Here is a 55508-nt window from a genome sequence, read left to right on the forward strand (position 1 = left end):
GGCCGTCAAAGTCGGCGGCGGTTTTGTTCATCGTCATCGACAGAACATCACCGATATGGGCGACCTTATCGTTTGAAAGCTGGAAGGCAGAGCGCATCCCCATCAATAACCCGGCGTTCTCTTCCATCGTTCGACGGTTTGCGAGCGCCATATCGAGTGTTACGGGGGTAGCGGCCTGAATAGCCGCAGCATCGCCGCCAGCCTTTGCAATAATAATCTGAGCACCGGCAGCATCATCAGCCGACGCGGCGGTGTTGTCGCCGAGCTGGCGCGCCTGTTTGCGGAGCGCCACCATATCAGCTGAGTCTTTACCGACACCGAGAACGGCCTGTAACTCAGCGTTTTTCTGAGCAAAATCATAACCGGGCTTCATCAGTGCAACACCGGCAAGCGCTCCGGTCGTTGCCATACCTATCCCGGCAGCACCCATCGACGCCGCATTTCCAGCCAGTGCCTTTCCTGCCTGATAGCGTTTTTGTACTGCGCTGAGTTTTGCCTGTTGCGCGCTGACCTGCGCCAGTGCTTCACGCTGGCGGTTAAGTTGTGCGGTGGTTTCATTGATAGAGTTTTTCAGGCGGCTTTCATCATTCGACAGATTGCGCGTATTAATCCCCGCTTTGCCGAGCTCGATCTGTTGCCGCTTCACCGATTGGGTGAGGCTGTTATATTTTGCCTGTAACCCTTCAGCCGAACGCTTTGCTGATTCCAGCACTCTGGCCTGTGCCGCCGTTGGCCGTTCCGTGTTTTTAAACTGCACCGCCAGCTCGGCGGCTTCCTGTTTTGCCTTTTCCAGCGCCTGTCCGGTTACCGCCAGTTGTGCGCTGGCTTTGCGAAAACCGTCGATTTTCGATGCCTGACCATTCAAATCACGCAGGGATTGCTGAGTCGTGCGGATATCGCCAGACAGCGATTTGCTCGCCGTCTGGATCGCTTTAAAGGGTCGGGTCGCCTGGTCGACAGCTTTCAGCAGCACTTCGAGTTTGAGGTTGTTACTCATTCGTGTTTCCGCTTCGCTGTAGCGCTTTTTCGCGCCAGTTGACGAGTTCGGTCAGGCTCATGGGATACAGGTCTGATGGCGACCAGTGGAAAATTACCGCTATGTCAGCCATCAGGTCATCGACCGAGAGTTTTTTCGGGAAGGTTACGCCGCCGAATTCGGTGACAAAAAACCAACCACCTTACCGGCAAACGACAACAGGTCGGGCAGCTCCAGCGCGGCGGCCTCCTGTTCGGTCAGTGACGGCATGGTCATGCGCGGCAGCACTTTAATCAGCGCATCGACGTCGGAGTTTGCGACAGATGCCAGGCTGACACCGCGCAGGGTTCCGGCGGACGGTTTTAACAGAGTGACATCGGTAATCACCTGCTCACCGCGCGTAATTGGTTTAATCAGAGTGACGATATTTTCGTTAATTTTTTCCATGATATTTTCTCGTTAAATTCAGGTTTCAGGATGCCCGGCCAGCCATGCTGACCGGGGCAGAATTACAGGCCGATGTTTTGTCGGTGCGCCTCGAGCATGTCGGTGCCGCTCACTTTTTCGATGAGGTTCACCGTGTCGATTTCCACCAGTTCCGAGCCATTCATCGTCAGTTTGAAGTAAGTACACATAAGCGAGATTTTCGACTCGGTGTCTTCGCCTTGTTTGGCTTCGCCGAGGTCGATTTCTTTCTGACGGCCACGGAGAACAACCTCGACCGGTACGGTCTCGCCGGTATCATCACGCTGGTAAGACCCGGCAAAACGCAGCGGGACAGAGGCTGTACCGGTGGCAGCGTATAGCGACCAGATAGCGTCATCAGGGAAACCACCGAGTGAGATTTCAGCCGACAGCGCATCATCATCGAGGCCGAGGTCGACCGGTGCCGAGCCATTCATCCCGCCGCCGCGATAATTCTCGAGCTTGCGGGTAAGTTTTGGCAGCGTGACGGACTGCACGACACCGAGATAACTCACCCCGTCGATAAACAGATTCATGAGTTTGAGCTTGCGCGGTAATGCCATTGGTCAGGCTCCTTATTTGCTGTTGACGGATGAGACCAGATTCGCCAGATATTTGTCGGTGATACGCTGGCGCAGAGTCAGGTTTTCGAGTGGTGGTACCGGCGTATAGTCGTAATCAATAAACAGTTTTCCGGCCTTGAGGGTTTCTTTGCTGTTGGCCTCTTCGTCAAACCAGCACGTCGCATCGATGATGTACCCCCCGGTTTTCAGCTCGCGGAATTTCGCGTTAATACCGTCGATAATGTCGCGAATTAACGTGGCGGTGACGGGCTTATCATTTGCCCACATATGCCCTTCGGCCATTGTGTCGGCGATGATTTGCGCGGTGCGGGTGTAGTTTTCAAACTGAAACAGCGGGTCATCGGAGCAATTACGGTTACCCCAGAAGCGGAAACCATCAGCACGAATCAGCGTGGTAACACCAGCCTCATTCAACAGGTCGGCATCGGTGCCTTTTTCCTGCAAATCCCAGAAGACCGATGCACTGATGCCAGTAACACCGTTGACGCCGACGTTCGACAGGGTTTTATGCCACCCGGTGTCATTGTCGATTTTTGCGCGCAGCCCCAGCGCGATGGCGGTCGCGTAGCTGGTTGTCGTCGCGTTGGTCGTGGTATCCCACCCGAGGAAATCAGGCCAGATAATCATGAGCTCACGGGCGCTGAAGTTTTCGCGATAGGCGATAACGTCAGAAATGGTTTTACAGCCCCACGCGCTGACGTAAGCGAAAGCACGTAATTTCTGAGCCACGGACGCAAGCGCGGTCGCGACCTCCTGAGTATCGAGACCCGGCACACCGAGAATACGGGGTTTCACGCCGGTAACCGCTTTCGCCGTTAACAATGCTTTCAGTCCGGTGTATTTGCCGTTCTCATCCGTGGTGCCGATGATGTTCGAAATGGTTTGCGCCTGTGCCTCGTCGTCGTCGCCGGTACCCTCCGCGACGCGCACGACCACGATGACCGGTTTTGACTGGTCAGCAATGGCCTGTAAGGATTTTGCCAGGGTACCTTTGGTACCGGCTTTCGCGATGGCGTTTTGTGGGCTGGTAATCAGTACCGGCTCATTGAGCGGGAACATATCGGCATCAGCATCACTGGCCGTACAGACCATGCCGACAACCGCCGTTGATACGGTCGAGATTGTGCGTGTTCCGTCGTTAATTTCGACGACTTCGACGCCGTGATGATAATCACTCATCCGTTTAACTCCGTTAGTTGGGGTGAGTGATATTGTCTGGTTTACGCCTGTGTGCGGCTATTTGTCAGGGTTCGGCGGTGTCTGACACAACGGGATTTGTTGCCGGGAATTTTTTATATAGTGTCGATATGCCCACATCAAAAATCATCGCGACGCGCTGACGGGTTTCTCCGGCCGCAATCAGTCGCCCGGCCTGAGCCCATTCGTCTGGCGCCAGCTTTGGCCGACGTCCTCCGATTCGGCCCTGAGCGCGAGCGGAATCGAGCCCGGCGCGAGTGCGTTCGACAATCAGCTCGCGTTCCATTTCAGCAAGCGCGCCCATGATGTGGAAGAAAAAACGCCCCATCGGCGTTGAGGTATCGATACTGTCGGTCAGGCTCCTGAAATTTACGCCGCGCTGGCGAAGCTCTTCAGTCATCGAGACAAGATGCCGCATGCTACGACCGAGCCGGTCGAGCTTCCAGACAACCAGTGTATCACCGGCCTGAAGTCGTTTTAATGCGCGATTGAGTCCCGGCCTGTTGGTCGATTTCCCGCTGATTTTATCTTCGAAAATTAGCTCACATCCCGACCGTTCCAGTGCGTCGCGCTGTAGCGCAGTGTTTTGTTCATTTGTTGATACGCGCACATAGCCAACCTGCATCGGTTTTCCCTTATGCAAAAGCCGGAATGATGCCAGCCCGGCGGGAAAACTGCATTTTCTTAAACGTTGGTTTGAAAGAGGCAGCGAAGAGAGGTGTTGGTACGGGAGTAAACCAGATTCCGGATATGTCCGCCTTCGCATCAGGATCTGGATATCAAAAACTACCAGGTGGATATATTTTGCAGTGGGGATCTGCGAATGCTGGCAACTCAGCCTCAACGGGAATATCTAATACGTTCCCGATTCCATTCCCGTCAGGGATTGTAATCATTACAACCGGGCAGATTGACCCATCTTATACCACAGCGCAACAGCCAGCAGCGGTAGGTATTTCGCTGCCCACCACCACAGGGTTTATTGCGAAGTCAGCCGCTGCTAACACTGATGCATTTAACTATTTAGCCCTCGGGTACTAACATGGCAAATTATATCTTTAGTCCATCAAAAAATGCGTTCTATCCGTTTGAATTAAAAACCTCCTACGAAATAACAGACTCATGGCCGGAGGACGGAATCGATGTAGAAGATTCTATTTTTATAGAGTTCACAGGAATTCCACCTGAGGGCATGATGCGCGGGGTAAGTGGTGATAATATGCCGCTATGGATTGAACAACCAGAGCCGACACAAGACGAATTGATCGCAGCTGCTGATGTTGAAAAACAGGACAGAATTGACCGAGCCAATGTGTATATGAATGGCAAGCAGTGGCCTGGTAAGGCCGCTATGGGGCGGTTAAAGGATTCAGAAAAAATACAGTACAGCCTGTGGTTAGATTACCTCGATGCGCTGGAGGCAGTAGACACGTCCAGCGCACCAGATATCAACTGGCCTGAGTCACCGGAGGTGTAGGCCAGTCCGGGTCTGTTGTATCAACTCGCATCAGCAGCACCCGGTATTTTTTCCATTCAGCCAGCGCGGCCGTTTCGTCATCCGTCGCAATACCTGCATCTACGGCATCCTGTCTCCAGGCTATCTCAGCATCAGCGCCTGCTTTCAAAGCTGATTTTTGTGCATCATTCACAGCTGTTATTTCTTCCCTTGTGGGAGGGGGGATTTCCACCCATGCAGGGAGGCCATCTTTTCCGGCGACTCTGTATTTTCCTTCTGGTGGTTCATTTGAAAACTCGAAAAATATTGAATTATCCACTTCAATACTATCGCCGGGCCAGCTACCTGCTTTTTCATAGATACTTCTTAACTCATCAGCATAAAACGCATTTTCTTTCGCAGAATAAAACATATTATTCACCATCCAATCGCAAAGATTCTAAAACCGCCATAGGCGGCACATGTAATTTGGGTTTTTGTAAAACTTGTATAATATGCTCGCCCTGCAGCCAGGTTGAATGCAGCAGTAGAACTCAAATCTACAGGATTAGTAGATATATCACTGAATAACGGAATCATGCACTCATTAGGAAATGCGATAGGGAAGCTCACAGTGGTAGTCGTTGTGTAATCGCTCGTTGCCCCTCCGGTCCACTGTAAAATAATTACCTTTTCTTCCCCTGCAACTATTGCAGGTATAGATAAATAGCCTCTGCTGCCAGTAGCGCATCTTGCTGCCGCCAGTTTTGCGCCTCCCCCCAAACCAAGGTATGTGAGAAGCCCCGCAACATCTTTTCCGCTAAGTGCCGTAAGCGTGGCATCTTTGGCTTGTTTGTTTGCCAGCGCGTTCGTCATCGTCGTGGCAAAGTTTGGGTCATTACCCAGCGCTGCTGCCAGTTCATTCAACGTATCAAGAGCTGCCGGTGATGATGCCACCAGTGCCGCAAGAGCTGATTTTACAAAAGCGGTAGTGGCGACCTGTGTATTGTTAACCGTCTGTGCCGCAGTAGGCGCTGTTGGCACCCCGGTCAGAGCTGGGCTCGCAAGCGGCGCTTTCAGCGCCAACGCGTTATTAATAGTGGTACTGAAACTAGGGTCATTGTTAATAGCCGCAGCGATTTCTTTAAGCGTGTCCAGCGTGGCAGGAGCACCGTTAATCAGGGCAACCAGTGCAGCCTGCACAAAGGCCGTGGTGGCTAGCTGCGTGGAATTATTGCCTGCCGCTGCCGTCGGCGCTTTTGGCGTGCCGGTGAATGTCGGATTGGCTTTCGTCGCATACTGCGTATGAGGATCGGTAGCTGCGATATGTTTTGCCATCTGGTCATCAACATATACCTTCAACTCCAGCACCTTATCATCCACATATTTGCGGGTTGCCAGCACGACTGATGGGTCAATTTTTAAGGTGATCGCTGAAGTGCTCGAGACAACCAGAATCATGCGAATGGTCTGCGTTCGACCGCTACCCTCAGCCAGTAACGGCTTATAGGTTTCCGGGCAGTTGGCGACAGCAATCAAAATGCCATCGTCATCATAAAGACCGATTTCGCGAATGAAGAAACCGCCCTCATTCTCCGGGATGATTTGCTCGGCAATAATCTGACTGGCGTCGTTTGTATCAACGGCCAGTGAATTCAGCGGCTTCCGGCGGCGCTCGCTAATGAGCTTTGTCTGAGCCGGGTCAGGTGTCGGCAATGTGCCGTTCCCGTCGCCGACGGCCATTTGGGTAATATTCAGTTGTGTACCAAGTGCGGTCGCGTTTGCCAGTCGCGCCGCGCCCTGATTGGTCAGGATGGCAAAATATTTTGTCGTCATGCGCTTACTCGCAGGTTATCAATCAGATGAATGGCCGAAGCCGGATAAAAATCACCACCGACGACAATTTCCTCGGCGGCATAGGGATAAACGGTTAACAGGTCGCCGTCGTAGCAACTGGCACCCACATAAGCGCGCCCGGTGGTGCTCAGGCTGATAGCGAGCCCGGTCAGGTGTCGGCTTGCCGGTTTAGCCCCTTCAATCAGGCGCTCGAGCTCGAGATACATCTCATCGGTGATGCCGGTCTCGAGTACGCCCACAACCAGCCGGAAAGTACCCGGCTCTTCGTTGAGCGCCCACCACTCCTTAACCTCAATCAGATAGCCCAGCGGCTCCACCACGCGCCGTAGTGCGGTGATGGTGCCTTTGTGGGCGTGAACGTAAAACGCCGAGGCGATAACGCTGCGTTTTGTCGCCTCCGTCCAGTTCTCATCCCAGCGGTCAACCGAAAACGCCCACGCCAGATAGGGCAGCAGCCGTACCGGGCAGGTGCGCCAGTTCCACAACGTGCGAAGCGGTATCGGCACACGCTCGATATCTGCGGCCGCGCGAGCGGCGGCAACCTCCAGCACCGACGAGCCAACGGGCAACAGCCGGTTATCACTCATCGGCACCCCCGTCAGCGATGCTGTATTTGGTGCAACAGGATGCCTGGTATTTACTGAGCACAATGTCGGCCAGTGGCGCGGCCAGTTCGACACGCTGCACACCTTCGACGTGCAGAGCGGCATAGATGGCTGACTGACGAATATCGCGGCCTAGTCGCTGTTGCGCGGTGATATACGCCCTGAGTTTTTCTTCAGCAGCCTGACGGATGGGCTCGGCTTCCGGCCCCGGATAAAAATAAAGGGTCGCGTCAATCTGATACGGCACGACTTCAGCGCTCTGCACGGTCACCCGGTCACCAACGGGGCGTACCTCTTCAGCGTTAAGCGCTTTTTCTACGATGGCCAGCAGGTCATCAGATGCTGTGCCGTCATCATCACGAGAAAGAACGGTAATGGTCACGCAGGCCGGTGATGGGCTCACAACTGAGATATCAGCGACCCGTCCGTCAGCACTTCGGCCGTGATATTCATATGCGCCGACCGGACCCGCCACACTGAGCCCTTCATACGCCTGTTGTGCGCGTAGCCGTAAATCAGCGTCAGACTCCATGACCGCCGGTGTCGGCGGGATAGTGTTGTCATCGGCAGGTGTCACGGTCTGACGCGAGGTGTTGTTGTTCCCGGCTATTACGTCGAGGTCGTTATTATTCGCATAGGCCAGTGTGCAGCCTTTCCCGGCATCGTTTACACGCTGACGCCAGATGACCTCACGGTAGGCGTTTTCCTCCAGATATTTCACCAGCGGCTCAGACTCAAGGGCGAGAGTGCGCGCAACAGCTTCCTGTTGTTCTTCAGGATAAAGCGAGACCAGCGTCGCTTTGCGTTCCGCGAGAATGGTCTCAAAATCCAGCGTTTCCACGAAGTCGGGCGCGGGGAGCTGGCTCAGGTCGATGGTTGCCATAAATTCAACTCACTGGGATGGTTAGAGAAATCGTTTTGCCGGTATCTTTGGTCTCGCCGGTCAGTTCAACAATCATCTGGCCGTTAAACTGGCGCTCGACCGTCAGCGCGCTGATGCTGATGCGCGGCTCCCACTTCAGCAGCGCCATATAACAGGCGCACATAGTTTGCAGCTTCAGCGCGTCGGTCTGTGGCTGGTCAACGAGGGAGAACAGCAGCGAGCCATAATCGCGGCGCATCACGCGCGAGCCGACCGGCGTTCGCAGAATGTCGCTACAGCTCTGTCTGATGTGCTCAGCATCAGTGATAGCGCGCCCGGTCTCGCGGTTCATACCGATGTAACGTGTTGTCATAGTGGTGTCCCTGTTTCACCGCCGCTGTCGCCGGGGTGTTTATGCAGATGAAGCACTTTTCCGTTTGAAGAAAGCGAGCCGCCGGTATGGGTGATATCACCTTTCATCGTCCCGCCTTTGGTGACCTCGAGTGACCCGGTTGTCAGTTTGTTGGTGCAGACCACCTCCGGGGTATCGAGGGTGATGCGGGTCTCGGCTTTCACCGTCACCACCGGCACCGTTACGGCGATGGATTCCGACGCTGTAACGACTGCGGTTTTGATGCCGCTCACCGTCAGCGCGCTGGTCTCCGGCTCGTACTCGATAACCGCCCCGTCAGGAAAGGTGATGTGAAATGCATCAGCCGACGCCGACGGCGCGGGGTGGTCATCAGAAAAAATACCGGGCAACACAAAGGCGGTATCGAGCTCACCGCCCACGGCCAGCAGTAAAACCTGTTCGCCCACTGACGGAGCCCACCAGACACATGAACGACCGGCGCGCGTGGTCAGCCATTGAAGCCAGTCAGTAGTAATGCCGCCAGTCTGGACACGACAGCGCCCGTCAGCGAGGTCAACTTCGACAATGACGCCGGTGCGGATCAGGTTGCGAAGGAGGCGTAAAGCGTCCTGAAGATTTGCGCGAGTATTCATACAGGGAAGGATGCCGCCCAGAACTCTGAGCGGCAATTGATGCGGGTTTTACTGTCAATGACACAACATCAGGGTTAACTATTGTAAACTTTTTTGATTACTTCCATGCACTCAGCATGTGCCGCCTTATGGTACTCAAACTCTTTGTTGTAGAAAAAAAAGAAAGCCTTCTTCACCTGAGGCATTTCAATAAAGATAAATTCATCCACTTTATGAAAAAAATGAAAACTAGGGTTTTTTGTGTTAAATATCAGCAATGAGTTTCGCTTACTGCACTTATTCATTTTAATAAGAGCTCTTCGGGTTCGTCTTATCGTACGAAAAACCTTGTGTGGAGTCGTATCGATATCACCCCAAAACATCGCAACAGGGATATCCGCAATAAAAGGTATATAATTACCGCCCTTATACCTTAGGAATCGGGAGCGCAGATCCATCAGTTGCAGTTTGAAACCAATGTATTGCAGCCACCATATGATGCAGTCAACTTCATATGAGTCCAGTTCTGCGCCATCTTTATCACGGAATAATCGCTTTAAATAGTCTTCAAAAGAGCCAAGCAAATCTGAGTTACACCCTCTACAAGCCGGAATGGTTGATTTTATATAACTGGCAGATTGGTTGTTTTTAGTATTAATAAGAAATTTTTTTTGGTCAGCTTCAAACGCCCATTGTGGAATGATGTGCTCTCTGGTGATTTCATTTTCACTCCCACAGAGAACACAAATCTCAGCGTTGTGATCTGATATAATCCTATCCATCACTATTTTTTGAGACTTTTTTATCCGTTGTCTCAGCATGCTAAATTTTAGATTCATAACATCAACGATCTCAGTCAGCCTTCGATAATCTCATTAATATAGCATTCTCAATGAGTTGAATAGAATCTAGATCAAACCCGATGAGCGGTCGGGCGTCGTACTGTACCGGCTTGCTGTTTCGCCCTGGCTTATCCTTCAGGCCGTACTGATGCACATTCACCATCCGTTGCACCTTGCCGGTAAATTCCACGACCGCCGCATCATTTCCCGCCGTGGCTTTCATAAAGCGACTGGTGCGGAGCTTCGCGAACATTTCCCGCTTAACCCGGCCTTTCTTCGCTTTCACCGGCTGGCGTTTTCGTGCGACGTATGGGGTGCCATCGGGAGCTTCCTGCGTTTTAATCCGGCGTTGTTGCCGGGCGCGCAAAGTCTTTGCGATATCTGCGGCCATCCTGCGTCGGGCGGTCGGGGAAAGTGCCGCAATCAGCCCCGCGAGCTTATCGTCGAACGGTTTAAAATCATTCATCCCATTGACTCACCAGCTCACCCTGCACATACAGCTCAGTCGGGCGGGTGACCGGCTCCGGCGGCTGCGGTTCCGGGGCTTGTTCGACGTGCAGCTCGTGCCCCTGTTCTTTGACAATCGTGCGCTCGGTCAGCATCAGGCTGATGCTGATATCAGTGCTGTCATTGCTGTTGATATCGGCAAAATAGGTGAAGCCCTTTTTGCGGCCCTCATCGGTCGTCATGATGTCGGCCTGATGAATGCGCAGCCACGCCTGAACCGGCACGAGCAGCAGTTCGATATCCCCGGTGAAGTCAGTCACCACCACATTGAGCGTGTACTGATTTTCAAAAGACAGCGACGCCGCCAGCGTGGAGGCGAGTTTCCCGTTATCGATAAAAATACGCATCATTTCGGGGTTACGCGCCAAATCAGGCACGGCGTCAGTTAAGGCTTTTCGCAGACTCTTCGGCTTGTACATCGATTTTGTCCTGGCAGTTTTTTACCGTTCTGACCTGAAGCGCGCAGCGCTCAAGGGCGCTTTCGAGCTGGCGTATATCCGCGCTCAGGTCGCCATTAGTGGTCGGGTCACTTCCCGGCATCGGGCAAAGGCTGACCCTCGGGCAAGCGTTGTAAACAATCACCGGCGTCGGCACAGGCGGCGCGCTGGTGCAACCGGCGCACAGCATCAGGCAAATCAGCGCTATACCAGCGGCGAAGCTGTTCGTTTTCATTGAGTAACCTCGTGATAGTCTGTTCCCGACGTTGCGCCCGGGCTCCGGCATCCATGAGTTCGCCGCGCAGTAAGACCTGAGCGGTCTCGTTTTCACCACTGATGCGGTGGGAAGTTTTAAGCTGGCTTTTCAGCATGCTGATAACCGTTTTCTGTTCACCGGCGACTTTATTCGCCCGTTCAAACGAGCGGGTCAGGCTGGTGTTTTCGTGGCGCATCCAGAGCAGCCCGGCCACGGCCAGCGCTAACAACACAATCAGCGTTTTCATTGTGCCCCCTTCAGGCAGTATGTGCGTTCGCGCAAGCGGCGATTTTCGAGCCCGGTATTACGGACACCGTTCACAAACACCCAGCGGGTGAGCTGGTCACAGGCTTGCCACCATTGCCGGTGCTTCAGGTGATAAACCAGCGTTGAGCGACAGGCCGCGCCGGTGCCGACGTTAAAGGCGAAGCTGACCAGCGCGTCATACACAGCGGGTGGCATGTCTACCGGCACACAGACCGCGAGTCGCTGCTCGACGTTCAGCACGTCGGCGACCAGATTCGCAGCGGCTTCTTTCCCGGTGATATCCCGTTTCGGGGCCACCCCGGCAGTGTGGCCGATGCCTGACGTCCACACCCCCGCGCTGCACTGGTAAGGGCGCAACCGACAACCCTCGAGGTCGGCAATCAGCGCGAGCCCCTCCGGCGAGGTGTGGAGCAAACGGAAATCAGGCACCAGTGCCGCCAGCGCCAGCACGACGGCCACACTGCAACGTTTAACGATTGAGGCCACGAATAACCCCCTTATCGATACCCATTGAAACGAGGTAGTTATACGTCCTGCGGCGATACCAGAAATTCACCAGCGCGGTGAAAATGGCACAGCCACCCCCGATAAAAAGCGCTGTCTTTTCTGGCGTCTGCGTACCGAAATACGCCAGCGCTACGGACAGCCAGTACGTCAGAAAGGTCGTGATTTTTTCCATCGTCAGTCCCATAGGTTAACGGTCTCCGATACCGGTGCGGCGTCGACTTCAGGCAAGCTGACCGCCGTGCCGTGAGGCAGGACGACGCCCAGCTCGGCGAGACCCGGATTAGCCAAAAGCACTGCCTCGACCACACCCTCAGTACGCCCGTAATGGCGCTGACATAACGTGTCGAGCGTGTCGCCCTGATGCGCGATGACGTTCATCAGATTTGTCCCACAATGCAGCGCGCTTTGTCCTGGATGCGAGCGACCGACCAGCGCATGTCACGCCACATTTCATCGATGGTGTCCTCGATGCTGTCGGCTTTTTTATCGCCTTTGGCGCTGGCATCAACGCCGCGATAACGCTCGTACAGCGTCGCGGTCGTCATTGAGCAAACGGCGTTGAAGTAGTGGAAGACCCGGACGCTTTCGCCGTCGAGTTCATCCGTCGGCACATCCTCAAGGCGCGGGTAACCGTCGGCGAGCTGAAGGTCGCGCCATTCGGCCAGCTCGGCGTTGGTCTCGGCCATCGCGGTTTTAATTGCACGACGCAGACGCACCGGCGTCACGGTCTGCTCGAGGCGCATTTCATCGCGCATACGCTTCGGATCAACGTCAGGGAAAAAGGCGGTGTTTTTAATCACCGGCTCCTCAACCGGCACAGGCGGAATGACCATCTGGTCGCGCGGTTGCGTCGGGTTGTTCATCACAATCGTGCTCATGACTACCTCAGTAATTAGGTGGGCGGTGGTCGCCGGTCGCAGCTACGGTGAATCACCGACATTGACCAGCGAGCCGCCCGGCGCGGGGCGCGTTCGGTTAACCGGTGACTTTCTTCGGGCGTCCTCGCCCTCGTTTCACTGGTGAATCTGTTTTTTTAGCGGGTGCCTTTTTAGCGACGGTTTTCTTTTCCGCTTTTTTGGCGGCGACCGGCTTCGGGAATACCTCGCGGGTGAGTGTCTCAATGTCCTTGCGAACACCGGCGCTAGCGTCGAGCTGTAAGGCGCGTTTCAGATGCCCTAGCGCTTCAGGAAGCTGACCGGCATCACGTAACGTCAGACCGGCGACCTTATGCAGCCGGGCGCGCACTTCATCAGGCATGTCGGCAGCGTCGGTCAGACTAATGACCTCGAGCAGTTGCGCGGCGTCGACAGGCTCACCGGCCATACGGGCACGGAGTGCCGCGAGCGCAACCTCTTCGGCCAGCATGTAAGGCGCGGGGCGGGAATGGTTTTCCGGCATCGAGAGACCGAAGCGCAGCGCATAGCGCGCAATCTCGACAGCGCCAGTGATATCCCCCGCATCGAGACGCCAGAGCATCACCGTCATCAGGATGTCATCCTGTGCGCCGGTGCCGCTTTCCAGTACGCCAGCGACCCACGGCAGGTACAGCGGGAGTAATTCGCGTTTTTTATCCGCTTTACGTTCTTTCGAGCGAATGTCTGAGAGCGTCCGGCGGTCTGCGGCCAGCTTGACGAGCATTTGCTCGTAAGCCGAGGCATGACGCAGCGGGGCGTTTTCCCGCTGCGATGCCCTGATAGCCGAGACCCGCATCGCGTGACGCTGTGCGGGGGTTGCCATCGGTTACGCCTCCGCGCCGTCAGTTTCAGCCGGGGCGGTGCCGGTCATAGACTGCACCGCTTTGACCAATGCCGCCGCAAAGGCATCTGCGCTGGTTGTTTCCGGCGTGGCGGTCTCGTCCTGCTCGAGAACGTCGATATTCTCAATCAGGCAACCGGCCTCGTAGTCCTCGACCACGAAATCGACTTTGACCTGTTCGTAGTTTTCCACCTGGTCGAGTTTCGGGTTTTCGACGATGTGGCGGCGGTGGCCGTCTTCGTACAGATAAATCGACAGGTTATCCAGCGTGGTGATCAGGATGCTGTTGGCCGGGAAGAACGGCGCGCGCACCGCCTGAAGCTGGCCGATGGTCTTCTGGCTGATAATCAGTTCACCGGCGAGCTGTTCGCTGTTCGCCTGGAATTTGTTAATCATCGGGAAGTATTTGTCGGTCAGGATGCGGCGACCACAGATAACCACCATTTCCGGGTTTTCGCGGTGAATTTCCGCGACCAGCGATTCAAAAGCATCCATCACCAGCGCGTCGAGGTTGGCGTAATGACCACCTTTACCCACCTTGATGGTGTTCGAAATCACCGTACCATCATCGTCGGTGACGCTGGACATGACGCGCTCAGGCGCATCGTTGCGGTATTTCTGCAACCAGCCGACAGCCACATCCTGAAGCAGTGGATTCTGAGCACGGTCGGAGGTCGCCGCGCGGCTTACACCGTTAAAGCCGATGGTGATGTAGTCCAGCGCCTGACGCTTGATGATGGCGTTGCGAATACGGATCTGGAAATCCTGAAAACGCGCCCACAGGTCGAGCTTGCCGTACTTCAGGTGATAGTCGAAGTTGACCGGATGACAGAAATAACGGTATGCATCGAGCTTGCCAAAATCAGCGGTTTTACGCTCGATGCCGCCGTCGGTGTCGGTGGTGCTGGCAATGGTGCCGGTCACATCGATACCGACTTTCTCTTCGGTCAGCTCGCCAACGGTCACCATGTTGATGAGCTTCAGGAAGCTGGACGACTGCTGGATTTTGTCAAACAGAGTCTGAGTGACCGACGGCTCGACGGTGAATTTTTTGTCGAGGTCGCTGGTCTTGATGCCGTTCAGCTCGGCGATACGGCTCAGGTACTGATTGAATTTAAAACGGGTCTCTTTACGCATGGGGTTTGTATTCCTTCGGGTTTATCAGGGGTTAGCAGTCGGTCAGCGTGGAGCCAGACGAATCACCGTCGCCACCGGCGCTTAACTTGCGGCGCGGCTGCGTTTTATCTTCGGTGTGCTCCAGCGTGGTTTTGATGGTGCTGAATTGCTGCGAGGTGGCAGTGGCCTGTTCGGTCAGCGCCTTTTTGACGTCAGCGAGATCGCTTTCAAGCTGGCTGAAACGTACATCAGCGCTTTCGCCGCCGGTCTGCACCTGCTCGGCGATGGCGGTCACGGCTTCATGTACATCACCGAATCGCGCGTCGTCACTGGCCTGTTTACGGCTGAAGATGCTTTTTACGGTGTCGCTCAGACGGGTGATGATGGTGTCGGGCTGGTCTTCAAATTCCAGCGCGGCGAAGGTCGCCACAGAGAACAGATCATCAGGCTGGTCTTTCTTCCCGGCCAGTGGGTTTTGGCTGGCGCGGGAGCAGAATTGCAGGTATTCAGTACCGAGGCTCGCCGGGTCATCGGTGACCGCCAGCCCGATGAGGCCGCACTTGCCGGTGTTGGCAAAGTTCGGGCGAATTTCCATCGAGGTGTAAACCTTCTGACCTTGCGCCAGCATCGCCAGCAGGTTGTCGAGGGGGGCAATTTTGCCGAACAGTGCCAGCTTGCCGTTGAGCGCCGAATCGTCGTCGATCACTTCCGCTTTCAGCTCCACCACATCGCCATAACGGCAAAACGGACTGTCGGGGTAAATACCGCGAATATGCTCGAGGTTGATACGACAGCCATAAACGCGCGGGTCAAAGCCGTCGGCCATGTCCTGAATATCCTGCTCGCTGATATCGCGGCCATCGCAGGTATCACCGGCGACGCCGATGCGAAACCATTTCGAAATTTTTTTAGCCATTTTGTCAGGTGTCCTGAGTTGGGTTATCGGGTCGGTTGTAGTTTCCCGACTCAGCCCTTCACCAGCTACCTGTTGCGGAAGTGCACCCCCTGACACAACAGGGTGTTAGCGATTCATCCCCCCTGAATCTTTAGCCTTGCCGTGTACTTATCACGGCGAGGTTTTATGACCACCACAACCGACACATCATTACTCAGCGACCCGCGACGACAGGCCGCGCTTTTGTTCTGGCAAGGGTTCTCCGTGCCGCAAATCGCGGAGCAGTTGCAGGTAAAACGCCCCACGGTGCAGAGCTGGAAGCAGCGCGACAAATGGGAAGAGACCGCCCCGCTAAACCGGGTTGAGTTCACGCTCGAGGCGCGGCTGATTCAGCTCTATGCAAAGCCTGACCTGACGCCGCATGACTTCAAAGTCGCGGATTTTCTGGCGCGCCAGATGGAGCGCCTCGCAAGGGTTAACCGCTACGGCCAGACCGGTAACGAAGCGGATTTAAACCCGAACGTGGCCAACCGCAACAAAGGGGAAAAGAAGAAGCCGAAAAAGAATTTTTTCAGCGAAGAGGCTATCGGGAAACTCGAGGAGATTTTCCGCGACCAGTCATTCGAGTATCAGCTCGAGTGGTGGCGCGCGGGGCTGGCGCACCGCATACGGCACATTCTGAAATCCCGCCAGATTGGCGCGACGTTCTACTTTGCGCGTGAAGCGCTACTACAGGCGCTGAAGACCGGCCACAACCAGATTTTCTTATCAGCCAGTAAGACACAGGCCTACGTGTTCCGAAAATACATCATCGCCTTTGCCCGACAGGCTGGCGTCGAGCTCACCGGCGACCCGATTGTGCTCGGCAACAATGGCGCTGAGCTGATGTTTCTCGGCACCAATGCCAACACGGCGCAGAGTCACAACGGCGACCTGTATGTCGACGAAATCTTCTGGATCCCCAACTTCCAGAAACTGAAGCGCGTCGCCGGTGGCATGTCATCACAGGAGCACTTGCGCACGACCTATTTTTCGACCCCATCATCGCTGGCACACGGTGCCTATCCGTTCTGGTCGGGAGAACAGTTCAACAAGGGGCGAAATGACAAGAGCGAACGCGTCGATATCGATATCAGTCATGCTGCACTCGCGAAGGGCGTCGCTTGCCCAGACGGCCAGTGGCGGCAGATTGTCACCATCGAGGACGCGCTCGCCAAAGGATGCACCCTGTTTAACATCGATACGCTGAAGCGCGAAAACAGCGTCGAAGAGTTCCGCAACCTGTTTATGTGCGAGTTCGTCGACGACAAAGCGTCGGTATTCCCGTTCGAAGAGCTCCAGCGCTGTATGGTCGACAGTCTCGAAAAATGGGAGGACTACCAGCCCTTCGCCGACCGGCCATTCGGTCACCGCCCGGTTTGGATTGGTTACGACCCGTCATTACGGGGTGACAGCGCCGGGTGCGTCGTCATCGCGCCGCCGGTCGTCGCCGGTGGCCGGTTCCGCATCCTCGAGCGTCACCAGTGGAAAGGGATGGACTTTGCCCAACAGGCCGAATCCATTCGCGAGCTCACGCAGAAATATACCGTCGAATACATCGGCATCGATGCGACAGGGCTTGGTCAGGGCGTCTTCCAGCTCGTGCGCTCGTTCTACCCAGCCGCGCGGGAAATCCGCTACACGCCGGAAATGAAAACCGCAATGGTACTGAAAGCCAAAGACACCATTCGACGCGGTTGCCTCGAGTACGACGTCAGCGCGACCGACCTCACGCAGTCGTTTATGTCTATCCGTAAAACCATGACCAGCAGCGGCCGCAGCTCGACCTATGAGGCCAGCCGCACCGAGGAAGCCAGTCACGCTGACCTCGCATGGGCGACCATGCACGTATTAATCAATGAGCCGCTGACCGCCGCGACCGGCGAACAGTCATCCAGCATTATGGAGTGGAACTAATGAGCAAGAAACGCAACAACGCGCGCCAGCAGCCGCCGCGCAGCAAAAATCATACCGCCGCTCCGACACCGAGTATGGAGGCGTTCACCTTTGGGGAGCCGACGCCGGTACTCGATCGCCGCGACATTCTCGATTATGTGGAGTGTATCGATAACGGCCAGTGGTACGAGCCGCCGGTCAGTTTCTCCGGGCTGGCGAAGAGCATGCGCGCCGCCGTTCACCACAGCTCGCCGATTTACGTGAAGCGTAACATTCTGGTGTCGACCTACATTCCGCACCCGCTGTTATCCCGTCAGGACTTCACACGATTCGCACTCGATTATCTGGTGTTTGGTAATGCGTTTATCGAAGAGCGTCGCGGCCTGACCGGCAAACCGTTAAAACTGGAAACCTCACCGGCGAAATACACCCGCCGTGGCATCGAGGATGACGTGTACTGGTACATTCAGAGCTACACGCAGCCGCACCAGTTCAAAGCCGGTTCCGTCTTCCACCTGCTCGAGCCTGATATTAATCAGGAGCTTTACGGGATGCCGGAATATCTGAGCGCGCTCAATTCAGCCTGGCTGAATGAGTCAGCGACCCTGTTTCGCCGAAAGTATTATCAGAACGGCGCCCACGCCGGGTACATCATGTACGTGACCGATGCCGCGCAGAACAGCACCGACGTCGAGGCGCTGCGAAAGGCGATGCGCGATTCGAAAGGGCTAGGCAATTTTAAAAATCTGTTTTTCTACGCGCCCCACGGCAAACCGGACGGGATTAAAATTGTGCCGCTGAGCGAAGTCGCGACGAAGGATGATTTTTTTAATATCAAGAAAGTCAGCGCCGCTGACCTGCTCGACGCGCATCGCATCCCGTTCCAGCTCATGGGCGGCAAACCGGAGAACGTCGGCTCAGTGGGTGACGTTGAGAAGGTGGCAAAGGTCTTTGTGCGTAACGAGCTGACCCCGCTACAGGCGCGCTTCATGGAGCTTAACGAGTGGGCGGGAGAAGAGATTATCCGCTTCGAAAAATACTCGCTCGGCGACGACTGATAACCCCACCACAGCCGCCCATCGTGGCGGCTTTACCCCCACCGTACACAACGCCCTCAGAGCCACGACACGCCGTCGACGCTTCACCGCACCTCGTCACTCACCCGCGACCACGACAACGCCACTGGGACGCGCTCAGGCGCTGATAAATAAAAATAAATACCACGCTCAGCGCGCAATGCTTACCCCGCCACGCCTGCCCGCTTAAAGGGTCGCTTTTCATGCAGACGCATTATAGGGCCAGAGCCACGCCTGACATGGCATAGCTCGCGGCAAAGAATTGGAATTTTCAAATGCAAATTCATGCAGATAGAAATGCATAAGATTAAGAAGCCTAAATTTAACCTTTTGCTTAAATATTCCTTTGGAGAAATGCTCTTATTTGCTGCCTGAATGTTTCACACTCAGCAGGTTTTAATCTCTCAAGGTATTCAAAAACTCTAGTTTCATCCCAGCCGTTGTTATAGGTCTTCACTACCCCACGATAAACTTGCTTATCAAGTTTATCGTGCCCTCTAGTAGTAACTCTAGGAATCGAACTATCTTGCCCGTATGCCTCATAAAAATCTTTTTCAACGCTTTGGAAAGGTATGCATAAAATATTATCACCTCGAGCATGCCTCAAACCTACTTGATCTCCGTCCAACACAGAGATAACATTTTGCTGAGTAGTTAGAAATGTTTCCCTCTCATTACGACGCATTAAATCGATGACATTAGTCCCACCACCAACATATATTATTTTATATTCATAGAAGTAGTCATTTGCAGAAGCATTAATTATATACTCCAAGAAACTTTGCAGGACCTCATCTTCAGTAAGAATGTATTTATCCCACCCTTTAAATCCAAAAAGTGTACTTTTTATGAAATTATATGAACGATTTGTAATAGTTGTGCCAGCATCACTCTCGCACATATAGTATAATTCATCATCATTCAACGTTTGCATTAAAGCAAGTGAATGCGTTGTGAATACAATATTCACCGAGTGCCTCTGACAATACTCCCTTAGCACTGCTATAAGATGGACTTGAGCAGATGAGTCTAGTGATATATCAATTTCATCAATAACAATAAATTTTCTTTTGAGCTCAATCATTCTAAATAAATTTAAAATAAAATACTCGCCAGAACTGAAGTAATCCTCTCTTATATATGTCCCATTATCATTCAATCTGAAGTAGAAAGTTTCATTTTTTACAGAAAATGACTTAAGATTATTATATGATAAAGACTGATAAACCTCACTAAATATATTTATCAAGTCTTCAGGAACACTATAACTTTCAAACGCAATACTTTTTCTAAGTTCTGAATCAATTTTACTAAGTATTGGAAAGTTATTAAATCTCATCCCATGCGGAATCGGTAACTCAACATAAAGATTAGTTTTTATCTCTGTTGGGATTATTTGCTTGGTATCAATTATTTTTAATCTTTCATCATAGACATATGTTATATCATTATCATTGATATTATATACAATACTACTATCAGGATTGAATATGTATCTTGAAGACGTCTTTAGGAATGTATCTGCAGACTGTAAATTTTTAATTGCCTTGATTAGCGTTGTCTTTCCAGCACCGTTCTTACCTACAATACAAGTCAGTTTATTTTCAGAAAGATCAATATCAAATGACATATATTCAACATGCTGAATTTTCGAGATCTCAATCTTTATTTTCATTTTTAATTTACATTCTTGTAAAAAAACATATCAACAATCGTATTGCCGTATTTTTTCTTAAGCTTATCGAGGTAAGTCTTATCAATTGTATTTATATGATTCAAAAGACCAGAAACAGTATTAACGCCCTTTTCTAGGATTTCGCTATCATTCAACCCACTAGTTTTAACCTTTGAGTCTTTCAATATAGAATCGATAAATTTATCTTTGTCTGTTATATAAAAATGAATTAAATGCTCAAGCTTTCTCTTTACTTTAATGTCAACAGAGACTTTCTGAGAAGGTAAAACTACCATCCCTAACAGTTTTATTTTATTGCCTTTTTTTATCAGCTTTGTTTTTACTGGATTTAACCTGAAATGTCCCCGCCCAAAAACCTCAAGAAAACCAGCCACAATAAGATTAATATCATCAAAACCCTCATCATTTTCAGAAGAGATGATAATATCATCTGAGTAGCGCGTGAATACATACCCTTTCTCAACGCAATATTGCTGCATCGCAACATCAAATTCGTACAGACACGCATTACTTAAGGCTGGTGATGTCGGAAAACCGACAGGTAAGGAGTTATCGATAATTACATAATCTAATATTTTATCTAAGTGAACATTTAAATCAGATATAGGAATGTTTAACAAATTATTTACTAAAACCGATCGCGCATATTCACGTGTTATGGAAGGGAAAAAACTTTTGATATCCGTATTGAAGAATACTTTACTTTTAGCGTGAAGTATTACTGCATCATAAGTACTACTGCCTTTTCTATACGAAAATACAACATCCTTATTTACCCTTAAGTAAGATAGAACGAATTCATTTATAAATTTGTGATACTCTTTTAGTTTAGAGCTAGGCTCAGCAATTAATCTTTCATCAAATGACGAAAATTTAGTTTGTCTAAATGGTTCAAATGAAAGAAAATTCTGAAAGGAATCTTTGTCGAAGAATGCGATATTGAAGGCTTTTTCGAGGCTAAGGGGTTTCATCGTTAACTGGGCTTTTGTTTTTTTGAGTTGAATGGATTCTAAGATGAATGCTTTAACTCTTAGTGGTTTCTCACCCCAGATACCCTCACTTTTCAGGCCTTACTTCTTGTACATACCTTCTCTCGAGAAGAAGGCAGTACAAGAGCAACACTATATCAAGGCCTGTAGAGGCCAACATTAATGACTGGAGATACTCCTAGTCGTTGGCATGAAAATACTTTAAACCAGATGATGAGTATTTACAACATCTCAAGCAATCGGACATCGCTCAAATCAAAGTTAAATTCACAAAAAAAACTAACCATTTGATTTTTTTATAATTATTTAACCACACTCATGATTCAAGCATTCGTCTTTGATCGGGTAAACAAATTTTCTAACGCCATAAATCACTGTTGCCCCACGCGACAGCACGTCGAGTTCCCACCATTCCGGGGTAATCCCCTCCTGAGCCAAATCAAAACTAATTTTTGTAACTCGCTCCCTTTCGGTTTTAGTCATCCTAGCGTATGACGCTTGTTCTCTGGTTTTCAGCGGCACATTGCTTCTTTGCTGGCGATTTTTAAGTTGTGTGTCAGCTTTTAACACGCCGTTAAGCACCTTCACGACGTCTGGCTCATTCCAGCCGATAACCCCGCGCTCAATCAGATCTAACACCACTGCGGCTTGCTCAGACGGTGTCGGGGTCATAACCGGATCACCACCGCCAGTGAGCTTTCCACAGTTATTGACAGGACTCCGAGGCGCGGCGATGCCGCTTTTTAAAGTCAAAGGCTCAACGGCAACGGCCTTTGGAACGATGCGCCATTCGGATGTGCGGGTGATTCGAATATGACCAGCGCCAAGATGCGGGGCGTAAATACCGACGACTCTCTCGATATCTTCCTCATACTCGTTAACCTCATCTGAAGTGGTGCGCGCGACCCTGACCGTCTGGTCGTCGCGTGGGACATTCGCGCCACCCTGTGCGGCGATATATAAATCAAACTCCCCTTCATCAGCAGCATGTCGAGCCGCTTCGACACGGTCGTCAAAGTCGCTGGCAATGCTGACGCCGCGCGGCAGCTTGCGGAGCTCGCGATATGCGCCCATCGTCGGGAGGCCAATCGTCTTAAACTGAGGGATGCGCCATGTCGACGCCCATGCGGTGACCGCCGAAGCTGTATCTTTAAGGGGTTTTCCGGTATCGGTATCGAGCTGGCCGTCGAGCGCATAGCCGTCGATATTCTTAGCGATGTATTTCGCGATGTAGCCAGCAGCGCCGCCTTTGTTGAGATGCTTCGCCTCGAAGCGATTGCGTGCCGCGCCGCGCTCGTGTCCATCTTCTTTCATCGCATAGCGACGCATAATGTCGGTAATCTGCTTACGCTGGCTGCGCTTGCAAAACAGCATCATATGCCAGTGGGGAGTTGCGTCGTGATGGGGCTCAACAACGCGCATCCCGTACACCTGCAAATCATTATCTTTGAACGCTGTGCGCATCTTGCTCCAGATGCCGCATAAATAGCGCTGACCATCTTTCGGCGTGTATGCCCCATCATTCCAGCCATGATTAAGCTGTACGGTTTTATTCTCACCTTTTCCGACCTGACGGGTCGGGTGATATTTTGACGGCGTGGTGATCGTGATAAACATGCCTACATCACCCACTGAAGCGGCGTAACGCTCAATCCCGGCGATAGTATTCATCAGCTCCATACGACGAATTTCAGGATTCGAAATACTCCCCATAACCTTACTAATCAGGTCGATACGCTCGCCGGTTGCCTTGTTCTCGAGTTCACATGATTTGAGGTATTCCAGATTAGCCAGGCGGCGCGCGTGAACATCCCGAATCGCTGTTTTGCTAGCGTACGGAGAACGGTCTTTATTGACCTCACCGGCGGCAATCAGCAGGGACTCGCGCCAGCGCATGCGCTGGGCTTTAAGCTGGCTAACCCACCACTCGTTATTCATCATGCGCGCGATGGCTGAGTAGGCCATACGGATGGTCATTTGACCTTTCCGGTATTTCTTCCAGTACATCGGGGTGATGTTAAGTGCGCGCACTGCTTGAGCTAGTTCGCCATAGAAATGAGATTGAGCCTCATCAGTAAACAGCACCTCTTTGCTCCCGTATGCCTCGGCATATTCATCACTCAGTTCCTCATACGCCATGAAAAGCTGTGCTGACAAACGTGCGGCGAATTTCTTCAGCACTTTGTCATTCATGCCCGGCAACGTTTCGAATTCGTCACGCTCGGATAAGAGGCGAATTGATTTACTGGTGTCCATCCCGTACACCTGATTAACACGCTCGAGGCGCGGCCAGAGCCGTTCCTCAAATGTTTTTTTCAGGTAGAACAGGCCATGCACCGGGCTTTTAGTCCGGCGAATGTAGTTATAACGTGAGGTAAAATGCGAGCTCAGGAAGAACGGCAGACGGTCAATATTGAATAAAACCGCTTGCACCTGACGGAATTCGGCACGTGTAAGAGGTCTGTCGCGACCGATGGCCGCTTTTGGTTTATTCCATGGGAAAGCGCCGGTGAATGGCTCACCGGCAGTTTTCAAAAATGGTGGTGGCGAAGGGGCAACGCGCCCCTGTTTCTCAACGGCCATCGTTACAGAAAGCCGCCTGACACTGTTCGGCCAGGCGCTCAACCTGCACGGCCAGCGATTCAAGCGAGGTCGAGTCGCCGGTCAGAATTGAGTGATGGAGTAAACCAGAAACCAGCTGGCTTAATTTTGGATAGTAACCGACAGTACTCAGCCACTCTTTCCCAGCATTTTTCCCAGATTTGGCAATTTTCTTTTCCTGTAGAATAAACTGAAACTGGTCGCTGGTAATTACGAATTTATTATCAATAACAATATGAATGCTCATGCCGTCCCTTATTAAGAATTCAAAATAGAGTTGTGAAGTTTTGCGGACTCTTGACCTAACAACTCGATAATTTCCGTCCGATTCATTTCAGACTTACAAATGTGAGCTATCAGAGAATCAAGCGCCGACGCGAAACGAGTTGCCGTAACTAGCTGCGCATCGACAGTGGCCTGTGCGAACAGCTCTTTTAAATTGCTGTGAGGTACCGATATTTGCTTTTCCATTCACCTAGCTCCAGACAAAAAGATGCCCCGCACAATTAAGTGCGTAAATTATTTATCTAGTCAATTAATGCAAATATTGTTCAGGCTTTACTGATGTTAATATTGTTGGTGCGTTTTCAAATAACGCCATTAATTCACGCAGCGCGCGTAATAGCTGCTCACGCCAATAACATGACGCCTCATCGGTGCGCCAAATGGGCTGATTGAATTCTTTTTCAGTTAATCCGGCATGCATGAAAAGCGCGCGGCGCTGGCTAACTGTCATGCGTCCGACAAACGTTGAAGCACTTGCCCCCATCTGACGAGATTTTGAAAACGTATTACGCAGCTCATCAATCGCGTTAATCAAGCGCTCGCGATCTGCGTCGTTCATTTCCTCGAGGCGCATATTTGCGTGGCGCTGTTTTAACTGAGCGTGAAAGCAAATAGTCAGTCGCTCGCGTTCCATCATCTGGTTATAGAAATCACATGTATCAGACCAGCGAGGCGCAGCCAGATACTTTCCAATCAAGCCGCGCAGAGCTGCGGGTTGTTTCTCGACAATTCCGATGGTCATCACTGGCATTTGGTCACCCCTAAAAAACGGAGAAAGGCAGAAACACGGCTGATTTTACGAGAGCGAATGATGATGCCCTTACGCCCCCGGCCATGCGTAATAGTAAAATTGATATGGTTTTCGCCCTGCTGATTACGTAGTAATTGAGCAATGCAACGAGGTTCTGTCATATCAGCCACCTAACCCCAACCACATCAACCACCCTTCCCTAATTTCCTTCGGACGGCTTTCATAGGCCAGTTTCATGCCGTTATTCCACGCTGGGAGGTAAATCCAGTATTCACCGGCACGCCCTGATGTAGATTGCGGGTCGGTCATCTCAACAACAGGTAACTTGCCCTTTTCAATCATTCCTTTCACCGCCGCCGGTGTTTTACCGATGAGTTTTGCGAACTCTTGGTAAGGGACGGCATCAGTTGCGCTTACAAGCTGTCTGCTCATCTGCTACATTCTCCGTTAGTGTTAATAGTTGCTCTTAATGGCTAATAATTGCCACTTTGGAGCAACTCCCTTTAAATTATAACGACTCCTTGAGTCGCAAATTAACGCAATCGGAGTAATTGTGTCAATAGACGTATCTGAGAAAATCAAACTCATTAGAGAGTCAGAAAGGTTGAATCGTAGAGAGTTCAGCGACTTAACCGGCGTTCCTTATAGTTCTTTGGGTAGTTACGAAAGCCGCTCTAAAAACGCTGGCGTTGAATCCATCATGAAGATTTTGCAGCATCCCCGGTTTACCAAGTACACGCTGTGGTTTATGACCGATCAGATTGCTCCTGAGGCCGGGCAGATTGCACCGGCACTCGCACACTTTGGGCAAGATGTAACAACATCGCAGCACTCAGACCAAAAGACTGGTTAACTATTCACCGTGCGTATATTTATTACAAAATTTGTTTACTTGTTGCCAAACATGACAAATACAACAAATTTGCTAGAGATACGCGCAAAGACAACATAACAGCAGTAAAGAAAAAACAACTTATCGCCATTCGTCCGGGGGTCTTATGACAATTAAGAAACTCGATGATGGTCGTTATGAAGTGGACATTAGACCTAGCGGACGCAACGGAAAACGCATCCGCAGGAAGTTTGACAAGAAAAGCGAGGCGGTAGCCTTTGAGAAGCACACGCAATACAACCACCATAACAAGGATTGGTTAGCGAAGCCGACCGATAAGAGGCACCTTTCCGAGTTGATTCAAATCTGGTGGGAACTCAAGGCCAAGCACGAGGAATGGGGAAAGTATAATCGTGGAAAGGTCGAGAAATTCGCGGTGATAACCGGCGATCCGTGCGCGTTCCAGATTACAAAGACGGTAATTAGCCAGTATGTTGCAGCGCGGCGAGGTGAAGGTGTTAAGCCATCTACCATCAATCGGGATCTGACATGTATCAGCGGAATGTTTACCGCTCTGATTGATGCAGAGTTATACCATGGTGAGCACCCGATAAGAGGCCGTAAACGACTCAAGGAAGAGAAGCCCGAAACGGGCTATTTAACCAACGAGGAAATTACCGCCCTCTTCTCACAGCTCGAAGGTGACAATAAAAAAATAGCGGTTCTTTGCCTTAGCACGGGCGCGAGATGGGGTGAAGCGGCAAAACTAAAAGCCGAGCACATCATCCATAATCGGGTGACGTTTGTTAAAACCAAAACGAACAAACCCCGAACGGTGCCAGTATCAGCAGAAGTATGTGAAGTGCTTACCAGCGTGAAACGCGGCTTCCTGTTCCCGAATGCTGATTACACGTTGTTCCGGCAGGTACTGAAAGAGGTAAAGCCCGACCTACCAACAGGACAGGCGACCCATGCTCTACGGCACAGTTTTGCCACGCATTTCATGATTAACGGAGGAAGCATTATCACGCTACAAAGAATACTCGGTCACGCGCGCATAGAGCAGACAATGGTCTACGCGCACTTCGCGCCAGAGTATTTACAAGATGCCGTAACACTCAATCCGTTAAAGGGCGGCATTGAACCCGAAAACGTCCACACAGTGTCCACACTCGGGTGATTTATAGCGGCTTTCAGTGGCTTTATGTGGTGTTCTAACCCGCATTACACCGCTGAAAGCCCATATATCAAAGGGCTACCAACGCCCCCGATGGGGCTTTTTTTTATCTGTAATAAGAAGCAGATAACCTCCCGTTACATACGTTTTAGCCACAGAGTGCTTACGTTATGGATACATAATGTATAAAATTTAGTGAGTCTGGACGTCATTTAGGCTCAAATACCACCATTCACGCTATCGTAGGGACTCTCGTTTTCATGTCAGATATTATTCTTGCCCGGGTATCGCAGACACTTGCCACTGAACAATCTTTGGAAAGCCTTGTTCGCCAGCTGCTTGAGATGCTTGAGTTGGTGACCAATATGGAGTCCACCTATCTGACGAAAATTGATACTCAGGCCGACCTGCAGCACATCGTTTATTCGCGCAACAGCGGCGGGATGAACATCCCGGAAAACCTCTCCGTTCCCTGGGGCGATACCCTATGTAAGCGCGCGATGGACGACGGCTGTTTTTACAGCGACCACGTACCGGAACAATGGGCCGACTGCGATGCGGCAAAAGCGCTGGGGATCACCACCTTCCTCAGCACGCCTATCCATCTGACCGATGGTTCCCTGTACGGCACGCTGTGCGCGACCAGCACTCAGCAAAAGCCACTTAGCTTCAATAGCGAACACGTGCTGCAGCTGTTTGCCAGCATCATTGCCCGCTATATCGAGAAAGAGTCGCTGGTTTCACAGCTTCAGGAAGCCAACGCGGCGCTGATTTATCACTCCTACACCGACGCGCTGACCGGCCTACCGAACCGCCGCGCAGTGTTTGAAAATCTGGAGATGTTGTTCTCCCTTGCCCGGCATCTGAACCATTCGGTGTTGCTGGCGTTTATCGACCTCGATAAATTTAAGATGATCAACGACTGCTACGGCCACCAGGCGGGCGATGCGTTTTTACAGCAGGTGGGTCAGCGGCTAAAGCTTGGCATCTCAGCCGACGACCAGCTTGGCAGGCTGGGGGGCGATGAATTTATGGTCGCCACCCTTGCCCGCGCCACGGTACAACTTGAGCAGTTTGCCGAAACGCTGCGTCAGCTATTAGTTGGCGATTATCTGCTCGGCGACACGCTGATTCACTATCCTGGTGCCAGCATCGGTGCCATCGTGGTTGACCCAAACCTGATGGACCCTGACAGCGCGCTTCGCGCCGCCGACAGTGAAATGTATCAGGATAAAAAATTCCGTCATCGCCCGGAAATTAGCGCCCAACGGGTTGAATAATTACAGTATCATACGCACTGTTTTGGATAAAATTCAGGATGTCACAATGAGATTGGGTATCGCCTTCCCCATCGTTATCTTTATTATCGCCGTGATCTTTCTGGCCTGGTTTTTTATAGGCGGTTACGCACTGCCGGGAGGAGCACAATGAGAAAGACCACGATTATTATGCTGATCATTGCCGTTATTACCGTCGTGGGCGTCCAGCTCGGCTGGTGGTAAATCGGAGATAAGCCGCGCACCTGCCCGGCTTATCGCCTCTCACCACTGCGTTTTTTCATCTGATACATCTCTTCGTCGGCCTGTTGGATTGCCGCATCCAGCGTCGTGACGCACGGCGCCACGCCCCAGGATACCGATAGCGGCACTGGCTGCCCCTGCGGGCTGAACGGGAACACGGCAATTTTTGCAGCAATCCGTTCGGCGACCATATGCGCATGGGCAATATCCGTCCGGCTCAGCAACACCACAAACTCATCGCCGCCGCTGCGAATCACCCAATCACCGTTCGCCCGAACATCGCTCAGCATGCACTGCGAGATGACCTGTAGCGCCCGGTCTCCCGCCTGATGACCATAGTTATCGTTGATCGCCTTAAACTTATTGCTGTCAAACAGAATGACCGTCATAAAGGGCAGCCCGCGATCCTGAATAAGCGCAAAAATATTGCGCGTAAAGCAGCCGGTTAGCGGGTCACGGTAAAAACGCAGGTCAGCGTGGTTGAGGTGATAACGAATCAGCAGGAACAGTAAAAGCAGCAGCACCGGCGCCATCGCCAGAATAGCCAGCGCATAAGGGTTGTGCGTAATAAACAACCACACCGGTAGCGCGTATTTAATTTCATAGCGCAATGAGACCGTATGAATACGATAGCTATCCAGCCAGCGACAGTTACCGACAATGCACAACACTTCTCCGCTTTCGCGGCTTTGATAGCCCAGAATCAGCCCCGGCGGCACCTGTTGGTTAAACGCCTGATTCAGCATCCGCAGTAGCTCGACCCGCGAGAGGTCGTAGGCCAGATAGCCGATAATATGATTACTGGGTTCACCTTCGGAGAGATCGTAGATATAGCTCACCACGCTGTAAGCCTTCTCGCCGGTAATTTTGTCGGCATAAAAGGTGGTGGCGCTAAGGGATTTTTTATGAATGCTCTTTTGCAGCACCCGGTCGTAGAACATTTCCGGTTCGTGGAAGAACTGGCTCGGGTCATGCGCCATCTGCGAGCTTTCAAAGCTAAATGGTACAGAGTCTGCGGGAATAAACCAATAAAACCAACGGCCATCGCTGGCAATAATATAGCGGTGGGTATCGTGCTGCTCCGGGTTAAGCGCCCGAACTTTATCCCGGATATATTCAGCAGCCACATAGATGCAGCGAGCACTGCGCTCGGGGCTGCGGGCAATCAGCGCGCCATGTTGGTTATCGATGTTTTTTGGGTCGGCGTTAATTCCCCAGGCATCACCACGGGGCTTAAAAACATCGGCATCACCGCACATATAGTGGCGGCTGATCTGCTGATAACGTACGCCTGCGGCTTCCGCCATCAGCTCGTTATCGTTAAACATCGTGACCATCTGGTTTTGCAGTTCGTGAATCCCTTCGTTTACCTGCGATAGCGTTCGCTGGTACAACAGGAAAACGGCAAGGCAGACAAGCAGGCAGGTGACTACCGCTGAGGCCAGCAGAGACTGCTTTTTACGCAAACTATCCTGAATGATTCTCACTGACACCCCGTACGGATGGGTTAATTCCCTGAAACGCCACCCGCGCAGTTAGCCACAGCGTCACGGTACGTTTTCAATACGTATCAGATCATTATGGTCGAGAACTTTCGCAAGCGAGAATTTGATCCTGTCAGGAGTTAAGCGGAATGGCAATACCCACTCAGGCGGGTGAGCGCAGGAGCTCACCCGAAGTGATTACTGCTGTTCTTCGGAGCCTAAGAAGTAAAATCCCAGCGGGATCGAGCACAGGATGGTGAATATCGAGCTGTAGACCATCACCATCGCCCCTTGCAGCACAAACATGCCGGTTGTCCACTCAGCGTATGGCAGATTATATTCTCTGACCACACCACCAAAGGTTGCCCGCCCTACCACCACTAAAGCAATGGCAAATACTACCACCGCACACAGCAGGAATTTCTTGCCGTTTGGTGTTCGCAGTTTTTCCAGAATCATCGCATCCTCCCGACGCCGATCGCATGATATTTCGCTGTATTTGTAACATCAATGAAGCATAAATTGAATGTTTTTGTTTGCGGTGAGTAACGAAGTGGCAATAAAAAACGGGCGCACGCGGCTCCCGTTTTGACGGCGGTCATCATGCTAAAGCATGAGCGCAGGCGGCCAGATTCAGTCTTTCGCCGGAGCGCCCTGCTTCTCCAGTTTGCCATGTTTAAAACAACGGCAACGGAGGACAAGGCAATGGCCTGGCAACCTTTTCTTTATGTGATTACGAATGCGTCACCCCGGCGCTCCGCAAAGCGCGGCAAGCTGCGGTTGGTGACAAACCGCTAGCGCTGCCCGCAGGCAGCGTCCGGTGACGATTATTCGAAGAAGACTTCTGGGTTATCGGCCAGGGAGACAAACGTTTTGGTGTTTTTATCCAGCGCATGAATCGCGCCGCTTTCAATGTCATACACCCAGCCGTGCAGACGAATCGCGTTATCGCGCAGGCCAACGGCCACCGACGGATGCGTCTTGATGTTGTTCAACTGGGCAATCACGTTCTCTTCCACCATCGCGTTCACCTTATCGGTTTCATTCGCGTAGGTTTTCTTCTCGACAACCGCTTTCGCCGCGTCGGAGTAGCGCAGCCAATGGGAAACCGCAGGCATCGGCTCCAGACACTGGCAGGTGGCAATGGCTTTCATAGCGCCGCAGTTAGAGTGGCCGCAGATAACAATATCGGTCACGCCCAGCGCGACAACCGCGTACTCAATCGTGGCGGACACCCCACCCGGCTCAGGGCCAAAGGACGGCACGATATTACCGGCGTTACGGATAACGAACAGCTGTCCCGGCTCCTGTTGAGTGACTAGCTCTGGCACCAGACGGCTGTCGGAACAGGAGATGAACAGCGCTTTAGGATTCTGGCTGGAGGCCAGGCTGCGGAAGAGTTCCTTACGTTGAGGAAAAACTTCTTTCTGAAAGTTGAGGAACCCTTCAATGATATGTTGCATAGCAGTATCTCTTTTTTCGTTTTTACGCAGGTCATGATGGAAATCACATTTTCAGTGTACCACCTGCGCGCAGAAGGGAAAGTACTCAATCGTGTAACCTGCCGTTACTTGCTGACAACAACTTTGTTTCGCCCGCTCTCCTTGGCGGCGTATAACGCCTTGTCGGCAAACGAAATGCACTCATCGGCGGTGAAGCGCTTCTCTAATAAGCTAAACACGCCGATGCTCACCGTCATCGGTTCCGGCGTCAGATTTGCTCCCGCTTTCGCCGTCCCTGATTCAATGCATCCGCGAATGCGCTCCGCCACCGTCAGCGCCACCTGCGGAGAGGCGTTATGCATTAACACGGCAAACTCTTCGCCGCCGATACGTGCCAGAATATCGCACTCGCGAATGGCGTTTTTTGTCAGCTCGACGACGCAGCGTATCACCGCGTCCCCTGTAGGGTGACCATAACGGTCATTGATGCGTTTAAAGTGATCGATATCCAGAATCATCAGACCGATGCTCTCACCAGATGCGATAAGCTGCTGCAGCTCTTTATAGAAATAGGCGCGGTTATAGATGCCGGTGAGCGGGTCATGTATCGAGAGCATGGTGGAGTTCTTGTGCATCAGGAAGATGTCATAGAGCAGCACGATGATGACAAAGAAAGTGCAGACCACCTCTATGCCGCGGCTCAGGTACCAGACGGAGAAGTTATACTCATTCAGGTTCAGCAAAATCAGGTTGCTAAAGAGACATGAAATGCAAAATGCCGCAATGCTCATCCACAGCAGGTTTCTCAGTTGGGTAGTGACGATCACCAATAGCAGCGCCATAAACCAGCCCGCGACAATCAAGGCACTGTAGTAACTACTCCAGGCATTGTGATCGTGTCCATTCGCCTTGTTAATAAGATTTAATGAAATTTGCGGGTTATAGTTGGACAAGTTATGCGCAAAAAGCGCAAGGAAGAAAACCACAAACGCCAGTACTATCGCCAGTGCGCCATCTCTGCCGTCCGGGATAATGTTCTTATTCAGCAGATAGGCATAGTAAAGTGAAAAAAGGATAGCAATGATAAACGTTATCTGGCGAAAAAGATAAAAAATAGCCAGATCGTTGGCCATTGCATGAAGCGGAATACAAACAGAAATAAGTTTCTGGATAAGCGTTACGGCTTCTACGCAATAAATATCAGAACCTAAAAAACCTAATCCAAGAATGGCTACGTATAATAGTTTTCGATCGCATATAAACTGAAAAATCATAAAGAAAAAAATAATCGCATCCAGCAATAAAAGCAGCCCAGTAAAAACAAGATAATAAATATCTGGAATGACAATTCGATAGGTTGTCAGATGGTTAGCCAATACAAACAGGCTAACAAGCATCAGGCATGCAGTGATTAAGAAAAAACTAACCCGAGGGGGTATTCGATGACGGCGTTGGCCCATATAGAGTCCTCCATGACGACTCTGATTGTTATAATCCTCGGTTATGTATGAGCATATTGCGTTTAATCAATATTTGTTTTTATAGTTCTCTGCGAGATTTAAATATTAATGTAGTACAACTTAATTATTCCCATCATCAATAAAAAGAAATTTAAATATATAATTTATCGATGATTAATATGACCGTCGACGAAAAACCTGCTTTGCCGGTGTTTAATGCCACTAAATTCGTCCAGACCGTCGAGAATTTACAGATACGCGGCCTGCTAAACCGCCCGAAGGCGGTATCAGGACGTTACTCCCCGATTTCCAGCGCATCCTGGATAGCATCGGCAAGTGCCGCAACTTCCTGCGACACGTTGCGCAGATCCATTTGCGAGCGGATCCCTGCGTTGGCCGTAGATGCAGAAACCGACGCTTTAGAGATCTCCAGCGCGGCCTGAACAGCCAGTAAACGTTTGTGGTTTTCAGCGGCATCAACGCCGGTGGCGCCGTCGAGATCGAAGTACCCTTCTAACATTGCTCTCTCCTTATGATTTCTTGCCCAGTGTAGGGTGATATGTGCGATCGCGCTATCAAATTCGCCATCGTCAATAGCAATACTTAGTAACAATTGGAATACTATTACAATTCACTTGCAGACCTTAAAATGTCAGCCGTAAACTATTAGAATTTTAATTTATTTACAAGTTAACTATTCATCACCACAATTCAATCAAATAATAATAAACACCAATACAACATAAGGCATACATCAGGAGCGTAAATGGAATTTAATGAAATGCTCAGCGGAGTTTTTGAGCAAGTCCGAAATAAACCAGACCTCCTGAAATTCTTAACAGAATTAAAACAAAACAACATCTCGTATTACATCTACTTCGTTGCTACGGGGAATGTAAAGGTTGTGACCTCTTCTGACTCCTACATTTCCATGAAAAGCGACCGCGGGCTCATTAAAATTAACTCAGAGGCCAGCGGCTGCCTGACGCGAATTGCCGCCAAGCGCCATTTCACTCACGTAACCACCTTTGACCAGTACTGCCGGGAACTGGCCCGTGCCGGTGTGTTTAAATGGGTGGTGGATGTCAATGAGGTGAATCGCTATTATTGGTCAAAAGATAATCAGCTATTACACACGGAAAATATCATTAATCCTACGTAATTCTTTTTAGGTGCAATAAAAGACCGCCGAGTATTGTGTTAGCGCAGCGATGAAATGTTTTATTATTGCAATAAGATGACCGCCGAAGCGGTCATCTTAGTACTGATAGTGATACACCTTGAACCATTAAATGACTGGTGCGTCCGGTTTCGCCATCAGGCTATTAATATCAAAATCCCCGGCAGAGCAGTTCTCAACCGTGATGCTCATTGTTGCCCCAGTGTTTATCTGCCCATTGGTATTGATCTCAATAACCGCGTTGCCATTACTGTCATCCGTGATTCTGATATAAGAAGCGAGATCGGTCTCGGCAACATCGCCCAGTAGATCGCTTAAATCGATGCGATCGCCCTCGTCGGCACGGAAGTCTTTAATGACATCGTGCCCATCATCGCCTTTAAGCCACTTGAACGTATCGCTGCCACTTCCGCCGTACAGCGTATCATCACCTTTACCGCCAATCAGAATATCGTTGCCGGTACCGCCGTAGAGGGTGTCATTGCCTTCACCGCCGTACAGCAGGTCGTTTCCACCACCACCGAACAAAATGTCATTCCCCACCCCGCCATAGAGTGTATCATCCCCCCCCTCTGGTGAACTTATATCGAATTCCTGACTATTGTCGATGATGTATTTTTGTACATCCGCAAGCGTCGGGCTTTCTACCCCTAATTTAGTCGAAATATAGTTGAATAATTCGCTAAACTCGTTGTATCCGTCACCAAACAGAATATCATTCCCCTGGCCGCCGTAGATAAGGTCATTGCCGTCGCCACCGGCAAGGATATCATCCCCCCCGCCGCCATAGAGAATATCGTTTCCCGCACCGCCAAAGAGAATATCATCACCGCCATCACTTCGTGACATGTCGAATACTTCAGGATGATCGGTAATATACTGATGAATATGGGCGGAGGTGATAGAAGAGACGTCAACGCCCATCTCCTTCGAGATAAACTCCCTAATGGCTGCAAAGCCGTTTCCTGCGATTCCTGCAAATTCTACGGCATCACCAAACAGGATATCATTGCCGCTTTTCCCCTGAACAATGTCTTCCGCGCCTGCCACACGAATATCGTTTTTACCCAGGATCGCGTCAGCAAGTTCGCTGGCTTTGATATCTGTCTGGACGTTCCCATCAGAGTCATAAGCTTTAAGATCGTTAGCACCGATGGCACTATTCACGCCCAACGCTTCAATGGTACCGCAAACCGCTAATAGCATGGCAAAGGAGCTCAGTGCCCCGTTGGTAACGTTAGGGTTATCCGCACTCGCAGCAGTACCAGAACCAAATGTGCCGGTTATTTTATAGCCACCCGCACCATCCGAAACCACGGTACCAATTTTTGTTTTCGTGCTTCCATTCCATTCGTATACGTTACCGTTCTTATCAACAACTTCTCTGCTGGTACCATTGATTCTCATCGAGTAGGCAGTACCCAACTTAAAGTTGATGGCATTAATATCAAGGTAAGCGGTGGCGGTACTGCGCGCATCCACATCAACAACCGTCAAAGAACCCGTATAGATTGTTGGTTTCCCATCGGTAATAAAATAGGTGAGATTGGTGCTTCCATCACCTTCAAAGCCTGAGAACCATTCTGCCGCATTTTCAAATGCCGCACCGTAGTTGGTACTGCCATCACTTTTCATCTTACTCATTTGCGAAATGAGATCGGCTAACTCCTTGCTTCTCTCCGCATCAGTCATACTTGAGGTAAATGTCGCTTCGTAGGAAAATCGAACATTAGCATCGAAATCGACTAATAATATGTTCAACGTCCCGGAGTTTTCGACTGCGGTACCAGCGGCCAACGTCGTGAATACGGTGTTCAGGGATGCAACCAACGCTTTGATATCATCAGTTGATACGCTGCCAGAAGTATCCACCAGGAAAGCAATATTGTAGTCCTGCCCTGGCTGGGCCTGAAAGCCCTCTACGTCACCGATAATGACTGTGCTACTGCCTTCATTTGCACTAATGGTATCACTGCCAGCCGTGCCTAATTTTTCCGATGCGGTTTCCACCTCGACGGTTCGTGAATAGTCACTGAAATCGGTATTCCCCGCGGCATCAGTAATGGTGATATGCGCATCAACCTTTGGCGTCGCGACTAATTCCGCCGTATCCACCGTTAATTCCCAGACTAATTTGTCGCCAACCTGCTTGAGCGGCACATTGTCATAAGTCGTATTGTTAACCGTAATGCTTACCGTGTCGTTTTCCGTGGCTTCTCCGGTGACGTAGCCGGTGATCGTCGTCGTCGGCGCATCTTGTCCTTGCCAATGCGTGGTTTCAGAGGTGTCGAGGTAATCGTCACCAGTAATAGGGTCAATAACGATCGTCACATCAACCGCCAGGTCACGGGCCACCCCGGTGTCGTCGGTGTCGTAGCCCCTGTTATCCGCCGCATCGTAGCCATTGACGCTGACCTCAATCTGCGTGCCGTCCTGCAGCAGTTCCGTCGGCACCTTCACCGACCAGCTCAGATCGTCCTGCACCGTCGCGGTAAAAGTCTGGTCGCCGATGGTGATTTGTACTTCATCCCAGCGCACCACGTCCTCTCCGGTGACGCGCCCGGTCAGCTCCGTCTCCGCCTGCTGGCTTTCCTCCAGGTTGATCACCCCGTCGCCGGTCACGTCATCAATGGTGATGGTCACCTCCGGCAGGGTGGTAGCCATTGACACCGAGCTCTCCGCATTGGCGGTTGCCTGATTGCCATACTGGTCGTAAGTCGTCACGCTGGCATGAACATCGCCAGTCGCCACTAAATCGCTGGTATTCACCTCAACCGACCATCGTCCGTCAATACCTACCTTCGTTTGATATTCATTGCCGTTAACCGTCACGGTTACCGTGTCGCCTGGGCGCACATCCAACCCAGTCGTGCCACTGATTTCGGTCTTCTCCTGAGTCGCCTCACGCATATTAATAACGTTATCACCCGCAATCACATCGATAGTGATACTGGCTTCAGGCAATGGATGAGGTTCAGGAGGCGTTACCGGCTCATCGCTGTTACTGGCAACATCCGGTTTTATCAGCGTGATATCTTCCACTGGGGCAATCGTCGCCGTATCCAACCCTTCTGTTGGATAGCCTGCCGTTGGGTCAAGAATTTCACCTGTCAGGTCGAGGATGACGTGGGTATGGCCGTTATGGTCACCCGTCGGTGCGGATGACGAATCAATAATGGTGCTGTTACCTGCAGCCGTTGCTTCAAGAATCTGGGTTGGGTCAGCACCTTCGGCAATTGCCTGCTGCGCTGCAGCAATGGCCTGCGGGTCGACATCCGCAGAGGCAGAAGCTGACGTTGCCTCGCTGCCCCATTCACTGCCACGGCCCAGATCCATATTTTTACCGCTGGGGAGCGTGACGGTCACAGCTCCCTGATCGGTTACGACGACTTCCCCGCGCATAACCTGCTCACCTTCCGTTGCCAGACGACGAGTACCATTAGACGCGACGATCCATACCTGTCCCATAACTGCCTTTATCGTTCCTATAATCGCTGACATAACTGTCTCTCCTTAGAATGCAAATTACGCGGTAGAAAATGGAATAGCCCACTTATCAATCATGTTTATCGTATTAATTACGTATTAACGGTTGGCACTAAACACCAGTCTAAATTTTTAACCTCCAAATATATATATCCCTTGTCGCATTAGTAATAATATTCACGTGTTATTTTTGTATTTATTTTAAAGGCATCATCTTTATTGTTGTTTTTGTTTTTAGCATTAACCAAAGCAATGGTAATAGATTAGTAAAACAATAGGCACACCAATCGAGACAACCATCTATTTCAATGATTTTATTGATAATTTAACCATATTAAAGAATTTTAATATTTTAAAAAACATCTAAACATCGTGACTTCCTTATGATTTAAAATCTCTTTCATTTAGATTCCTTAAGAATCATACGTGATTATCATTAAATGTGATTATAAAGAATTACTAAGGATTTATATAAACAATTCCTGCATGTATATCTGGTAAAATGCATCAGTAATCAAGTATTGTAATGTCTTTGGAGTCATTCCCCGGAATTTCAGGATAAGAATAAACTAACCACCTTAGCCGGGTTTGTTATTAAGGATATAACTTATGACGCTACATGCCACAGCGGCTCACGAGAATGACGTAACAGAGCGCCAGGAAGAGATTAACGTTGATCAGCGTGAACTCTGTGACGATCCGCTGCTTGATAGTCTGATGACTATTTGTACGCTGCACGGGAAAGCCTCCAGCCGCGTCTCACTAACGGCAGGTTTACCGCTGAGAAACAACCGCCTTACGCTTCCCATTTTTCCTCGCGCAGCAGCCCGAGCCGGGCTACGAGTGCGGATGCTCAAACGAGAGTTGAGCAAGATCAACGCGCTATCACTACCCGCCATCCTTATCCTGAAGAATAACCGTACGGCGGTCTTGTTTGGATGGAGCGAAAATGGGCAAGCACGGCTGCTGACCGGGGACACCCACGGTGGAGAAGTTGTCGTAGAGCCATCCGTGCTGGCTGAAGAATATTCCGGCGTTACGCTTTTTATCCAACCCATTCACCAGAGCGAGAGAACCAAAGCCAGCCTGCTCCCACGCACCCGAACCTGGTTTCGCGATACGCTGAAACTGTCACGCTTTCTCTATGTCGATGCCATTGTCGCCAGCTTCCTGATTAACGTGATTGCGCTCTGTACGCCCTTGTTTGTCATGAACGTATACGACCGCGTGGTCCCCAATCAGGCCACATCCACGCTATGGGTACTGGCAATCGGTATCACGGTCGCCTTCTTATTTGACCTATTGCTGAAAACGCTGCGCTCACGCTGCCTGGATATTGCGGGCAAGAAGACCGACATGATTGTCTCCGCGTCGCTCTTTGAGCGCATCACCGGTATGGCCATAAAAGCACGCCCGGCGCGCATGGGTAGTTTTGCTCAGAATATTCATGAAATTCAATCGCTACGTGATTTTCTCTCGTCATTAACCATGGCGACGCTTATCGATATGCCCTTCACGCTGCTGATGCTACTGGTGATTGGCGTTATCGGTGGGCCGCTGGTGTTCATTCCTTTAGTCGCCTTCCCTCTGGCGCTGGCCGTGAGTTGGGCCATCCAGAAACCGTTGAACCAGACTATTGATGACACCATGAAGCTGGCCTCTGAACGGCAGGCGGTGTTGATTGAAACGCTCAGCGGCCTGGATGCAATGAAAGCCAATAATGCCCAAAGCGAGCGCCAGTACATGTGGGAAAGCACGCTGGTCACTCTCAGTAAAAAAGAGCTGCGCGTTAAAACGCTCTCCACGCTCGCCGTTAACTTTACCTCCTGGCTACAACAATTCTCAGGCGTGGCGATGATCGTGGCGGGCGTCTATCTGATTATTGATGGCCAGCTCAGCATGGGGGGCTTGATTGCCTGCTACATGCTTAACGGACGCGCGCTGGTGCCGATGGGCCAGTTAAGCGGACTCGTCACCCGCTACCAGCAGGCCAAAATGACGATGAAAACCACCGAAGAGATGATGGATCTGCCTCAGGAGCGCCAGGACGATCGTCCGTTGGTCGCCCGCGAGAAGTTACAGGGCGGCATCACTTTCCAGAACGTCACCTTTACCTACCCAGGTCAGAAGCGACCCTCGCTTAATAACCTCTCTTTTACCATCACGCCAGGGGAACGGGTCGGGATTATCGGCCGCAGCGGTTCGGGGAAAAGCTCGCTAGCCAAACTGATTATTGGCTTTTATCAACCCGACGCTGGCGAAATTCTGCTGGATGGTATGGATGCTAACCAAATTGATGTTAACGATGTGCGCCATAATATTGGCTACGGGCCGCAGGATATTCACCTGTTCAGCGGAACCCTGCGCGAAAACTTGCTCAGCGGCGCCAGCTATGTAGAAAACGAGGCGTTGCTTCGGGCATCCCAACTGGCGGGCGTCCATGAGTTCGCTCGCAAGCACCCGGACGGCTACAACATGCAGGTGGGCGAGCGAGGCCTCAACCTCTCCGGCGGCCAGCGCCAGGCGGTCATGCTGGCGCGCGCGCTGCTGCTGGAACCTCCGGTGTTGTTGCTTGATGAGCCAACCAGTTCCATGGATAACACCACGGAAGATAACGTGCGTCGCGCGTTGACGGACTCAACCAAAGGGCGGACGTTGCTGCTGGTCACGCATCGTGCCTCCATGCTGTCACTCGTCGATAGACTGATCATTATCGATCGCGGACGCATTATTGCTGATGGCCCAAGAGAGAACGTCCTGGTCGCGCTGAAGAAGGGGCAAATCCATGCGATACAATAAATGGCTCAAAAACCTGCTGCGCCGGTTAGGACTGGGCAATAACGACAACGATCTCACGATTAATGGAATCAATGGGCTCGTGATGGCGGATGGGCCTCGTTCAACCCGCACCACCCTATGGTCATGCCTGGCGTTCTTTATTGCGCTGATCGTCTGGGCGGCCAACGCGCAGATTGATGAGGTTGCCCGAGGAGATGGTAAGGCGATTCCATCATCACGTCTGCAAAAGGTCCAGAATATGGAAGGCGGCATTGTTTCTGAAGTCTTCGTCCATGAAGGTCAGGTGGTGGAAGCCGGCCAGCCCTTGCTACGACTCGACGATACGCGCTTTAAATCAAATGCCGGAGAAAGTGAAGCCGACCGCTATGCCTTAATGGCACAAATTTCGCGGCTGGAAGCGCAAATTGCGGATAAACCCCTCGTCCTGAGTGACGATATCGAACGTGAAGCGCCGAATATTGCTAACGGCGAGCGGGCGCTGTTCAATACGCAACGTTCGCGATTTAGCAGTGAAGTTGCGGGTCTGGAAGAGCAGTTAGCGCAGAAAAAACAGGAACTGCTCGATTATGAAGCCAAAAAAACGCAGTTCAGCCATAGCCTGGGGCTCATTCAGCAAGAAGTCAGAATGTCAGAGCCGCTGGTCAAAGCCGGTGCGATTTCGAAAGTGGAAATACTCCGCCTGCGACGCTCTGAAGTGGAAACTCGCGGCCAACTCGACTCTATCGTGCTCGCGATTCCTCGGGCCCGCTCGGCGGTGAAAGAGATAGAAAATAAGATTGCCGAATCGCGCGGGCGCTACCACAGCGAAATGCTGGGGCAATTGAATGAAGCGCGCACCAACCTTGTCAAAATTGAAGCCAGCGGCAAAGCCATTGAAGACAGAGTCAATCGTACATTAGTGACCTCACCGGTACGCGGGATTATCCAGCAAATGCTGGTCACTACCATTGGCGGCGTGATTCAGCCCGGCAGCGAACTGGTTGAGATTGTTCCGCTGGATGACAGCCTGCTGGTTGAAGCCAAAATACGGCCGCAAGATATTGCATTTCTTCATCCTGGGCAAAAAGCGATGATCAAATTTACCGCCTATGACTACACCATCTATGGCGGCCTGCAAGGCTCTCTGGAGCATATTAGTGCGGATACCATCACCGACAAAGAGGGCCGTAGTTTTTATCAAATTCGCTTAAGAACGGATCGTAATTATCTCGGTAGTGAGGAGAAGCCGCTGTTGATTATTCCGGGAATGGTGGCTTCTGTCGATATCATGACAGGGAAGAAAAGCGTACTCAGTTATCTATTAAAACCAATATTAAGAGCGAAGTCAGAAGCACTTCAAGAACGATAGTACCCCTATATACGATGGAAATTGATGAAAGGATAACATTATGAACAAACACATTCGGGTATTAACCAGCCTCTCTCTGCCGCTGCTGTTCGCTAACAACGTTAGCGCGGCCACGCTCGAACAAGCCGTTAAAGACAGCTTGCTCTGGCACCCGCAGGTGAGCGCGTCCGTCAACAGTCGCCATTCTGCCGATGAGGATTTACGAGCGGCAAAAGGCGGTTATCTGCCTACCTTAAACCTCTCCGCCGGTACCGGCTGGGAGCAGACCGATAATGCCAGCACCCGTGCGGCCAACGATCATCGTCGCAACCTGAACCGCAGCGAATCCAGCCTCAATCTGCGTCAGAATGTGTTTAACGGCTTCGCCACCACCAGCGAAGTGGCCCGCCAAAAGGCGACCGTGAACTCCCGGGCTTACACGGTGATGAACACCAGTGAAGTGACCGCGCTGAATGCGATTCAGAGCTATCTCGACGTTCTGATGCGTCAAAAAATGGTGCAACTGGCACAAAATAACCTGAAGAGCCACGAGCGGGTATTTGACCAAATTCGTCTGCGTACCGAACAGGGCGTTGGCCGTAAGGCTGACTATGAGCAGGCGCAAGCGCGTCTGGCGCAGGCGAAAAACAACCTGCTGACCGAACAAACCAACCTCGAAGATGCCCAGGCCAACTACTACAGCGTGGTCGGCAAAGAGGCCAGCGGCCTGTCAATGCCGATGACAACCAAAGTTCCGGGCTCACAGGCAGAAGCCCGTAAGCAGATGCTGGAAGACAGCCCGCTGCTTAAGCAGGCCGATGCGGACGTTGAAGCCACCCGCCAGCAGTATGAAGCCGCGAAATCCCGCTTCTACCCGAGCGTGGATATCGACCTCGGCCGTCGCATGGATAACAACGTCGACGGCACGCGCGGTCACGATCAGGAGTGGCAGGCGATGGTTCGCATGAACTACAACCTGTTTAACGGCGGCAGCGATAAAGCACAACTGTCATCTTATGCCTACAAAATGCAGGAAGCGCAGGACGTCAAACGCAACGCCCTTCGCCAACTGGATGAAGAGCTGCGTCTTTCCTGGAACGCCTGGCAGAACGCGAAACAACAGGTGCCGATCGCCAAAGACTACGCCGATCGCAGTGCCGTGGTGCGCACCGCGTACCAGGAGCAGTTCAGCATCGGCGAGCGTAGCCTGCTGGATATGCTGGACAGCGAAAACGAAGTGTTCAACGCCCAGCGCCGCTATGTCGAAATGCAGTTTGTGGAGATGTTCACCACCTACCGCATCAACGCGCGTATTGGCGATCTGCTAAAACAGCTGAATATTCAGGCACCAACGGCCGCGCAGCCGGTTGAGGAACAGCAGACGGCACACAGCAATCTCCCTGAATTGAAATAATCGCTAGCCCGTAGCGATAGTCTTCCTCTTCTCTGTCCTGCCGTTATTGGCATCAGAGAAGAGGATGTTTGTTTTCCAACGCGGCGCTTCCCTCACGGTTGCCGCTCTACGCTTGTTGTTCACTTCACTCGCAGTAAATCGCTGTACCTCGTTGTGTATCGCGGCGACAGCATCTCTCTTTTCATTTGCCACTCCTGCTGAATACCCTGTCCGGCAAAATAGAGCGTCTCCTTCCCGACTTGTGTATTGATGCGATCCAGCACATCCATCAGCGGCGCGCTATTACGCCTTGGTGCGTTATCATCAAACAGGTCGAGCTGCACGATGCCCTGACTGTAAAAATCCCCCAACATGACGCCTGCTTTTTGGTAGCGATGACCGCTCTGCCATATGGCCCCCAGACAGCGCGTAGCGGCGGCGACAATGTCCCTGGTGTCCTGCGTGGGCGTAAGGAGTTTCACGGATGCGCTATTCGCATAGTACGGCACCCTTTCTGCAAACGGAGACGTTTTCACAAACGCAGAAACAAACCGGCAGTACTGATGCTCGCCGCGCAGTTTCTCCGCCGCGCGGACGGCATAGCTGCAGATAGCCTGCCGCATCTGCTCGTAATCGGTAATCCGTTCGCCAAACGACCGGGAACAGATAATCTCCTGCTTCACGGGGGCAAACTCTTCCAGCACAAAGCACGGCTCACCGCGCAGTTCACGTACCGTTCGTTCCAGCACCACGCTAAAGTGCTTTCTGATAAAACGAATATCGGTGTCCGCCAGTTCGAGCACGGTGTTGATCCCCATCGCCTGCAGCGATTTGCCAATCCGGCGCCCAATCCCCCACACCTCATCAACCGGCAGCGCGGCCATCAGCTTGCGCTGGTTCTCCACGTTAGACAGGTCGACAACGCCATCGGTCTGCTGCTGCCACCGCTTGGCGGCATAATTGGCCAGCTTCGCCAGCGTTTTGGTCTGCGCGATACCAACGCCAACGGTCAGGTGCGTGCGTTGACGCACGGTGCGGCGGATCTCCCGGCCAAAATCCACCAGATCACGGCAGTTGCTGACCCCCGTCAGGTCGCAGAATGACTCGTCAATTGAATACACCTCACACCGGGGAGACATCTCTTCAAGGGTGGTCATCATCCGCAGGCTCATATCGGCGTACAGCTCGTAGTTGCTGGAAAAAAAATGGACGCGTTCAGGGAACGCCACCCCTTTGAGCCGGAACCAGGGCGTGCCCATTTTGATGCCAAGCGTTCTGGCGGCGTGGCTACAGGCGATAACGCAGCCGTCGTTGTTACTCAGCACGCATACCGGTTTGTCCTTAAGGTCTGGCCGGAACACCGTCTGGCAGCTGGCGTAAAACGAGTTCGCATCAACAAGCGCGAACATCAGCCGACCGTCTTCAGGATATGCGTCACGACGCCAAAAATATCCAGCGACTCCTCGCCGCTGAACTGGATCGGCGTATAAGCCGGGTTTTCAGGAATCAGCATTACCGACGGATGCGTTTGCAGGCGCTTAACCGTGAACTCACCGTCAACCGCCGCGATCACAATATCTCCGTGTTGCGCGTTTTTAGCGCTATCAACCACCAGCAAATCGCCATTGCCAATTCCCGCGCCGCTCATGGAATCCCCGGCGGCGCGGACAAAATAGGTCGCGCTGGGATGCCTTATCACCAGCTTATTTAAATCAATACGCTGCTCAACATAGTCCTGTGCCGGGCTTGGAAACCCGCAGGGTACAAGGTCACCGAACAGCGGCAGCGCCGCCATTTGTCCGGGGTCGACTGGTGAATAAAACGTCATAATGAACTCACTCTATTGACACTGTTTATACATACAGTATATATACTGTCGTTATACCCAGTAAAGAGAGGCTAAAAATGTTCGTGGAACTCGTTTATGACAAAAGGAATTTTGAGGGTTTGCCTGGTGCAAAAGAGATTATTCTCGGCGAATTGAGTAAGAGAGTGCACCGCATTTTCCCGGATGCCGAAGTTCGGGTGAAACCGATGATGACGCTGCCAGCCATCAATACGGATGCCAGCAAGCATGAAAAAGAGCAGATCAGCCGCACGGTGCAGGAGATGTTCGACGAGGCGGAGTTTTGGCTGGTGAGTGAATAACGCGGAGCCTCTGCTTTCTCTGGCACAAAACCCGCCGAGCGTCGTTAGCGCCAGAGAAATTCGCATCGCCCTTATAGTTTCAGCATCATGTCGACACAGCGCAATTGTGCGTTCGCCGATGCAGAGAAGTGCACGCTTTCCTTCACAACGGTAAATCCTTGCGTCTCATAAAACCCTTGCGCATTGGGCGTAGAGGACAAGGTAATCGTTTGAAATCCACGGGCGCGGGCTTCTCTTTTTATTGCATTCATAATCGATCCGGCCAATCCCTTTCCTGTGTACTCCGGCAGAGTAAAAATAGCCTCTACGCTACCGGAAGTGAGATCGAGATAACCCGTTGCCACCGGTCGATCGCTATCGTCCACCGCCACAAAAAACGGATAGTTAACAATCTCCTGGCGATACTGCTCAGGCATATTGTCCGGTGTCCATGCATCAATAACCGTCGCGTCATAGCTCGATGTGCATCCCGCACGAATGGCCTGATTCCGGATATCCCAGCATTGTTCTGCTTCTTGCGGTGTAGCGTGTCTGATTTGCATCGGTATTTCCCTCGCTTATCGTTATTGTCGTTTTTACAAGGCAAAAAAAACGGGAACCCACCGGCTCCCGTTCATCTATAACCCAGCGAGTGGATTACATATTTTCGATGATCGCGTCACCAAACTCTGAACATTTCAGCAATTTAGCGCCTTCCATCAGACGTTCGAAGTCATAGGTCACGGTCTTGTTGTTGATAGCGCCTTCCATACCTTTAACGATAAGGTCAGCCGCTTCGAACCATTCCATATGACGCAGCATCATTTCTGCGGACAGGATGATAGAACCTGGGTTCACTTTGTCCTGGCCTGCGTACTTCGGTGCTGTACCGTGGGTCGCTTCGAACAGTGCGCATTCGTCACCGATGTTCGCGCCCGGTGCAATACCGATACCGCCAACCTGAGCTGCCAGCGCATCGGAGATGTAGTCACCGTTCAGGTTCATACAAGCGATCACGTCGTATTCAGCCGGACGCAGCAGGATCTGCTGCAGGAACGCATCGGCGATCACATCTTTAATGATGATCTCTTTGCCAGTGTTCGGGTTCTTGATTTTCTGCCATGGGCCGCCGTCGATCAGTTCGCCGCCGAATTCTTCGCGAATCAGCTGGTAACCCCAGTCTTTGAACGCGCCTTCGGTGAACTTCATAATGTTACCCTTGTGAACCAGGGTCAGAGAATCACGGTCGTTGGTGATAGCGTATTCAATCGCCGCACGCACCAGACGCTTGGTCCCTTCTTCGGAGCACGGCTTGATGCCGATACCGCAGTGTTCAGGGAAGCGAATTTTCTTCACGCCCATCTCTTCACGCAGGAATTTAATCACTTTCTCAGCGTCAGCAGAGTCAGCTTTCCATTCGATACCCGCGTAGATGTCTTCAGAGTTTTCACGGAAGATGACCATATCGGTCAGTTCTGGGTGTTTAACCGGGCTTGGGGTGCCCTGATAGTAGCGAACCGGACGCAGACACACGTACAGGTCAAGCTCTTGACGCAGCGCAACGTTCAGAGAACGGATGCCGCCGCCAACTGGCGTGGTCAGAGGGCCTTTGATTGCAACACGGTAGTCGCGGATAAGATCCAGCGTTTCTGCTGGCAGCCATACGTCCTGGCCATAAAGTTGGGTGGATTTTTCCCCGGTGTAAATTTCCATCCAGGAAATTTTACGCTCGCCTTTGTAGGCTTTCTCAACAGCGGCATCAACCACTTTCAGCATTGCTGGGGTGACATCAACACCGATACCGTCGCCTTCAATAAATGGGATAATCGGATTGTGTGGCACATTCAGCTTGCCGTCTTTCAGGGTGATTTTTTGACCTTCCACCGGAACAACTACTTTGCTTTCCATTCACCTCTCCTTCGAGCGCTACTGGTGTGCTCGTCATCCTTTACGCCACAGGTTCTTGCCGCTACTACGCCCACTCCACTTATCCCGTTTAGGTATAGCCTGGAGATGCACTGTCTTACCGTCTTCCTGCAACACAAAGAGTTAGAGCATTTTGTTAATGTTTTGTAATAAGCCTGTCAATACTACCTGATTGTTTGTCGCCATGAAAGACTCTCGTTATTAGGCTATAATGCGCGAATCTATAGAGCCTGAAAATACTATGATTAAGACTTCATTTAGAAAAAACCAGCTTGAGCGATTCAGCTCACGACAAGCCACCAGGACGCGTAAAGATAACCAACCAAAACGCGTTATTCTGTTCAATAAACCCTACGATGTGTTGCCGCAATTTACCGATGAAGCAGGACGTAGCACGCTAAAAGATTATATTCCGGTGCAAAATGTCTACGCAGCGGGCCGTCTTGACCGCGATAGCGAAGGGCTGCTGGTATTAACTAATGATGGCGCGCTGCAGGCAAAGCTCACGCAGCCGGGTAAACGTACGGGGAAAATCTATTATGTCCAGGTCGAAGGTGAGCCAACCTTAGAAGCCATGGAGGCATTTCGTACGGGCGTGACGTTAAACGATGGCCCGACTTTACCTGCAGGAATTGAACGGGTGGAAGAGCCAACCTGGCTGTGGCCGAGAAACCCGCCAATTCGCGAGAGAAAATCTATCCCTACCGCCTGGTTAAAAGTGACGCTTTATGAAGGGCGCAATCGCCAGGTCAGACGCATGACCGCGCACATCGGTTTCCCAACGCTCCGGTTGATTCGTTATGCGATGGGGGAATATACCCTTGAGAATCTGCCAAACGGCGAGTGGCGGGACGCATAAACATCGGCAGATGAGCGTGGGCGTTTCCACACGCTCATCTGCCGCTGAGGGTTAAGAGATATCCGGGACGATAATGCTTTTATATTTTTCCAGTACCGGCGAGTTAATATCCGACGCGTTCTTCAACTGCCACAGATTGCGCGAGATGCCATCGTTGACCAGGTAGATGACCCCGGTTTCAATCGCCGACATCAGGCATAGCATGACCGGTTCATTGACGGTGTACCCCACTTCCCCTTCCAGCAAACGCTGGTAATCGACATAGCGGAATACCCCAGCCTGGAATTCATAAGAGAGAATGGTTTTGCTCGTATTCACCGACGATAGCACCTCCCCCGTGTTGACGTTTACCACGCGCAGGTTAACGGCTATTTGATCGAGCTGGTACTGCGTGCTGGCCCCAATGCCGAAGTATCGCGCACCGGCCCCGCCAGATTTCACGTTACTCTCATAACCGATGATTGACCCTTCAATCAGAATATTAGCGGCCACCAGCGAAGGCAGCGGTCCACGATTATTCTCCGAAACCGTACCATTCTCCTGCGCAGCACGAATAATTTTGCGTTCATTCAGCAGGTTTTGCAGTCCCTGACGCTCCAGCGGCGTAAACCAATTTGAATCTTTTAACGCGGACACCAGCATAGCCGTGGCGCTTTGTGGTACTGAGGTAGAAAAGTTACTTGCTGGGTAGGGCTTAAACTGACCGGTTTCATCCTGAATATTGTACACCGAGACAAACAGCTTACCGACCGGAGGCGGCAGGTGCGTTAAATCCTGGTAGCTCTGCGATCGGGGGAGCAACGTCGGTTTTGCCGCCTGTTTGGGGGCAGAACTGATACAGCCTGTTAGCAAAAACAGACTAATAAAAATAGCCACTACGCCAGTTATCTTTTTCATGTCAGCATCTCGCCACGGTTTAATTTGATGAAATACTACTGAGGCCATCGACCTGAATGGTCGAGGATTTTCCGGTGGCTCGGTCAAGAATATTCATCACAAGCTGGCCATCATTGTTTTTAATATCAACGATAAAATCTTTAGTCACCAGACGACCTGGTTTACCGGTGGAAATATTGCCCATTAAATTACCAAGCAGTTGGGATTGAATGGCCGCCGTAAAGTTATCCAGCGACGACGATGTGGATGTCTCACTATTCCAGTCATAAGCATTTGGATCTTTATAAGAATTTTGTGCGTTAGCTTGCGATAGTAAAAAAGCTCCGTTATTGGGGTTGCCGCCGAAATTTGGGTTAACAAACTGAAAGGTAAGATTTCCAGCCTGAGCTACGGTAGAAAATAAGCTAATACCAAGAATCAAAGAAAGCACTTTCATCGTACACTCCTAGAATTCATCGTGGGTTAAATCACCAGTATTCAATAGCGCTTTGTTGATGGCTCTTTTTTGCAAAGATTCATAAACTGCGGCCAAAGCGATATTGATTTGCTTATCAAAATCTCGCTTATTGGGGAATAAAAAAGTTTGATACAATACGTCCTGATCAACCTTAATAATGATCCAACTCCCCCAGCGAGCACTGGGTCTTTCATTTATGGTAATGGCGCCAGGATATTCCTCTTCCCAGTGGTCGGTAAACTCTCGATAAAAATCATGTCCGATACGGGTAATGGTATTGTCAGTTACCAATCCAGGAACTTCTATTTCTGCTGAAAAACTGCCACACGAAACCACTAGCATCATGACTGATGCTATTATTCGACCGATGTGATTCATATTTACCGCCTGAGGTTTTCGTTAGCCCAGGTAACGGCCTGCGTCCTGTTTTTTACTGATATTTTCCGAAATAGATTATAGAGGTGAGTCTTAACGGTATTTTCACTAATAAATAGCAATCTAGCTATTTCAACATTCGATGCACCAATCCGGAGCTTATTGAGTATGTCCCTTTCTCTTTGCGTCAGGCCACTCGTATCATCATGATAACGATAATTACCTGACTGATTAATGAGATAGCTAGTGAGATCATGAGGGAAGAAACAGCCACCTTTTAATACGTTACGAATACCTTCGATTAACGTATGTTCATCAACAGATAGATAGAAGACAGCGCTGATGTCTGACCACAGCTCTACCTGATGAAAGGCGTAATCTTCAGGCACATTGAACAGCAAAACCTTCACTCTACCGCGTAATCGGCGTAGTTCGCTTTGCCAGTGCTGGGTTCTTTTCTTATCAAAATCACTGAGATCGACGAGGGCCAGCTTACGTTCGGCCTCGAATGATTCTATAGGTTTCTGGATGTTCTGTATCTTGACGCTAATTGCTAGCGCACTTTTAAGTTGGTGAACAAGTGCAGTGGCTTGCAACGAAGGTCTTGTTATTAACAGTAAAATATCATTATTTACCGGTTCTTTATCTGTCGGCATTATGAAAACCCCATCCGCTTTCTGCTGTGAACGCGGCCCCATTCTGATATGGATAAAATCTGCATATCAGAAAGGGCTGCTGTTCTGTGTAGTTGCTGATTAATAAGTATGACAAAAGGGAAGCCGAATCTTATTCAATAAACATCGACGTCCTAAGTGCTGCAATACTGTTCAATCTAGACATTAGCATTTTTATCGCAAGGGTTATTTGTGTTTCCAAATGTAACAGAACAATGTCATTTTATTACAGAAAAATACTTGTTTGCCTTTGTTTTATCACTGTTTTTTATATTTAGTTTAGGTTGTTCATGTTTTTGTATACTCTGATGAGACCTACGAAATCCAGGCTATCAAACCTCACCATAGCCACTTGTAAATAAATCTTTCCATATTTTTTCCATGGATTGCGGCCTACAGCGCCATGCGTAAACTTTTTATGCATACCTGCGATAACAAAAAATGCCAACAAGCCTGAAGACTCGATGATCCGTGCTGCTCAGCGCCCTCTCACCCGTTAAATCTCATACTTTTCACTGATCACTAAATTCAAAATACGCCTTCCAGGTGAAAAACATCCTCCGTCGCTACGGACATACTCAATCCAGAAATCAGATTCATCCAATATTAACTATCGCGTTATGGCATGGCTGATTTCACTCCTGACTTTAACCACCGGTTAAATCAAGGTGCAATTATGAAACGTTATATTTTATTAACAGCCATATTGGGATATTCATGCCTGGTTTCCGCAGGGGGTGATCTAGCGGGCTCTGAATTTTCAGCGCTTAATAGATTATCACAAGGTTACGATATGACCGCCGTGACGAATCAACAGGGCAATAATAACATTGCCACGATTAATCAGTCAGGGGGTCATAGCCTCGGTGCAATATCACAAAACGGCGGGCATAACTCCGCATTATTAAATCAAAATGGATTTAATAATCGCGCAGCGCTTACTCAATATGGTCGCGACAATAACGCGTCGGTTAGTCAGTCAGGAACGGACAATACTGTATATCTCGTTCAGGCTGGCATCGCCAATGATGCGGATATTACGCAAAACGGTTTTGATAATACTGCGGTGGTTATTAATAGAGGCAGGAATAACCTTACGCAGATTAATCAAACGGGCACAAACCGCAATGCGGGTGTTGTGCAAAATTCGGCTGGAATGGCAATTCGTATTACCCAGAATTAGTGTTTTTACTGGTTTCCAATCTCTAAACCTATGGGGTACCTACATGAAAGCGTGGAAAATGGCTATTTTGTCAACCTTGTTAACGTCTGGCGCAGCTCTGGCAACCGGTTATCATCCAGGTGGTGGCAGCAGCGGCGGTAGCGGCGTAACCATCAATCACCTCCCAACGATCACCGCGAAAACCCCCGTCGTTCCGCAGAGCGGAAAATGGGATGAGGTTATCCATGTGTACCAGCCAGGTACGGGTAACAACTCCTACGTTAACCAGAACAACTCCTCACTGTCCACCATTGACGTGCACCAGACTGGCAACTACGGCAGCTCAACGGTCAGTCAGAATGCCACCAGAAGTACGATTACCCTCGATCAAAGTGGCTGGGGTAACCAATCTTCCGCATCACAAAATGGTACCACCAGCTCAATTAACGTGACTCAGAACGGTACCGGTAACGCTTCTGGCGTTGGCCAGTCGGGCTCAGGTAATGCCGTTGTTGTGGCGCAAAGCGGCAATTACAACACCTCTGGCGTAACTCAGTCGGGCAATAAGAACTCCACCAGCGTGTCGCAAAGTGGCGCTTCTAACTTCTCCAGCGTCAACCAGGCGGGCTCAAACAACATTGTTGATGTCGCTCAGTCCGATGTCGGAAACCGCTCCTACGTCAATCAGCAATACGGCGACGGCTCGGCCATTCTGGTCTCCCAGGTGGGTAGCTATAACTACAGCAACGTAGAGCAAGGACATAACGGCGCGCTGGCAGTGGTTCAGCAAGGCTACGGTTCTGGCAACAGCTCCACTATCGTTCAGCATTAATGCTCTCAGCCGGATGAATATTCATCCGGCTTATTTTCTTTATATATAAGGCATCGCTATGCATCTTCTCCTCATTGCCGCCGCCCTCAGTAATCAACTCTGGTTTGAAACCCAACAGCAGGATAACGCCCTGGTGATTACACCGATGGCTACGCTTGTCGATGACTGCCGTTGCCAGTTGACGATTAATGTTGTTCATCAGGGACAATCCGGGCAAAGCAACAGTAGCCAGAGCGGCAGTGTGTTACTCAAAGGACAACATCCGCAGCCGCTGGCCAGCATGACGCTGGAACTCCCCCGCGGCGAATGGACGCAGATCACCGTGACCTTAAGCAACAGTACAGGAGTTCTTTTGCAGCAATCCTGGAGCTCCCCTGCTCGGGTTTGATTCCCCCTCTTCTTCTTTATATCCTTATCCTCTTTCTCGCTCGATAAGGATGCCGCATGTTCAAGCCACACGTTACCGTCGCCTGTGTAGTTCACGCTGAAGATAAATTTCTGGTCGTTGAAGAGACGATCAACGGCAAAGCGCTCTGGAACCAGCCCGCGGGCCATCTTGAAGCCGATGAAACGCTAGTCCAGGCCGCCGAACGCGAGCTATGGGAAGAGACCGGCATCCGCGCTAAGCCGCAGTATTTTCTCCGAATGCACCAGTGGCTGGCCCCGGACAACACACCGTTTCTGCGATTCCTGTTTGTGATTGAACTCGACAGCCTCTGCGCGACCGAACCGCACGATAGCGACATTGACCGCTGTTTATGGCTCAGCGCCGACGAGATTTTGCAGGCTAAAAACCTGCGTTCCGCGCTGGTTGCCGAAAGTATTCGTAGCTATCAGCAGGATGCACGCTATCCGCTGTCATTAATCGGCGAATTTAACTGGCCGTTTACAGAGGGTGTCAAGTAAAGGGCCGCGTGATAGAATATGCCGCCTTGAAGTCCAATGTCGTGAGTATTCCAATGTCAGAAAGCCAGAAAAAAGTGATCGTCGGCATGTCCGGCGGTGTTGATTCCTCCGTTTCCGCCTACCTGTTGCAACAACAGGGCTATAAGGTGGAGGGCCTGTTCATGAAGAACTGGGAGGAAGATGACGGCGAGGAATACTGCACTGCGGCGGCGGATCTGGCCGATGCGCAAGCGGTGTGCGATAAGCTCGGTATTGAGCTGCACACCGTGAACTTTGCTGCCGAATACTGGGATAACGTATTTGAGCTCTTCCTGGAAGAGTACAAAGCGGGCCGTACGCCGAACCCGGATATCCTGTGCAACAAAGAGATCAAATTTAAAGCCTTCCTCGAGTTCGCTGCTGAAGATCTGGGTGCTGATTACATCGCAACCGGCCACTACGTGCGCCGCGCGGATGTCAACGGCAAAAGCCAGCTTCTGCGTGGCCTCGACGGCAACAAAGACCAGAGCTACTTCCTTTATACGCTGGGCCACGAACAGATAGCACAAAGCCTGTTCCCGGTCGGCGAACTGGAAAAACCGCAGGTGCGTAAAATCGCCGAAGAGCTGGATCTCATCACCGCGAAGAAAAAAGACTCTACCGGTATCTGCTTTATCGGCGAGCGTAAATTCCGCGAGTTCCTCGGTCGCTACCTGCCGGCGCAGCCGGGCAAAATCATCACCGTTGACGGCGAAGAGATCGGCACCCATCAGGGGCTGATGTACCACACGCTCGGTCAGCGTAAAGGTCTGGGTATTGGCGGGACCAAAGAAGGGACGGAAGATCCGTGGTATGTGGTCGACAAAGACGTTGAAAACAACGTGCTGGTTGTCGCCCAAGGTCACGATCACCCGCGTCTGATGTCCGTTGGTCTTATCGCGCAGCAGCTGCACTGGGTTGACCGCGAACCGGTCACCGGCACGTTCCGCTGCACCGTGAAGACCCGCTATCGCCAGACCGATATCCCGTGCACCGTTACCGCGCTGGATGAAGGTCGTATTGAGGTTCGTTTTGAAGAACCTGTTGCCGCAGTCACTCCAGGTCAGTCCGCCGTGTTCTACAACGGGGAAATCTGCCTGGGTGGCGGCGTGATTGAGCAGCGCCTGCCGCTGCCAGTGGAATAAAGCCCTGCCTCGATAGGGTACAACGCACTCTGGCCCGCGTCGCGCCGCAGGTCAGATGCCAACAAGGAGTGAGCGTGGCGAAGAATTACTATGACATCACCCTGGCGCTGGCCGGCATCTGCCAGTCAGCCCGTCTGGTGCAGCAGTTGGCCCATCAGGGGCACTGCGACGGCGATGCGTTGCACGTTTCGCTGAACAGTATTATCGATCTCAACCCAGACTCTGCGCTGGGCGTCTTCGGTGGCAGTGAAGCCAATCTTCGTCTCGGCCTTGAAACCCTGCTCGCGGTACTGAACGCCAGCAGCCGTCAGGGTCTGAACGCAGAACTGACCCGCTATACCCTCAGCCTGATGGTGCTGGAGCGCAAGCTCGCCGCCGCCAAAGGGGCGATGGATATTCTGGGCAACCGTATTACCGGTCTGCAGCGCCAGCTCGACCATTTTGATTTACAGTCAGACACCCTGCTGAGCGCGATGGCGGGTATCTATGTTGACGTGATTAGCCCGCTTGGCCCGCGAATTCAGGTGACCGGCTCTCCTGCCGTGCTGCAAAGCCCGCAGGTGCAGTCCAAGGTCCGCGCTTCGCTGCTGGCGGGTATCCGCGCCGCGGTGCTGTGGCACCAGGTTGGCGGTGGCCGTCTACAGCTGATGTTTTCTCGTAATCGCCTGACCACTCAGGCCAAACAAATTCTTGCTCATTTAACCCCGGAGTTATGATCTATGGAATTATCCTCACTGACCGCCGTTTCCCCTGTCGATGGACGCTACGGCGATAAAGTCAGCGCGCTGCGCGGGATTTTCAGCGAATATGGTTTGCTGAAATTCCGTGTACAAGTCGAAGTACGCTGGCTGCAGAAGCTGGCCGCACACGCAGCCGTCAAGGAAGTTCCTGCTTTTGCTGCCGACGCAAACGGTTTCCTCGATAGCATCGTCGCGAACTTCAATGAAGAAGACGCGGCGCGCATCAAGACTATCGAGCGCACCACCAACCATGATGTGAAGGCGGTTGAGTATTTCCTGAAAGAAAAAGTCGCGTCCGTGCCTGAGCTGCACGCCGTGTCGGAATTCATTCACTTTGCCTGCACCTCCGAAGACATCAACAACCTGTCTCACGCGCTGATGCTGAAAACCGCGCGCGAAGAAGTGGTGCT

General features: G+C 51.3%; 66 protein-coding genes (2 of these 66 only partly in view). 21 read left to right on the top strand and 45 right to left on the bottom strand.

Annotated elements, in window-relative coordinates; all coding sequences use genetic code 11:
* From V6944_RS07410 to V6944_RS07435, 6 genes are all read right to left on the bottom strand, one after another.
* Positions 1–997, bottom strand: partial view of a phage tail tape measure protein gene (locus V6944_RS07410; protein WP_333498467.1) — the 5' portion only. It extends 1433 nt beyond the left edge of the window; the window shows 997 of its 2430 coding nt (coding positions 1–997); the start codon lies at positions 995–997; the stop codon falls past the left edge of the window.
* Positions 990–1109, bottom strand: a complete 120-nt coding sequence (locus V6944_RS07415) for a GpE family phage tail protein (RefSeq protein ID WP_000763326.1) — start codon at positions 1107–1109, stop codon at positions 990–992. Before V6944_RS07415 ends, V6944_RS07410 begins: the two co-directional genes overlap by 8 nt.
* A 32-nt stretch (positions 1110–1141) precedes the next feature.
* The gene (locus tag V6944_RS07420) at positions 1142–1423 is read right to left on the bottom strand and encodes a phage tail assembly protein (RefSeq protein WP_333498468.1); all 282 of its coding nucleotides are present in this window, start codon (positions 1421–1423) and stop codon (positions 1142–1144) included.
* A 62-nt stretch (positions 1424–1485) separates the two neighbouring features.
* Positions 1486–2004 (bottom strand): phage major tail tube protein, encoded by a 519-nt coding sequence (locus V6944_RS07425; RefSeq protein WP_333498469.1) that lies wholly within the window; start codon positions 2002–2004, stop codon positions 1486–1488.
* A gap of 12 nt (positions 2005–2016) precedes the next feature.
* The gene (locus V6944_RS07430; protein ID WP_333498470.1) at positions 2017–3204 is read right to left on the bottom strand and encodes a phage tail sheath protein; all 1188 of its coding nucleotides are present in this window, start codon (positions 3202–3204) and stop codon (positions 2017–2019) included.
* A 64-nt stretch (positions 3205–3268) separates the two neighbouring features.
* Positions 3269–3847 carry a recombinase family protein gene (locus V6944_RS07435; protein WP_333498471.1) on the bottom strand — a complete coding sequence of 193 codons (579 nt, stop codon included), beginning with the start codon at positions 3845–3847 and terminating at the stop codon, positions 3269–3271.
* 26 nt (positions 3848–3873) lie between these two features.
* Between V6944_RS07435 and V6944_RS07440 the strand changes: the two genes are divergently transcribed.
* Together V6944_RS07440 and V6944_RS07445 are read left to right on the top strand one after the other, a co-directional pair.
* Positions 3874–4263: a gp53-like domain-containing protein gene (locus V6944_RS07440; RefSeq protein WP_333498472.1), complete on the top strand. Its 390-nt coding sequence runs from the start codon at positions 3874–3876 to the stop codon at positions 4261–4263.
* A gap of 1 nt (position 4264) precedes the next feature.
* The gene (locus tag V6944_RS07445; RefSeq protein ID WP_333498473.1) at positions 4265–4699 is read left to right on the top strand and encodes a tail fiber assembly protein; all 435 of its coding nucleotides are present in this window, start codon (positions 4265–4267) and stop codon (positions 4697–4699) included.
* Here the strand turns inward: V6944_RS07445 and V6944_RS07450 are convergent.
* From V6944_RS07450 to V6944_RS07535, 18 genes are all read right to left on the bottom strand, one after another.
* Entirely contained in the window at positions 4671–5090 is a 420-nt protein-coding gene (locus V6944_RS07450; protein WP_442910724.1) for a tail fiber assembly protein, read from the bottom strand. The two genes, V6944_RS07445 and V6944_RS07450, sit on opposite strands and share 29 nt — an antisense overlap.
* A gap of 5 nt (positions 5091–5095) precedes the next feature.
* Positions 5096–6493: a phage tail protein gene (locus V6944_RS07455; RefSeq protein WP_333498475.1), complete on the bottom strand. Its 1398-nt coding sequence runs from the start codon at positions 6491–6493 to the stop codon at positions 5096–5098.
* Complete coding sequence (locus V6944_RS07460) at positions 6490–7101, bottom strand: phage tail protein I (protein WP_333498476.1); 612 nt, start codon at positions 7099–7101, stop codon at positions 6490–6492. Before V6944_RS07460 ends, V6944_RS07455 begins: the two co-directional genes overlap by 4 nt.
* A complete protein-coding gene (locus V6944_RS07465; RefSeq protein WP_333498477.1) occupies positions 7094–8002 on the bottom strand; it encodes a baseplate assembly protein in 909 nt (302 codons plus the stop codon). The genes V6944_RS07460 and V6944_RS07465 overlap by 8 nt, the downstream gene beginning before the upstream one ends.
* 4 nt (positions 8003–8006) lie before the next feature.
* The gene (locus V6944_RS07470) at positions 8007–8354 is read right to left on the bottom strand and encodes a GPW/gp25 family protein (RefSeq protein WP_333498478.1); all 348 of its coding nucleotides are present in this window, start codon (positions 8352–8354) and stop codon (positions 8007–8009) included.
* Positions 8351–8986, bottom strand: coding sequence for a phage baseplate assembly protein V (locus V6944_RS07475; protein ID WP_333498479.1), 636 nt, complete (start codon positions 8984–8986; stop codon positions 8351–8353). The genes V6944_RS07470 and V6944_RS07475 overlap by 4 nt, the downstream gene beginning before the upstream one ends.
* Before the next feature lie 74 nt (positions 8987–9060).
* Positions 9061–9747 carry a hypothetical protein gene (locus V6944_RS07480; protein ID WP_333498480.1) on the bottom strand — a complete coding sequence of 229 codons (687 nt, stop codon included), beginning with the start codon at positions 9745–9747 and terminating at the stop codon, positions 9061–9063.
* Positions 9748–9817: 70 nt separating this feature from the next.
* Positions 9818–10273 (bottom strand): phage virion morphogenesis protein, encoded by a 456-nt coding sequence (locus V6944_RS07485; protein ID WP_333498481.1) that lies wholly within the window; start codon positions 10271–10273, stop codon positions 9818–9820.
* The gene (locus V6944_RS07490) at positions 10266–10733 is read right to left on the bottom strand and encodes a phage tail protein (RefSeq protein ID WP_333498482.1); all 468 of its coding nucleotides are present in this window, start codon (positions 10731–10733) and stop codon (positions 10266–10268) included. Before V6944_RS07490 ends, V6944_RS07485 begins: the two co-directional genes overlap by 8 nt.
* Entirely contained in the window at positions 10696–10941 is a 246-nt protein-coding gene (gene lysC, locus V6944_RS07495; RefSeq protein ID WP_079935231.1) for an Rz1-like lysis system protein LysC, read from the bottom strand. The genes V6944_RS07490 and lysC overlap by 38 nt, the downstream gene beginning before the upstream one ends.
* Positions 10841–11254 (bottom strand): Rz-like lysis system protein LysB, encoded by a 414-nt coding sequence (lysB, locus tag V6944_RS07500; protein WP_333498483.1) that lies wholly within the window; start codon positions 11252–11254, stop codon positions 10841–10843. Before lysB ends, lysC begins: the two co-directional genes overlap by 101 nt.
* Positions 11251–11760, bottom strand: coding sequence for a lysozyme (locus tag V6944_RS07505; RefSeq protein ID WP_333498484.1), 510 nt, complete (start codon positions 11758–11760; stop codon positions 11251–11253). Before V6944_RS07505 ends, lysB begins: the two co-directional genes overlap by 4 nt.
* Positions 11744–11965 (bottom strand): primosomal protein, encoded by a 222-nt coding sequence (locus V6944_RS07510; RefSeq protein ID WP_333498485.1) that lies wholly within the window; start codon positions 11963–11965, stop codon positions 11744–11746. Before V6944_RS07510 ends, V6944_RS07505 begins: the two co-directional genes overlap by 17 nt.
* The gene (locus tag V6944_RS07515) at positions 11956–12159 is read right to left on the bottom strand and encodes a tail protein X (RefSeq protein WP_001100637.1); all 204 of its coding nucleotides are present in this window, start codon (positions 12157–12159) and stop codon (positions 11956–11958) included. The genes V6944_RS07510 and V6944_RS07515 overlap by 10 nt, the downstream gene beginning before the upstream one ends.
* Positions 12159–12659: a head completion/stabilization protein gene (locus V6944_RS07520; protein ID WP_333498486.1), complete on the bottom strand. Its 501-nt coding sequence runs from the start codon at positions 12657–12659 to the stop codon at positions 12159–12161. Before V6944_RS07520 ends, V6944_RS07515 begins: the two co-directional genes overlap by 1 nt.
* 97 nt (positions 12660–12756) lie before the next feature.
* On the bottom strand, positions 12757–13518 hold the full coding sequence (locus tag V6944_RS07525) for a phage terminase small subunit (protein WP_333498487.1): 762 nt from the start codon (positions 13516–13518) through the stop codon (positions 12757–12759).
* 3 nt (positions 13519–13521) lie between these two features.
* A complete protein-coding gene (locus tag V6944_RS07530; protein ID WP_333498488.1) occupies positions 13522–14673 on the bottom strand; it encodes a phage major capsid protein, P2 family in 1152 nt (383 codons plus the stop codon).
* A 31-nt stretch (positions 14674–14704) separates the two neighbouring features.
* Complete coding sequence (locus V6944_RS07535; protein ID WP_333498489.1) at positions 14705–15568, bottom strand: GPO family capsid scaffolding protein; 864 nt, start codon at positions 15566–15568, stop codon at positions 14705–14707.
* 165 nt (positions 15569–15733) lie between these two features.
* On the opposite strand from V6944_RS07535, the gene V6944_RS07540 reads away from it, so the two are divergent.
* Together V6944_RS07540 and V6944_RS07545 are read left to right on the top strand one after the other, a co-directional pair.
* Positions 15734–17503: a terminase ATPase subunit family protein gene (locus tag V6944_RS07540; protein WP_333498617.1), complete on the top strand. Its 1770-nt coding sequence runs from the start codon at positions 15734–15736 to the stop codon at positions 17501–17503.
* The gene (locus tag V6944_RS07545; RefSeq protein WP_333498490.1) at positions 17503–18540 is read left to right on the top strand and encodes a phage portal protein; all 1038 of its coding nucleotides are present in this window, start codon (positions 17503–17505) and stop codon (positions 18538–18540) included. Before V6944_RS07540 ends, V6944_RS07545 begins: the two co-directional genes overlap by 1 nt.
* 352 nt (positions 18541–18892) lie before the next feature.
* Here the strand turns inward: V6944_RS07545 and V6944_RS07550 are convergent, their stop codons facing one another.
* The 7 genes from V6944_RS07550 to V6944_RS07580 all read right to left on the bottom strand — a co-directional run bounded on the left by V6944_RS07550 (position 18893) and on the right by V6944_RS07580 (position 25312).
* Entirely contained in the window at positions 18893–20233 is a 1341-nt protein-coding gene (locus V6944_RS07550) for an AAA family ATPase (RefSeq protein ID WP_333498491.1), read from the bottom strand.
* A gap of 2 nt (positions 20234–20235) precedes the next feature.
* Entirely contained in the window at positions 20236–21225 is a 990-nt protein-coding gene (locus V6944_RS07555) for a reverse transcriptase family protein (protein WP_333498492.1), read from the bottom strand.
* Between the two features lie 324 nt (positions 21226–21549).
* Positions 21550–23826 carry a replication endonuclease gene (locus tag V6944_RS07560; protein ID WP_333498493.1) on the bottom strand — a complete coding sequence of 759 codons (2277 nt, stop codon included), beginning with the start codon at positions 23824–23826 and terminating at the stop codon, positions 21550–21552.
* On the bottom strand, positions 23816–24091 hold the full coding sequence (locus V6944_RS07565) for a DUF5405 family protein (RefSeq protein ID WP_333498494.1): 276 nt from the start codon (positions 24089–24091) through the stop codon (positions 23816–23818). The genes V6944_RS07560 and V6944_RS07565 overlap by 11 nt, the downstream gene beginning before the upstream one ends.
* Positions 24092–24102: 11 nt before the next feature.
* Entirely contained in the window at positions 24103–24315 is a 213-nt protein-coding gene (locus tag V6944_RS07570) for a DUF2732 family protein (RefSeq protein WP_333498495.1), read from the bottom strand.
* 64 nt (positions 24316–24379) lie between these two features.
* Complete coding sequence (locus tag V6944_RS07575) at positions 24380–24880, bottom strand: replication protein B (protein ID WP_333498496.1); 501 nt, start codon at positions 24878–24880, stop codon at positions 24380–24382.
* 162 nt (positions 24881–25042) lie between these two features.
* Positions 25043–25312, bottom strand: a complete 270-nt coding sequence (locus tag V6944_RS07580; protein ID WP_333498497.1) for a regulatory phage cox family protein — start codon at positions 25310–25312, stop codon at positions 25043–25045.
* A 121-nt stretch (positions 25313–25433) separates the two neighbouring features.
* Between V6944_RS07580 and V6944_RS07585 the strand changes: the two genes are divergently transcribed.
* From V6944_RS07585 to V6944_RS07600, 4 genes are all read left to right on the top strand, one after another.
* Positions 25434–25733, top strand: a complete 300-nt coding sequence (locus V6944_RS07585) for a helix-turn-helix domain-containing protein (RefSeq protein WP_333498498.1) — start codon at positions 25434–25436, stop codon at positions 25731–25733.
* Between the two features lie 145 nt (positions 25734–25878).
* Positions 25879–26892: a phage integrase gene (locus V6944_RS07590; protein WP_333498499.1), complete on the top strand. Its 1014-nt coding sequence runs from the start codon at positions 25879–25881 to the stop codon at positions 26890–26892.
* Positions 26893–27149: 257 nt separating this feature from the next.
* Positions 27150–28169 (top strand): sensor domain-containing diguanylate cyclase, encoded by a 1020-nt coding sequence (locus V6944_RS07595; protein ID WP_333498500.1) that lies wholly within the window; start codon positions 27150–27152, stop codon positions 28167–28169.
* A 46-nt stretch (positions 28170–28215) separates the two neighbouring features.
* Positions 28216–28320, top strand: coding sequence for a YoaK family small membrane protein (locus V6944_RS07600; protein WP_035897158.1), 105 nt, complete (start codon positions 28216–28218; stop codon positions 28318–28320).
* 100 nt (positions 28321–28420) lie between these two features.
* On the opposite strand, the gene V6944_RS07605 is transcribed toward V6944_RS07600, so the two are convergent.
* From V6944_RS07605 to V6944_RS07625, 5 genes are all read right to left on the bottom strand, one after another.
* A complete protein-coding gene (locus V6944_RS07605) occupies positions 28421–29896 on the bottom strand; it encodes a GGDEF domain-containing protein (protein WP_333498501.1) in 1476 nt (491 codons plus the stop codon).
* Between the two features lie 195 nt (positions 29897–30091).
* The gene (locus V6944_RS07610) at positions 30092–30352 is read right to left on the bottom strand and encodes a DUF2534 family protein (protein ID WP_333498502.1); all 261 of its coding nucleotides are present in this window, start codon (positions 30350–30352) and stop codon (positions 30092–30094) included.
* 368 nt (positions 30353–30720) lie between these two features.
* On the bottom strand, positions 30721–31356 hold the full coding sequence (locus V6944_RS07615; RefSeq protein ID WP_333498503.1) for a carbonic anhydrase: 636 nt from the start codon (positions 31354–31356) through the stop codon (positions 30721–30723).
* Positions 31357–31460: 104 nt separating this feature from the next.
* Complete coding sequence (locus tag V6944_RS07620) at positions 31461–32795, bottom strand: sensor domain-containing diguanylate cyclase (protein WP_333498504.1); 1335 nt, start codon at positions 32793–32795, stop codon at positions 31461–31463.
* Between the two features lie 295 nt (positions 32796–33090).
* Entirely contained in the window at positions 33091–33315 is a 225-nt protein-coding gene (locus V6944_RS07625) for a hypothetical protein (protein ID WP_333498505.1), read from the bottom strand.
* Positions 33316–33561: 246 nt separating this feature from the next.
* On the opposite strand from V6944_RS07625, the gene V6944_RS07630 reads away from it, so the two are divergent.
* The gene (locus V6944_RS07630) at positions 33562–33957 is read left to right on the top strand and encodes a DUF1398 family protein (protein ID WP_333498506.1); all 396 of its coding nucleotides are present in this window, start codon (positions 33562–33564) and stop codon (positions 33955–33957) included.
* A 126-nt stretch (positions 33958–34083) separates the two neighbouring features.
* On the opposite strand, the gene V6944_RS07635 is transcribed toward V6944_RS07630, so the two are convergent.
* Positions 34084–37476, bottom strand: a complete 3393-nt coding sequence (locus V6944_RS07635; protein ID WP_333498507.1) for a retention module-containing protein — start codon at positions 37474–37476, stop codon at positions 34084–34086.
* Positions 37477–38070: 594 nt separating this feature from the next.
* Here V6944_RS07635 and V6944_RS07640 point away from each other — a divergent pair.
* The 3 genes from V6944_RS07640 to V6944_RS07650 are packed head-to-tail and all read left to right on the top strand — an operon-like array spanning position 38071 to position 43001.
* Entirely contained in the window at positions 38071–40260 is a 2190-nt protein-coding gene (locus tag V6944_RS07640; RefSeq protein ID WP_333498508.1) for a type I secretion system permease/ATPase, read from the top strand.
* Positions 40247–41608, top strand: a complete 1362-nt coding sequence (locus V6944_RS07645; protein WP_333498509.1) for an HlyD family type I secretion periplasmic adaptor subunit — start codon at positions 40247–40249, stop codon at positions 41606–41608. Before V6944_RS07640 ends, V6944_RS07645 begins: the two co-directional genes overlap by 14 nt.
* Before the next feature lie 40 nt (positions 41609–41648).
* Complete coding sequence (locus tag V6944_RS07650) at positions 41649–43001, top strand: TolC family outer membrane protein (protein WP_333498510.1); 1353 nt, start codon at positions 41649–41651, stop codon at positions 42999–43001.
* 119 nt (positions 43002–43120) lie between these two features.
* Here the strand turns inward: V6944_RS07650 and V6944_RS07655 are convergent, their stop codons facing one another.
* Both V6944_RS07655 and umuD read right to left on the bottom strand, forming a co-directional pair.
* Positions 43121–44389: a Y-family DNA polymerase gene (locus V6944_RS07655; RefSeq protein WP_333498511.1), complete on the bottom strand. Its 1269-nt coding sequence runs from the start codon at positions 44387–44389 to the stop codon at positions 43121–43123.
* A complete protein-coding gene (gene umuD, locus V6944_RS07660) occupies positions 44389–44808 on the bottom strand; it encodes a translesion error-prone DNA polymerase V autoproteolytic subunit (protein ID WP_333498512.1) in 420 nt (139 codons plus the stop codon). Before umuD ends, V6944_RS07655 begins: the two co-directional genes overlap by 1 nt.
* Positions 44809–44885: 77 nt before the next feature.
* On the opposite strand from umuD, the gene V6944_RS07665 reads away from it, so the two are divergent.
* Complete coding sequence (locus V6944_RS07665) at positions 44886–45128, top strand: DinI-like family protein (RefSeq protein WP_185669985.1); 243 nt, start codon at positions 44886–44888, stop codon at positions 45126–45128.
* A gap of 71 nt (positions 45129–45199) precedes the next feature.
* Here V6944_RS07665 and V6944_RS07670 read toward each other — a convergent pair whose 3' ends face one another.
* Together V6944_RS07670 and icd are read right to left on the bottom strand one after the other, a co-directional pair.
* The gene (locus V6944_RS07670) at positions 45200–45670 is read right to left on the bottom strand and encodes a GNAT family N-acetyltransferase (RefSeq protein WP_333498513.1); all 471 of its coding nucleotides are present in this window, start codon (positions 45668–45670) and stop codon (positions 45200–45202) included.
* Between the two features lie 94 nt (positions 45671–45764).
* A complete protein-coding gene (icd, locus tag V6944_RS07675) occupies positions 45765–47015 on the bottom strand; it encodes an NADP-dependent isocitrate dehydrogenase (RefSeq protein ID WP_333498514.1) in 1251 nt (416 codons plus the stop codon).
* Between the two features lie 229 nt (positions 47016–47244).
* Between icd and rluE the strand changes: the two genes are divergently transcribed.
* The gene (gene rluE / locus V6944_RS07680) at positions 47245–47892 is read left to right on the top strand and encodes a 23S rRNA pseudouridine(2457) synthase RluE (RefSeq protein WP_333498515.1); all 648 of its coding nucleotides are present in this window, start codon (positions 47245–47247) and stop codon (positions 47890–47892) included.
* A 51-nt stretch (positions 47893–47943) separates the two neighbouring features.
* On the opposite strand, the gene csgG is transcribed toward rluE, so the two are convergent.
* Genes csgG through csgD form a run of 4 tightly spaced genes read right to left on the bottom strand, consistent with a single transcriptional unit; the run spans position 47944 to position 50277 of the window.
* Positions 47944–48789, bottom strand: a complete 846-nt coding sequence (gene csgG, locus V6944_RS07685; protein WP_333498516.1) for a curli production assembly/transport protein CsgG — start codon at positions 48787–48789, stop codon at positions 47944–47946.
* 19 nt (positions 48790–48808) lie between these two features.
* The gene (csgF, locus tag V6944_RS07690; protein WP_333498517.1) at positions 48809–49225 is read right to left on the bottom strand and encodes a curli production assembly/transport protein CsgF; all 417 of its coding nucleotides are present in this window, start codon (positions 49223–49225) and stop codon (positions 48809–48811) included.
* A gap of 9 nt (positions 49226–49234) precedes the next feature.
* Positions 49235–49624 carry a curli production assembly/transport protein CsgE gene (gene csgE, locus V6944_RS07695; protein WP_333498518.1) on the bottom strand — a complete coding sequence of 130 codons (390 nt, stop codon included), beginning with the start codon at positions 49622–49624 and terminating at the stop codon, positions 49235–49237.
* 2 nt (positions 49625–49626) lie between these two features.
* On the bottom strand, positions 49627–50277 hold the full coding sequence (gene csgD, locus V6944_RS07700; RefSeq protein WP_333498519.1) for a biofilm master transcriptional regulator CsgD: 651 nt from the start codon (positions 50275–50277) through the stop codon (positions 49627–49629).
* A gap of 694 nt (positions 50278–50971) precedes the next feature.
* On the opposite strand from csgD, the gene V6944_RS07705 reads away from it, so the two are divergent.
* The 7 genes from V6944_RS07705 to purB all read left to right on the top strand — a co-directional run.
* The gene (locus tag V6944_RS07705) at positions 50972–51478 is read left to right on the top strand and encodes a curlin (protein WP_333498520.1); all 507 of its coding nucleotides are present in this window, start codon (positions 50972–50974) and stop codon (positions 51476–51478) included.
* Between the two features lie 43 nt (positions 51479–51521).
* A complete protein-coding gene (locus V6944_RS07710) occupies positions 51522–52289 on the top strand; it encodes a hypothetical protein (protein ID WP_333498521.1) in 768 nt (255 codons plus the stop codon).
* A 58-nt stretch (positions 52290–52347) separates the two neighbouring features.
* A complete protein-coding gene (csgC, locus tag V6944_RS07715; RefSeq protein ID WP_333498522.1) occupies positions 52348–52677 on the top strand; it encodes a curli assembly chaperone CsgC in 330 nt (109 codons plus the stop codon).
* A gap of 56 nt (positions 52678–52733) precedes the next feature.
* The gene (locus V6944_RS07720; RefSeq protein WP_333498523.1) at positions 52734–53195 is read left to right on the top strand and encodes an NUDIX hydrolase; all 462 of its coding nucleotides are present in this window, start codon (positions 52734–52736) and stop codon (positions 53193–53195) included.
* A gap of 53 nt (positions 53196–53248) precedes the next feature.
* Complete coding sequence (gene mnmA, locus V6944_RS07725; protein WP_035896079.1) at positions 53249–54358, top strand: tRNA 2-thiouridine(34) synthase MnmA; 1110 nt, start codon at positions 53249–53251, stop codon at positions 54356–54358.
* 74 nt (positions 54359–54432) lie between these two features.
* A complete protein-coding gene (gene hflD, locus V6944_RS07730) occupies positions 54433–55074 on the top strand; it encodes a high frequency lysogenization protein HflD (protein ID WP_035896078.1) in 642 nt (213 codons plus the stop codon).
* A 3-nt stretch (positions 55075–55077) separates the two neighbouring features.
* Positions 55078–55508: the beginning of an adenylosuccinate lyase gene (gene purB, locus V6944_RS07735; RefSeq protein ID WP_333498524.1), read on the top strand. It continues 940 nt past the right edge of the window; only the first 431 of its 1371 coding nucleotides appear in the window; the start codon lies at positions 55078–55080; the stop codon falls past the right edge of the window.

The sequence above is a fragment of the Kluyvera sp. CHPC 1.2972 genome (assembly GCF_036759925.1).
Lineage (GTDB): Bacteria > Pseudomonadota > Gammaproteobacteria > Enterobacterales > Enterobacteriaceae > Kluyvera.

Bases quoted from the DNA above. Each gene is read 5' to 3' on its own strand.
- V6944_RS07645 (WP_333498509.1), top strand. From the start codon at position 40,247: ATGCGATACAATAAATGGCTCAAAAACCTGCTGCGCCGGTTAGGACTG.
- V6944_RS07580 (WP_333498497.1), bottom strand. From the start codon at position 25,312: ATGAGCAGACAGCTTGTAAGCGCAACTGATGCCGTCCCTTACCAAGAG.
- V6944_RS07575 (WP_333498496.1), bottom strand. From the start codon at position 24,880: ATGCCAGTGATGACCATCGGAATTGTCGAGAAACAACCCGCAGCTCTG.
- V6944_RS07450 (WP_442910724.1), bottom strand. From the start codon at position 5,090: ATGTTTTATTCTGCGAAAGAAAATGCGTTTTATGCTGATGAGTTAAGA.
- V6944_RS07560 (WP_333498493.1), bottom strand. From the start codon at position 23,826: ATGGCCGTTGAGAAACAGGGGCGCGTTGCCCCTTCGCCACCACCATTT.
- V6944_RS07635 (WP_333498507.1), bottom strand. From the start codon at position 37,476: ATGTCAGCGATTATAGGAACGATAAAGGCAGTTATGGGACAGGTATGG.
- V6944_RS07595 (WP_333498500.1), top strand. From the start codon at position 27,150: ATGTCAGATATTATTCTTGCCCGGGTATCGCAGACACTTGCCACTGAA.
- V6944_RS07670 (WP_333498513.1), bottom strand. From the start codon at position 45,670: ATGCAAATCAGACACGCTACACCGCAAGAAGCAGAACAATGCTGGGAT.
- V6944_RS07490 (WP_333498482.1), bottom strand. From the start codon at position 10,733: ATGTACAAGCCGAAGAGTCTGCGAAAAGCCTTAACTGACGCCGTGCCT.
- V6944_RS07600 (WP_035897158.1), top strand. From the start codon at position 28,216: ATGAGATTGGGTATCGCCTTCCCCATCGTTATCTTTATTATCGCCGTG.
- csgD (WP_333498519.1), bottom strand. From the start codon at position 50,277: ATGCCGACAGATAAAGAACCGGTAAATAATGATATTTTACTGTTAATA.
- csgC (WP_333498522.1), top strand. From the start codon at position 52,348: ATGCATCTTCTCCTCATTGCCGCCGCCCTCAGTAATCAACTCTGGTTT.
- V6944_RS07720 (WP_333498523.1), top strand. From the start codon at position 52,734: ATGTTCAAGCCACACGTTACCGTCGCCTGTGTAGTTCACGCTGAAGAT.
- V6944_RS07655 (WP_333498511.1), bottom strand. From the start codon at position 44,389: ATGTTCGCGCTTGTTGATGCGAACTCGTTTTACGCCAGCTGCCAGACG.
- V6944_RS07550 (WP_333498491.1), bottom strand. From the start codon at position 20,233: ATGAAAATAAAGATTGAGATCTCGAAAATTCAGCATGTTGAATATATG.
- V6944_RS07445 (WP_333498473.1), top strand. From the start codon at position 4,265: ATGGCAAATTATATCTTTAGTCCATCAAAAAATGCGTTCTATCCGTTT.
- V6944_RS07555 (WP_333498492.1), bottom strand. From the start codon at position 21,225: ATGAAACCCCTTAGCCTCGAAAAAGCCTTCAATATCGCATTCTTCGAC.
- rluE (WP_333498515.1), top strand. From the start codon at position 47,245: ATGCGCGAATCTATAGAGCCTGAAAATACTATGATTAAGACTTCATTT.
- V6944_RS07540 (WP_333498617.1), top strand. From the start codon at position 15,734: ATGACCACCACAACCGACACATCATTACTCAGCGACCCGCGACGACAG.
- V6944_RS07640 (WP_333498508.1), top strand. From the start codon at position 38,071: ATGACGCTACATGCCACAGCGGCTCACGAGAATGACGTAACAGAGCGC.
- V6944_RS07455 (WP_333498475.1), bottom strand. From the start codon at position 6,493: ATGACGACAAAATATTTTGCCATCCTGACCAATCAGGGCGCGGCGCGA.
- csgF (WP_333498517.1), bottom strand. From the start codon at position 49,225: ATGAAAGTGCTTTCTTTGATTCTTGGTATTAGCTTATTTTCTACCGTA.
- umuD (WP_333498512.1), bottom strand. From the start codon at position 44,808: ATGACGTTTTATTCACCAGTCGACCCCGGACAAATGGCGGCGCTGCCG.
- V6944_RS07630 (WP_333498506.1), top strand. From the start codon at position 33,562: ATGGAATTTAATGAAATGCTCAGCGGAGTTTTTGAGCAAGTCCGAAAT.
- V6944_RS07515 (WP_001100637.1), bottom strand. From the start codon at position 12,159: ATGAACGTCATCGCGCATCAGGGCGACACGCTCGACACGTTATGTCAG.
- V6944_RS07470 (WP_333498478.1), bottom strand. From the start codon at position 8,354: ATGACAACACGTTACATCGGTATGAACCGCGAGACCGGGCGCGCTATC.
- mnmA (WP_035896079.1), top strand. From the start codon at position 53,249: ATGTCAGAAAGCCAGAAAAAAGTGATCGTCGGCATGTCCGGCGGTGTT.
- V6944_RS07620 (WP_333498504.1), bottom strand. From the start codon at position 32,795: ATGGGCCAACGCCGTCATCGAATACCCCCTCGGGTTAGTTTTTTCTTA.
- V6944_RS07650 (WP_333498510.1), top strand. From the start codon at position 41,649: ATGAACAAACACATTCGGGTATTAACCAGCCTCTCTCTGCCGCTGCTG.
- V6944_RS07525 (WP_333498487.1), bottom strand. From the start codon at position 13,518: ATGGCAACCCCCGCACAGCGTCACGCGATGCGGGTCTCGGCTATCAGG.
- V6944_RS07415 (WP_000763326.1), bottom strand. From the start codon at position 1,109: ATGGCTGACATAGCGGTAATTTTCCACTGGTCGCCATCAGACCTGTAT.
- V6944_RS07705 (WP_333498520.1), top strand. From the start codon at position 50,972: ATGAAACGTTATATTTTATTAACAGCCATATTGGGATATTCATGCCTG.
- V6944_RS07570 (WP_333498495.1), bottom strand. From the start codon at position 24,315: ATGGAAAAGCAAATATCGGTACCTCACAGCAATTTAAAAGAGCTGTTC.
- V6944_RS07625 (WP_333498505.1), bottom strand. From the start codon at position 33,315: ATGTTAGAAGGGTACTTCGATCTCGACGGCGCCACCGGCGTTGATGCC.
- V6944_RS07420 (WP_333498468.1), bottom strand. From the start codon at position 1,423: ATGGAAAAAATTAACGAAAATATCGTCACTCTGATTAAACCAATTACG.
- V6944_RS07665 (WP_185669985.1), top strand. From the start codon at position 44,886: ATGTTCGTGGAACTCGTTTATGACAAAAGGAATTTTGAGGGTTTGCCT.
- icd (WP_333498514.1), bottom strand. From the start codon at position 47,015: ATGGAAAGCAAAGTAGTTGTTCCGGTGGAAGGTCAAAAAATCACCCTG.
- V6944_RS07545 (WP_333498490.1), top strand. From the start codon at position 17,503: ATGAGCAAGAAACGCAACAACGCGCGCCAGCAGCCGCCGCGCAGCAAA.
- V6944_RS07530 (WP_333498488.1), bottom strand. From the start codon at position 14,673: ATGCGTAAAGAGACCCGTTTTAAATTCAATCAGTACCTGAGCCGTATC.
- V6944_RS07615 (WP_333498503.1), bottom strand. From the start codon at position 31,356: ATGCAACATATCATTGAAGGGTTCCTCAACTTTCAGAAAGAAGTTTTT.
- V6944_RS07475 (WP_333498479.1), bottom strand. From the start codon at position 8,986: ATGAATACTCGCGCAAATCTTCAGGACGCTTTACGCCTCCTTCGCAAC.
- V6944_RS07460 (WP_333498476.1), bottom strand. From the start codon at position 7,101: ATGAGTGATAACCGGCTGTTGCCCGTTGGCTCGTCGGTGCTGGAGGTT.
- V6944_RS07610 (WP_333498502.1), bottom strand. From the start codon at position 30,352: ATGATTCTGGAAAAACTGCGAACACCAAACGGCAAGAAATTCCTGCTG.
- V6944_RS07535 (WP_333498489.1), bottom strand. From the start codon at position 15,568: ATGGCTAAAAAAATTTCGAAATGGTTTCGCATCGGCGTCGCCGGTGAT.
- V6944_RS07510 (WP_333498485.1), bottom strand. From the start codon at position 11,965: ATGGGACTGACGATGGAAAAAATCACGACCTTTCTGACGTACTGGCTG.
- csgG (WP_333498516.1), bottom strand. From the start codon at position 48,789: ATGAAAAAGATAACTGGCGTAGTGGCTATTTTTATTAGTCTGTTTTTG.
- V6944_RS07465 (WP_333498477.1), bottom strand. From the start codon at position 8,002: ATGGCAACCATCGACCTGAGCCAGCTCCCCGCGCCCGACTTCGTGGAA.
- csgE (WP_333498518.1), bottom strand. From the start codon at position 49,624: ATGAATCACATCGGTCGAATAATAGCATCAGTCATGATGCTAGTGGTT.
- V6944_RS07480 (WP_333498480.1), bottom strand. From the start codon at position 9,747: ATGGATAGGATTATATCAGATCACAACGCTGAGATTTGTGTTCTCTGT.
- lysB (WP_333498483.1), bottom strand. From the start codon at position 11,254: ATGAAAACGCTGATTGTGTTGTTAGCGCTGGCCGTGGCCGGGCTGCTC.
- V6944_RS07565 (WP_333498494.1), bottom strand. From the start codon at position 24,091: ATGAGCATTCATATTGTTATTGATAATAAATTCGTAATTACCAGCGAC.
- lysC (WP_079935231.1), bottom strand. From the start codon at position 10,941: ATGCTGTGCGCCGGTTGCACCAGCGCGCCGCCTGTGCCGACGCCGGTG.
- V6944_RS07425 (WP_333498469.1), bottom strand. From the start codon at position 2,004: ATGGCATTACCGCGCAAGCTCAAACTCATGAATCTGTTTATCGACGGG.
- V6944_RS07710 (WP_333498521.1), top strand. From the start codon at position 51,522: ATGAAAGCGTGGAAAATGGCTATTTTGTCAACCTTGTTAACGTCTGGC.
- V6944_RS07440 (WP_333498472.1), top strand. From the start codon at position 3,874: ATGATGCCAGCCCGGCGGGAAAACTGCATTTTCTTAAACGTTGGTTTG.
- V6944_RS07520 (WP_333498486.1), bottom strand. From the start codon at position 12,659: ATGAGCACGATTGTGATGAACAACCCGACGCAACCGCGCGACCAGATG.
- V6944_RS07590 (WP_333498499.1), top strand. From the start codon at position 25,879: ATGACAATTAAGAAACTCGATGATGGTCGTTATGAAGTGGACATTAGA.
- V6944_RS07430 (WP_333498470.1), bottom strand. From the start codon at position 3,204: ATGAGTGATTATCATCACGGCGTCGAAGTCGTCGAAATTAACGACGGA.
- V6944_RS07485 (WP_333498481.1), bottom strand. From the start codon at position 10,273: ATGAATGATTTTAAACCGTTCGACGATAAGCTCGCGGGGCTGATTGCG.
- V6944_RS07435 (WP_333498471.1), bottom strand. From the start codon at position 3,847: ATGCAGGTTGGCTATGTGCGCGTATCAACAAATGAACAAAACACTGCG.